The 57671-nt window shown below is 45.8% G+C and carries 47 protein-coding genes and 1 CRISPR repeat array (1 of these 48 running past the window's edge); of the genes, 6 read left to right on the top strand and 41 right to left on the bottom strand.

Annotated features, from left to right (window positions below; translation table 11 throughout):
- Nucleotides 1-612 precede the first annotated feature (612 nt).
- The 6 genes from yjfF to DKT73_RS08015 form a co-directional block, all read right to left on the bottom strand.
- A complete protein-coding gene (gene yjfF / locus DKT73_RS07990) occupies nucleotides 613-1587 on the bottom strand; it encodes a galactofuranose ABC transporter, permease protein YjfF (protein WP_111638040.1) in 975 nt (324 codons plus the stop codon).
- The gene (locus DKT73_RS07995) at nucleotides 1584-2612 is read right to left on the bottom strand and encodes an ABC transporter permease (protein WP_111638041.1); all 1029 of its coding nucleotides are present in this window, start codon (nucleotides 2610-2612) and stop codon (nucleotides 1584-1586) included. The genes yjfF and DKT73_RS07995 overlap by 4 nt, the downstream gene beginning before the upstream one ends.
- A 53-nt stretch (nucleotides 2613-2665) precedes the next feature.
- On the bottom strand, nucleotides 2666-4219 hold the full coding sequence (locus tag DKT73_RS08000; protein ID WP_198666572.1) for a sugar ABC transporter ATP-binding protein: 1554 nt from the start codon (nucleotides 4217-4219) through the stop codon (nucleotides 2666-2668).
- 78 nt (nucleotides 4220-4297) lie between these two features.
- Entirely contained in the window at nucleotides 4298-5296 is a 999-nt protein-coding gene (locus DKT73_RS08005; RefSeq protein WP_269814503.1) for an ABC transporter substrate-binding protein, read from the bottom strand.
- 206 nt (nucleotides 5297-5502) lie between these two features.
- On the bottom strand, nucleotides 5503-6450 hold the full coding sequence (locus DKT73_RS08010) for an AEC family transporter (RefSeq protein ID WP_111638042.1): 948 nt from the start codon (nucleotides 6448-6450) through the stop codon (nucleotides 5503-5505).
- 146 nt (nucleotides 6451-6596) lie between these two features.
- On the bottom strand, nucleotides 6597-7502 hold the full coding sequence (locus DKT73_RS08015; protein WP_111638043.1) for a LysR family transcriptional regulator: 906 nt from the start codon (nucleotides 7500-7502) through the stop codon (nucleotides 6597-6599).
- A 133-nt stretch (nucleotides 7503-7635) separates the two neighbouring features.
- On the opposite strand from DKT73_RS08015, the gene DKT73_RS08020 reads away from it, so the two are divergent.
- Nucleotides 7636-8334: a pirin family protein gene (locus DKT73_RS08020; RefSeq protein ID WP_111638044.1), complete on the top strand. Its 699-nt coding sequence runs from the start codon at nucleotides 7636-7638 to the stop codon at nucleotides 8332-8334.
- A 159-nt stretch (nucleotides 8335-8493) separates the two neighbouring features.
- Here DKT73_RS08020 and DKT73_RS08025 read toward each other — a convergent pair whose 3' ends face one another.
- The 14 genes from DKT73_RS08025 to DKT73_RS08090 form a co-directional block, all read right to left on the bottom strand.
- The gene (locus DKT73_RS08025; RefSeq protein WP_111638045.1) at nucleotides 8494-8805 is read right to left on the bottom strand and encodes a type II toxin-antitoxin system RelE/ParE family toxin; all 312 of its coding nucleotides are present in this window, start codon (nucleotides 8803-8805) and stop codon (nucleotides 8494-8496) included.
- The gene (locus DKT73_RS08030) at nucleotides 8805-9065 is read right to left on the bottom strand and encodes a type II toxin-antitoxin system Phd/YefM family antitoxin (RefSeq protein WP_111638046.1); all 261 of its coding nucleotides are present in this window, start codon (nucleotides 9063-9065) and stop codon (nucleotides 8805-8807) included. The genes DKT73_RS08025 and DKT73_RS08030 overlap by 1 nt, the downstream gene beginning before the upstream one ends.
- Before the next feature lie 74 nt (nucleotides 9066-9139).
- Nucleotides 9140-9367 (bottom strand): hypothetical protein, encoded by a 228-nt coding sequence (locus tag DKT73_RS08035; protein ID WP_111638047.1) that lies wholly within the window; start codon nucleotides 9365-9367, stop codon nucleotides 9140-9142.
- Between the two features lie 374 nt (nucleotides 9368-9741).
- Nucleotides 9742-15998: direct repeats of the CRISPR family, unit length 29 nt; unit sequence CGGTTAATCCCCACGGCTGTGGGGAACGC.
- A 171-nt stretch (nucleotides 15999-16169) separates the two neighbouring features.
- A complete protein-coding gene (cas2e, locus tag DKT73_RS08040; protein ID WP_111638048.1) occupies nucleotides 16170-16460 on the bottom strand; it encodes a type I-E CRISPR-associated endoribonuclease Cas2e in 291 nt (96 codons plus the stop codon).
- A 12-nt stretch (nucleotides 16461-16472) separates the two neighbouring features.
- Nucleotides 16473-17393, bottom strand: a complete 921-nt coding sequence (gene cas1e / locus DKT73_RS08045; protein WP_111638049.1) for a type I-E CRISPR-associated endonuclease Cas1e — start codon at nucleotides 17391-17393, stop codon at nucleotides 16473-16475.
- A gap of 138 nt (nucleotides 17394-17531) precedes the next feature.
- A complete protein-coding gene (gene cas6e, locus DKT73_RS08050; RefSeq protein WP_111638050.1) occupies nucleotides 17532-18140 on the bottom strand; it encodes a type I-E CRISPR-associated protein Cas6/Cse3/CasE in 609 nt (202 codons plus the stop codon).
- Entirely contained in the window at nucleotides 18127-18807 is a 681-nt protein-coding gene (gene cas5e, locus DKT73_RS08055; RefSeq protein ID WP_198666573.1) for a type I-E CRISPR-associated protein Cas5/CasD, read from the bottom strand. Before cas5e ends, cas6e begins: the two co-directional genes overlap by 14 nt.
- Nucleotides 18807-19901, bottom strand: a complete 1095-nt coding sequence (cas7e, locus tag DKT73_RS08060) for a type I-E CRISPR-associated protein Cas7/Cse4/CasC (RefSeq protein WP_111638051.1) — start codon at nucleotides 19899-19901, stop codon at nucleotides 18807-18809. Before cas7e ends, cas5e begins: the two co-directional genes overlap by 1 nt.
- Before the next feature lie 18 nt (nucleotides 19902-19919).
- Nucleotides 19920-20387, bottom strand: a complete 468-nt coding sequence (gene casB, locus DKT73_RS08065; protein ID WP_111638052.1) for a type I-E CRISPR-associated protein Cse2/CasB — start codon at nucleotides 20385-20387, stop codon at nucleotides 19920-19922.
- Entirely contained in the window at nucleotides 20377-21891 is a 1515-nt protein-coding gene (gene casA / locus DKT73_RS08070; protein WP_111638053.1) for a type I-E CRISPR-associated protein Cse1/CasA, read from the bottom strand. The genes casB and casA overlap by 11 nt, the downstream gene beginning before the upstream one ends.
- Nucleotides 21892-22233: 342 nt before the next feature.
- Nucleotides 22234-24912, bottom strand: coding sequence for a CRISPR-associated helicase/endonuclease Cas3 (gene cas3 / locus DKT73_RS08075; protein ID WP_198666574.1), 2679 nt, complete (start codon nucleotides 24910-24912; stop codon nucleotides 22234-22236).
- 124 nt (nucleotides 24913-25036) lie between these two features.
- The gene (locus DKT73_RS08080; RefSeq protein WP_111638054.1) at nucleotides 25037-25864 is read right to left on the bottom strand and encodes a BrxR family helix-turn-helix transcriptional regulator; all 828 of its coding nucleotides are present in this window, start codon (nucleotides 25862-25864) and stop codon (nucleotides 25037-25039) included.
- 149 nt (nucleotides 25865-26013) lie between these two features.
- Nucleotides 26014-26724 carry a virulence RhuM family protein gene (locus DKT73_RS08085; RefSeq protein ID WP_111638055.1) on the bottom strand — a complete coding sequence of 237 codons (711 nt, stop codon included), beginning with the start codon at nucleotides 26722-26724 and terminating at the stop codon, nucleotides 26014-26016.
- Nucleotides 26725-26847: 123 nt separating this feature from the next.
- On the bottom strand, nucleotides 26848-28035 hold the full coding sequence (locus DKT73_RS08090) for a methyltransferase (protein ID WP_111638056.1): 1188 nt from the start codon (nucleotides 28033-28035) through the stop codon (nucleotides 26848-26850).
- Between the two features lie 178 nt (nucleotides 28036-28213).
- Here DKT73_RS08090 and DKT73_RS08095 point away from each other — a divergent pair, with 178 nt between their 5' ends.
- Entirely contained in the window at nucleotides 28214-29410 is a 1197-nt protein-coding gene (locus DKT73_RS08095) for an amino acid aminotransferase (protein WP_111638057.1), read from the top strand.
- A 93-nt stretch (nucleotides 29411-29503) separates the two neighbouring features.
- Here DKT73_RS08095 and DKT73_RS08100 read toward each other — a convergent pair whose 3' ends face one another.
- From DKT73_RS08100 to DKT73_RS08125, 6 genes are all read right to left on the bottom strand, one after another.
- Entirely contained in the window at nucleotides 29504-30118 is a 615-nt protein-coding gene (locus DKT73_RS08100) for a UPF0149 family protein (RefSeq protein ID WP_111638058.1), read from the bottom strand.
- A 74-nt stretch (nucleotides 30119-30192) separates the two neighbouring features.
- Entirely contained in the window at nucleotides 30193-32091 is a 1899-nt protein-coding gene (gene parE, locus DKT73_RS08105) for a DNA topoisomerase IV subunit B (protein WP_111638059.1), read from the bottom strand.
- A gap of 132 nt (nucleotides 32092-32223) precedes the next feature.
- Nucleotides 32224-32805 (bottom strand): YqiA/YcfP family alpha/beta fold hydrolase, encoded by a 582-nt coding sequence (locus tag DKT73_RS08110; protein WP_111638060.1) that lies wholly within the window; start codon nucleotides 32803-32805, stop codon nucleotides 32224-32226.
- A gap of 43 nt (nucleotides 32806-32848) precedes the next feature.
- Nucleotides 32849-33340 carry a DUF1249 domain-containing protein gene (locus DKT73_RS08115; RefSeq protein ID WP_232827820.1) on the bottom strand — a complete coding sequence of 164 codons (492 nt, stop codon included), beginning with the start codon at nucleotides 33338-33340 and terminating at the stop codon, nucleotides 32849-32851.
- 14 nt (nucleotides 33341-33354) lie between these two features.
- Complete coding sequence (locus tag DKT73_RS08120) at nucleotides 33355-34338, bottom strand: 1-acylglycerol-3-phosphate O-acyltransferase, YihG family (RefSeq protein ID WP_111638061.1); 984 nt, start codon at nucleotides 34336-34338, stop codon at nucleotides 33355-33357.
- A gap of 4 nt (nucleotides 34339-34342) precedes the next feature.
- Nucleotides 34343-34963 (bottom strand): NUDIX domain-containing protein, encoded by a 621-nt coding sequence (locus DKT73_RS08125; protein WP_111638062.1) that lies wholly within the window; start codon nucleotides 34961-34963, stop codon nucleotides 34343-34345.
- 148 nt (nucleotides 34964-35111) lie between these two features.
- On the opposite strand from DKT73_RS08125, the gene DKT73_RS08130 reads away from it, so the two are divergent.
- The 4 genes from DKT73_RS08130 to pseF all read left to right on the top strand — a co-directional run bounded on the left by DKT73_RS08130 (nucleotide 35112) and on the right by pseF (nucleotide 38849).
- The gene (locus DKT73_RS08130; RefSeq protein ID WP_111638063.1) at nucleotides 35112-35672 is read left to right on the top strand and encodes a DNA-3-methyladenine glycosylase I; all 561 of its coding nucleotides are present in this window, start codon (nucleotides 35112-35114) and stop codon (nucleotides 35670-35672) included.
- 258 nt (nucleotides 35673-35930) lie between these two features.
- A complete protein-coding gene (gene pseB, locus DKT73_RS08140; RefSeq protein WP_111638065.1) occupies nucleotides 35931-36926 on the top strand; it encodes a UDP-N-acetylglucosamine 4,6-dehydratase (inverting) in 996 nt (331 codons plus the stop codon).
- Nucleotides 36913-38100, top strand: coding sequence for a UDP-4-amino-4,6-dideoxy-N-acetyl-beta-L-altrosamine transaminase (pseC, locus tag DKT73_RS08145; RefSeq protein ID WP_111638066.1), 1188 nt, complete (start codon nucleotides 36913-36915; stop codon nucleotides 38098-38100). The genes pseB and pseC overlap by 14 nt, the downstream gene beginning before the upstream one ends.
- Nucleotides 38101-38102: 2 nt before the next feature.
- On the top strand, nucleotides 38103-38849 hold the full coding sequence (gene pseF, locus DKT73_RS08150; RefSeq protein ID WP_111638067.1) for a pseudaminic acid cytidylyltransferase: 747 nt from the start codon (nucleotides 38103-38105) through the stop codon (nucleotides 38847-38849).
- Here the strand turns inward: pseF and pseG are convergent.
- The 15 genes from pseG to DKT73_RS08230 form a co-directional block, all read right to left on the bottom strand.
- Nucleotides 38846-39844: a UDP-2,4-diacetamido-2,4,6-trideoxy-beta-L-altropyranose hydrolase gene (gene pseG / locus DKT73_RS08155; protein WP_111638068.1), complete on the bottom strand. Its 999-nt coding sequence runs from the start codon at nucleotides 39842-39844 to the stop codon at nucleotides 38846-38848. The genes pseF and pseG overlap by 4 nt on opposite strands.
- Nucleotides 39841-40860, bottom strand: a complete 1020-nt coding sequence (gene pseI, locus DKT73_RS08160; protein ID WP_111638069.1) for a pseudaminic acid synthase — start codon at nucleotides 40858-40860, stop codon at nucleotides 39841-39843. The genes pseG and pseI overlap by 4 nt, the downstream gene beginning before the upstream one ends.
- 8 nt (nucleotides 40861-40868) lie before the next feature.
- Nucleotides 40869-42977: a motility associated factor glycosyltransferase family protein gene (locus DKT73_RS08165; protein ID WP_111638070.1), complete on the bottom strand. Its 2109-nt coding sequence runs from the start codon at nucleotides 42975-42977 to the stop codon at nucleotides 40869-40871.
- On the bottom strand, nucleotides 42967-43260 hold the full coding sequence (locus DKT73_RS08170) for a hypothetical protein (protein ID WP_111638071.1): 294 nt from the start codon (nucleotides 43258-43260) through the stop codon (nucleotides 42967-42969). The genes DKT73_RS08165 and DKT73_RS08170 overlap by 11 nt, the downstream gene beginning before the upstream one ends.
- Nucleotides 43260-43694: a flagellar export chaperone FliS gene (fliS, locus tag DKT73_RS08175; protein ID WP_111638072.1), complete on the bottom strand. Its 435-nt coding sequence runs from the start codon at nucleotides 43692-43694 to the stop codon at nucleotides 43260-43262. The genes DKT73_RS08170 and fliS overlap by 1 nt, the downstream gene beginning before the upstream one ends.
- Before the next feature lie 32 nt (nucleotides 43695-43726).
- Nucleotides 43727-45334 carry a flagellar filament capping protein FliD gene (fliD, locus tag DKT73_RS08180; protein ID WP_111638073.1) on the bottom strand — a complete coding sequence of 536 codons (1608 nt, stop codon included), beginning with the start codon at nucleotides 45332-45334 and terminating at the stop codon, nucleotides 43727-43729.
- A 39-nt stretch (nucleotides 45335-45373) separates the two neighbouring features.
- Nucleotides 45374-45796 (bottom strand): flagellar protein FlaG, encoded by a 423-nt coding sequence (locus tag DKT73_RS08185; RefSeq protein ID WP_111638074.1) that lies wholly within the window; start codon nucleotides 45794-45796, stop codon nucleotides 45374-45376.
- A 64-nt stretch (nucleotides 45797-45860) separates the two neighbouring features.
- Nucleotides 45861-46745, bottom strand: coding sequence for a flagellin N-terminal helical domain-containing protein (locus tag DKT73_RS08190; protein ID WP_111638075.1), 885 nt, complete (start codon nucleotides 46743-46745; stop codon nucleotides 45861-45863).
- Nucleotides 46746-48426: 1681 nt separating this feature from the next.
- Nucleotides 48427-49311, bottom strand: coding sequence for a flagellin N-terminal helical domain-containing protein (locus tag DKT73_RS08195; protein WP_111638076.1), 885 nt, complete (start codon nucleotides 49309-49311; stop codon nucleotides 48427-48429).
- 1053 nt (nucleotides 49312-50364) lie between these two features.
- Nucleotides 50365-51933, bottom strand: coding sequence for an HD-GYP domain-containing protein (locus DKT73_RS08205; RefSeq protein ID WP_111638077.1), 1569 nt, complete (start codon nucleotides 51931-51933; stop codon nucleotides 50365-50367).
- A 22-nt stretch (nucleotides 51934-51955) separates the two neighbouring features.
- Nucleotides 51956-53263 (bottom strand): flagellar hook-associated protein FlgL, encoded by a 1308-nt coding sequence (gene flgL, locus DKT73_RS08210; RefSeq protein WP_111638078.1) that lies wholly within the window; start codon nucleotides 53261-53263, stop codon nucleotides 51956-51958.
- A gap of 4 nt (nucleotides 53264-53267) precedes the next feature.
- A complete protein-coding gene (flgK, locus tag DKT73_RS08215; RefSeq protein ID WP_111638079.1) occupies nucleotides 53268-55244 on the bottom strand; it encodes a flagellar hook-associated protein FlgK in 1977 nt (658 codons plus the stop codon).
- A 92-nt stretch (nucleotides 55245-55336) separates the two neighbouring features.
- Nucleotides 55337-56341: a flagellar assembly peptidoglycan hydrolase FlgJ gene (flgJ, locus tag DKT73_RS08220; protein WP_232827821.1), complete on the bottom strand. Its 1005-nt coding sequence runs from the start codon at nucleotides 56339-56341 to the stop codon at nucleotides 55337-55339.
- A 13-nt stretch (nucleotides 56342-56354) separates the two neighbouring features.
- Nucleotides 56355-57443, bottom strand: coding sequence for a flagellar basal body P-ring protein FlgI (locus tag DKT73_RS08225; protein WP_111638080.1), 1089 nt, complete (start codon nucleotides 57441-57443; stop codon nucleotides 56355-56357).
- A 50-nt stretch (nucleotides 57444-57493) separates the two neighbouring features.
- Nucleotides 57494-57671: the 3' end of a flagellar basal body L-ring protein FlgH gene (locus DKT73_RS08230; RefSeq protein ID WP_111638081.1), read on the bottom strand. The gene runs 668 nt beyond the window's last position; 178 of the gene's 846 nt are visible here — the last part of the coding sequence; its start codon lies beyond the right edge, outside the window; it ends in the stop codon at nucleotides 57494-57496.

Here is a 57671-nt window from a genome sequence, read left to right on the forward strand (position 1 = left end):
CTACATAAAACCAATCACCTGTAGGCCGTCAAAAGCAGATGGCACCAAACCAATCCCCATCAAAATGTAGGTCGGCCTTTAGGCCGTCAGAAGCCGATGACACCAAACCAATCCCCATCAAAATGTAGGTCGGCCTTTAGGCCGTCAAAACCTCATAACATCAAACCAATACCTTGACGCGCTAAAGCACGACCTACATAAAACCAATCACCTTTAGGCCGTCAAAAGCCTGTGGCACCAAACCAATCCCCATCAAAATGTAGGTCGGCCTTTAGGCCGTCAAAACCTCATAACATCAAACCAAAACCTTGACGCGCTAAAGCACGACCTACATAAAACCAATCACCTTTAGGCCGTCAAAAGCCGATGGCACCAAACCAATCCCCATCAAAATGTAGGTCGGCCTTTAGGCCGTCAAAACCTCATAACATCAAACCAAAACCTTGACGCGCTAAAGCACGACCTACATAAAACCAATCACCTGTAGGCCGTCAAAAGCCGATGGCACCAAACCAATCCCCATCAAAATGTAGGTCGGCCTTTAGGCCGTCAAAACCTCATAACATCAAACCAAAACCTTGACGCGCTAAAGCACGACCTACATAAAACCAATCACCTGTAGGCCGCTGAGCGTTTTTTTACCCACACCACAATGCCCTTTTGCAACAAGATAAAAAACAGCAACAAACCACCCACTGCCAATTTTGTCCACCAGCTGTTTAACGAGCCATCGAATGTGATCAAGGTTTGAATAATGCCTTGGATCATGCCGCCCAAAAAGGTCCCAAACACATAACCCACACCGCCTGTTAACAAGGTTCCGCCAATGACCACCGCGGCGATAGCATCCAGCTCCACACCAACTGCGGCCAACGGATAGGCGGAACCGGTGTAAATCGCAAAGATCACCCCAGACATAGCGCTGTAAAAACCACTCAAAGCATAGATCTTAATAATGGTTTTCTTAACTGGCACACCTAATAGAGCGGCAGAATGACTGTCTCCCCCCAACGCATACACGCTCATGCCAAAACGGGTACGACGAGCAATTAAGATCCCCATCAGCAACAACACCAACATAGCCATGGCAATAAAGGTCAAACCACCACGACCTGGTAAAGGCAAATAAATACTCGATAACCCAGCAACAAAAGGGTGATCAATAGGCACCGCATCCAGATTAATCAGGTACGCCAGACCACGAAACAGAAACATTCCGGCCAAGGTCACAATAAAAGCCTGAATCTCAAAAAACGCAATAATCATCCCCATGATCGCACCAAAAGCCACACCGACCATCAGAGCGATACCCATGGCAAACAGCGGGTGTATTTCCATATTGGATATCAAATACGCCATCAACACCCCCACAAAGGCAATCATTGACCCCACTGACAAATCGATACCACCGGACAAAATAACAAACGTCATGCCAATGGCCGTGATGATCAAAAACGCGTTGTCGGTCAATAAATTGGAAAACACCAAGGTGTCACGAAAGCCTTTGTATTCGTACACGCCAAAACCATACAACAGGATAAACACCAACAGGGTTGCCAATATTGGCAAGTTTCGTTCATTAATCATGGTTTTGTGTTCCCTTTTACTGAAGTCTGCTTTTTCTGGAAAAAACCAGACAGCCACTGACGGGTTTTCGGCGATTGAATCAACAATACCGCCAAAATAATGGTCGCTTTCACCACCAAATTATATTGCGCTGGCAAACCACTGGTCAGAATCGCCGTGGTTAACGTCTGAATAATCAGCACACCGACAATCGTCAATAATAAATAAATACGCCCGCCCGCTAACGAAGCTCCCGCTAACACCACCGCCAAAATAGCGTCCAGTTCTAGCCATAATCCGGCATTATTCGCATCCGCTCCGCGAATGTCTGCGGCAAGAATAATGCCGCTCATGGCCGCGCAGAATCCGGAAAACACATAAGCCGATAACACCAACAAACGCGCTTCGATCCCGACTAAACGACTGGCCCTCACATTCGCCCCGACGGCTTCAATAAACAAGCCCAGGGCGGTTTTTCGCATCACCACCAAGGTCAATACAATCATGCCAATCGCAATCCACACCCGAATCGGAAACGCCAAAAAATAACCATTACCAATGGCATCCAATACATCAGAATGAAAGGTAACGATCTGCCCTTCGGTAATCATCTGGGCGATACCACGCCCTGCTACCATCAAAATCAAGGTGGCAACAATCGGCTGAATATTAAACACCGACACCAATACGCCATTCCACACACCGCATAGTACACCAGTGCCTAAAGCGCATAGGATCACCAGCCACACAGGAAAGTCAGTGTTCACTGTCAGTACCGCCGTGACCGCCCCTGAGATAGCAATCACAGCACCGACCGATAAATCAATCCCACGGGTACCAATCACCACTGCCATGCCCAATGCCACCAAAGCAGTTGGCGTGGCACGATGCAAAATATCCAACAGGCTACCAAACAAATGCCCATCGACCATTTGAATGCTCAAAAACCCCGGTGTGATGGACGCGGTCACTAGAATGATCAGTACCAGCGATACCAAGGGCGCGAGCGTTTTTTGATGTTTATGCAAAAACTTATTCTTTTTCATAGGGACAACTACTTTGAAAACAGACCGAAAGAAGCAGAACACGACAAACCATGTTAACTGGCAATCGTGCGCAATATGGCTTGCTCAGACACTTCATTGCCATGAAGCTCCGATATCTTTTGATGGTCTTTCATCACCACCACACGATGAGCAAACATCACCAACTCTTCTAATTCAGAAGAGGCCACTAACAAGCCCATACCTTGTTCACATAGCTCGTTAATGATTTGAATAATGTCGTGATGCGCACCAATATCAATACCGCGAGTGGGCTCGTCTAAAATCAACAGAGCAGGATGTGTAATCAACCACCGAGCGAGAATGACTTTCTGCTGATTCCCGCCGCTCAACTGACCAATAGGCTTATCCATATCGGGCGTTTTGATCGCCAAACGCTGAATCATGTCTTCCACAAGCTGCTGTTGCTCTGCCATGGAAATGGGTGACCACCAGCCTCGACTTGCTTGTAACGCCAGAATCATATTTTCTCTGACACTCAACTCCGCCACGATACCGTCGAGCTTACGATCTTCAGGGCAATAGCCCATGCCAACTTGAATCGCACGGCGCAAAGACAAATTCGTCAGTGAATGCTTACCCAGTATTACTTCCCCCTGATCCGCCTTCACCGAGCCATAAGCCAATTCACAGAGTTCCGTGCGACCAGAACCTAATAAGCCCGCTACGCCAACAATCTCCCCCGCCGCAATACTCAAATCCAAAGGCTGCAAATAGCGCTGCTTGCCCACATTGTTCAGCTGCAACAGTTCCGTGCGCTCACGCTTAATAGAATGATCGTGGGCGGTCGGGGTAAGATCTTCTAGGGATTTCCCCACCATGTGACTGACCAACTCAGAACGCGTCAACTCAGCCGTTTTAAAAGTCCCCACACACTCACCGTTGCGCAGCACCGTAATACTATCGGTAATGCGATACACCTGATCTAAGAAATGCGTCACAAAAATAATGCCTAGCCCTTCGGATTTCAGACGCGTCATCAAATCAAACAACTGCTTGATTTCATCACTGTCCAAACTGGCCGTCGGCTCATCCAAAATCAGCATTTTGGCTTGCGTACTTAACGCCCGAGCTATCGCCACCAGCTGCTGAATGGCAATCGAATAGGTGTCTAACTGTCGCAATGGGTCTATGTCTAAACCGACCTGCGCCAACAATGCTCGCGCGCGGATTTCGGCTTTTTTCCAACTGATTAGACCAAAGGTTTTTTCTTGGTGCTGTAAAGTGAGATTTTCCATCACCGACATGGTCGGAATCAGATTCACCTCTTGATAAACCGTACTGATGCCTAAACGCTGCGCATGACCACTGTCCGATGCATTGATCAAACGGCCATCTAAAAAAACCTCTCCACTGTCACGTGGATAGACGCCCGTCAGCACTTTAATTAACGTAGATTTACCGGCACCGTTTTCACCCAACAAAGCCCGAATCTCACCCGGCTGAATGCACAAAGACACATTGTTTAAAGCTTGCACACCGGTAAAAGATTTTGATAAGTGTTTGATTTCGAGTAACGAATGGGACGCGCTTTGCGCCGCTTCGAAAGTGTCTTTGACTACTGAAGTATCTTTGGCTAAATGCGACATGGCCTGCCGTCTCCGTTATAGCGAATACAAAACAATCAAGCACACCTAGAACGCCTTTTCTCTAGGTGTGCCTGCCTATTATTTACGCTTCGCGTATTCCGCAGCCGCTGTGTCTGGAAGGTACAATGGGCCGTTGGCTTTGATCCACTTGTCAACAGATTCGCCTTTCTGAGACGCCAGAATGGCATCAAACGCGGGACCACCAAGATGAGGGTTTAACTCGATAGTGGCATTGGCTTCGCCATCTGCCATGGCTTTAAAAATATCTGGCACCGCATCAATAGACACCACTAAAATGTCCTTGGTTGGTTTCACGCCTGCTTCTTTCATTGCCAAAATCGCCCCCAATGCCATGTCGTCATTGTGAGCAAACAGCGCGCAGATATTCTTCGCACCGCCCTCTGCTTTCAAAAAGCTCTCCATTACTTCTTTACCACCAGCGCGAGTGAAGTTGCCAGACTGTGAACGGATAATCGTCATATTTGGGAAGTTACTGATAACAGAATCAAACCCTGTCTTACGATCGATCGCAGCCGATGAACCAACAGAACCCTGCAACTCAACAATATTACAACGCCCATTGGTCTGCGCTGCCAACCAAGAAGCCGCTAAGGCGCCTTCTTCTTTAAAGTCAGATGCCACTTTGGTTAAGTACAAGCTAGGGTCCGCCGCCACACCACGGTCAATCAACACAACCGGTATTTTAGCCCGTTGCGCTTCTTTCAATACCTGATCCCAACCGGTTTCCACCACAGGTGCCAACAAAATGCCATCCACCCCTTGGGCAATAAATGAACGTACCGCTTTGATTTGGTTTTCTTGCTTTTGTTGCGCATCGGAGAATTTTAGATCGTAGCCACGGCGTTCCGCCTCAGCCTTAATGGATTCGGTTTCAGACGTTCGCCAGCCACTTTCAGAGCCAATTTGCGAAAACCCTATAGTAAGATCCGCCGCCATCGCCGAAACGGAAAACACAGGAAGCATCACAGCGAAAGTCGTCAGCAAAGCCTTGCGCTTAAAAGCCCCTAACCATGGTAACGAATGGCAAACAGAAGAACGAACAGAAAGAGATTGCATACTAGATTCCTTTTATTTTTGTTGTGATCAGTACTGAGAACAACACGGCGGACACTCCGCCTCAGCCATACTCTGCCATTGAGAATATAACTCACTTCCTGTGCTTTCAAATGCAAGTTACGGCGAATTGCATATCAGTATTGATATGACAAAACACCGCAACATATCTTTTTTAAAACCGGTTAAATCGCCCTCCTAACGGCGTATCAGCTTAAATACAACTGACTCAACCACACACTCACAGGCAAGGTCACCACAGACAACAAGGTCTGCATAGTAATGTAAGCCGACATTTTATCGGCATCACCGCCTAACTGACGAGCCAATGCATAAGCCGATGTAGCCGTAGGAACCACACCAAACAACACCGCCACCAACGCTGGCAACCCCCGCACATCCAGCCACCAGCACATAACACCAATGACCAAGGGAAACACCACAAAACGCGCCACCGAAGACATAACAAAAGTCATACCCACCGCACGAATCGTCTCAAAACGCACACTCGCGCCCACCGCCAACAACACCAATGGCAACGCCGCTTGTGACAACATCCCCACCACATCGGAAACGACAATAATCGGCGTCCATCCCAACAAATTCAAACCACTGCCCAGCACAATCGACACAATCAACGGGTTACGGATCAAGGCACCACTTAACAAACGTGGTAAGGAGGTGGAAGCAGAAGGATCGGTTGTAGACGGCCCATGCATCAAGGTCATAGACACCACCAAAAACACATTAATAGAGGGTATCAACACCGACGCCCCCAAGGCCGCCAGCACCAACCCTTCATTGCCGTACAAACTCCCTGCCAACGCCAACATCACAAAGGTGTTAAAGCGAACGCCCGCTTGCAACATAGACGACGCCGTCGGCGCCACCACCTTCATCAGCCACGTACTGACAAACACAAAAATCGCCGTCACCACCAAAGCAAACAGCAAGATAAACGCATACTTAGGCAACAAAGGGTTAGAAAAATCGATCTGCGAGGTTTTATGAAACAACAAAGCGGGAAACAGTACCCAATAAGACAACTTATCCACGCCCGACCAAAAACCATCCATCGGAAAACGCCAGCGCTGACACACCGCCCCCGCCATCAATAACAAAAACACCGGCAACACGGAAAGAGAGAGAGAAAACACACATACCCCTTAAAAAAATAGCCCAAGGTAATCACCTGTAGGTCGGCCTTTAGGCCGTCAAAAGCCCAACAACACAAAACCAAAAACCTTGACGCGCTAAAGCACGATCCACAAGATCGACGGAATTCGTTTAGCGACAGCCTCCTTTAGCGAGAATGACAAAGCCGCCAATCTTGCACCGCTAACTGCTCTACAAACCAAGACAACCCCAAACCCGGTTCGTCTTTACGCCATGCCAAATACGCCATCTGATTCGGCCTTGGTAACTCACACTGGCGCAACACCAAACGCCCAGCACTCAGCTCATCAACAATACGATGTTTCGGCAAATACCCCACCCCTAAACCCAAACATTGCGCCTGAATTTTACTGCGCATGGTATCGACCCTCAGCACTTGGCGACTCTCAAAAATACCACTGCTACGAGCGGGTAAAATTTTTGAACTATCTGCCACCACAATCGCTGGATACTGACGTAATTGCGCGGCGGTAATCGGCCCATCCGTCAACGCTAATGGGTGCGTTGGTGACACCGCAAAGACAAACTCTATCTCACCAATCGCACGAATATGCACATTGCCCTTTGGCAACTCCCCCGTTGCCCCAATCACCAAATCGGCCCTATCGTCTTGCAAGGCATCCCAACCACCGCCCACCGCTTCTTCTGATAAAGTCAGCTCAACGGGTCGATTTTGTGATAAAAAATCCCCCACCACAGACATCAAAGGCGACTCCAGCAACACAGTATCTCGTGCGATTCTCAGCTTAGGCTCCCAGCCTGACTCAAACTGCTTGATCGAATCTTCTAAGCGCACAGCAGCAGCAAGAATGGCACGACCTTGCTCCAACACCAAATGCCCTGCTGGCGTCAGCACCGCTTTTTGTCGAGACCGATCAAACAGCGCCACGCCCAAATCGTCTTCCAGCTTCTTCACCGTATACGTTAACGCCGAAGGCACCTTAAACAACGCCTCCGCTGCCGCCGCAAAACTGCCCAACTGATGAATCGCCTCCAACACCCGTAATGCTTCCAATGTCACCGCGTAGGCCATAGCTCAACCTTTGTTCAAATTTTTTGAAATACTAGCTCAAAACCTTCCAATTTTCTTTCTTTTTCCCACCCACTACACTCACTTCATACCCGCACATCATTATGAATTGCGAGAAAAAACTAGGAGAAAGACAATGATCACACTTCGCAACGCACAAGACCGTGGACACGCCAACTTTGGCTGGTTAAAAAGCAACCACACCTTTTCCTTTGGCAACTACTACGACCCACAGCACATGGGCTTTTCTGACCTACGCGTCATCAACGACGACACCGTCACACCCGGCGCGGGTTTCGAAACCCACGGCCACCGCGATATGGAAATACTCAGCCTAGTATTAGAAGGCACCATCGCCCATAAAGACAGCGCAGGCAACATAAAAGAACTGCCCGCAGGCGAGTATCAACTCATGTCCGCAGGCAAAGGCATCTACCACAGTGAATTCAACGCCTCTAAAAAAGACATGCTGAAATTCCTACAAATTTGGATCATGCCAAACAAACTAGGCGGAGAACCCGGCTACCAACAAAAGGAATTTAGCCAAGCACAAGGCTTCACCACCATCATCACCCCAGATGGAAAAGATGGCACACTGCACATAAAACAAAACATGCAGCTCATCCAACTGATCCTAGAAGATCAACCAACTGCCACCTGGACAGCGGACAAAAACCGCCATTACTATGTGCACCTGATCGAAGGCGAACTCTCCCTCGGCAACGGCATCACCATGCACCCAGGCGACGGCGCAAAAATTGAAGACGTAACAGATATTAACTTTGAAAGACTGAGTGAAAAACGCGTCAAAGCACTGCTTTTTGACTTGGTGTAACCACCAACGACATAAACACCGACCTGCAAGATATTGATCCACATAATATTTTGCAGGTCGCGGCTTCAGCCCGACAAAAGATTCTTCACCAAACCCCAGATCAACATCAGGAAGGCACCACCGTAATCTGCTACAACGGCCTATAAAACGGAGGGCGGTTTAGATGAATTTTCTTTCAATAAGATGAATAAACGGCACCATACTTTTATGCAAAACGGCAAAGACAACAACTTGATTTTTACCTTCAACATAATAAATAACGTGGCTACCGTAGGGAAAACTGAAAACATTTTCTCGGATCTCCGGCCGACTCTTACCAAGAGAAGGTGATTCGGCAAGCAATCTAATCGTTTGCCTAATCCCAAACAAATACTGTTTAGACTGAGTGATCCCCCAGTTTGCTAACGTAAAACGATGAATTCCAACTAAGTCTGACTTTGCATCAGGTGTTAAATAATAAGTGACAGACATTAATCATAAAGCCCTTCTTCAAGCTCACTGAAAAACGCTTCACCAGCAACCAGATCTCCCTTTGATATATCTTTCATTGCTTGAGCGGCTTTATTTTGCAATAAATGCAATTTTAACGCTTCGATACTCTCATAATCATCAACGGAAATAACAACAGCAACTGGCTTACCATTTTTACTGATTTGAACAGGAGATTTTTGAGCATTTAGTAATAAATCACCAAAATGAGTTTTAGCCTCATTGGCAGAAATAGTATTCATCATCATCTCCAAATAAATCGTTCGATTCATACAATATAATCGAATCATCTAACAACTGCAAAAACCCATTCCCTTTAACATCCAACCACACCGTAGAGCAGCATGAGAGAGGCACGACCGTAATCTGCCAGCGGCCCTTTGCCCCACAAAACACACCAAGCCATCATCAACCACACCGTAGGGCAGCATAAGGGAGGCACGACCGTAATCTGCCAGCGGCCTTTACGTCCAAAACACACCAAGCCATCATCAACCACACCGTAGGGCAGCATGAGGGAGGCACGACCGTAATCTGCCAACAACAGACTTAACGACCAAAACTAAATCATTGAATTCGATGACATTAAAACAATAGATAGTCCAACTCCTCATACTCACAATCCCACGACAGAAATATTCTCCCGTCATTCCTGTTTATCCGCTCAATCATCATTGAAAAACAATGACCCAGTCTGCTGATATTTTAACTGTGGCGAACTCGCCATAATTAAAATCCAAGAAACAAAGAATAAATAAGCATCAGTTACTGTACGCATAAACCATCACCTTATGAGGCGGAACAACAACCCAGCGCCTAATTACCTACCAACTAATACTTCAATCCACACGGCGGCTTGAGTGCCACTGGCGAGACCACTCCTTTGCTGGATCAATTTCCGATTACCGTTGTCATCAGCGGTTAATCCCCACGAGTGTGGGGAACGCCTATCCCGATCAATGACTACTTGTATTCAAGACGGTTAATCCCCACGAGTGTGGGGAACGCGTATCAATGCCATCATAATCAGTAATATCAAAACGGTTAATCCCCACGAGTGTGGGGAACGCTATCAGTTCGTTCTGCAGCTGTATGACGTTTTCGGTTAATCCCCACAAGTGTGGGGAACGCCAATTTAACGGCAAGGCTTTTCACGCTCATGCCGGTTAATCCCCACGAGTGTGGGGAACGCTTGACCGCCACGTATCAGATCAATAAAAAAACCGGTTAATCCCCACGAGTGTGGGGAACGCGAAATACAATAAAGGTTTCTATGTAATTGGCGAGGTTAATCCCCACGGCTGTGGGGAACGCAACAGGCATAACTAAAGAGGAGGCGAGATTAGCGGTTAATCCCCACGGCTGTGGGGAACGCACGTAAACTCATGCTAAACAAAGGCTGGTCAACGGTTAATCCCCACGGCTGTGGGGAACGCTTCTGAGTTATGACCTGTGTTCAATGCGTCCGCGGTTAATCCCCACGGCTGTGGGGAACGCGCCTATGGCTAGGTCGGAAACGCTCGGATTTTCGGTTAATCCCCACGGCTGTGGGGAACGCTTCTGCCGTGGTCGCTGCTGACCCTTTCCAAGCGGTTAATCCCCACGGCTGTGGGGAACGCCAAATAAAGTGGCGTTTAAATACCCTTCTTTGCGGTTAATCCCCACGGCTGTGGGGAACGCACACGAAGCAATTGAAAAATTAATTGAAGACGCGGTTAATCCCCACGGCTGTGGGGAACGCCAATTACGAGACGTGAAAAGTTACTATCCCAACGGTTAATCCCCACGGCTGTGGGGAACGCGTTTTTTTATGTCTTGAATAAGCATAACGAGGCGGTTAATCCCCACGGCTGTGGGGAACGCCATCGAACAAACCCACTCAATCCATTCTATTTGCGGTTAATCCCCACGGCTGTGGGGAACGCTACATTGGGAACCGCAAACCATGCACAAGGACCGGTTAATCCCTACGGCTGTGGGGAACGCACCATTCGACGCCTCGCAAGATCAAACACATGCGGTTAATCCCCACGGCTGTGGGGAACGCTTCATCAAGTAATGCGTCACCAAAAGAGATGCCGGTTAATCCCCACGGCTGTGGGGAACGCTCCTATGTAGCCTAGTATTGAAGCAATTTGATCGGTTAATCCCCACGGCTGTGGGGAACGCCAAGATGATTCGATCAAAAAAAGAGCTTAATCCGGTTAATCCCCACGGCTGTGGGGAACGCGCTCTTAGTCACTACGAACATGCCTAGACGTACGGTTAATCCCCACGGCTGTGGGGAACGCACTCGCAAGAGTACATTACAAACAGCACATCACGGTTAATCCCCACGGCTGTGGGGAACGCCTACGTTAGCTGATTTCTGCGAGCAAGCAGCGCGGTTAATCCCCACGGCTGTGGGGAACGCGCTCCCCAAAAGGGTTTCATCCGTTCGGATTGCGGTTAATCCCCACGGCTGTGGGGAACGCAACTAAATACACGCAAGCGATGAATAAAAAGACGGTTAATCCCCACGGCTGTGGGGAACGCCTTGTTTCGCCTTCTGACCCGCTGTAAATGGCCGGTTAATCCCCACGGCTGTGGGGAACGCATCCTCAAACCAGTTTTCTTTGGAAATAATTTCGGTTAATCCCCACGGCTGTGGGGAACGCGATAATAAAATAATTAATATACAAATCAATGGCGGTTAATCCCCACGGCTGTGGGGAACGCCAAGACCCAAAGATGAAACATCATCATTAATGCGGTTAATCCCCACGGCTGTGGGGAACGCGAGACCATAATGACTAGAAAGCCCATTAAGAGCGGTTAATCCCCACGGCTGTGGGGAACGCTGAAGCTGCGCGAGATTCGCATGTTTTAATCCCGGTTAATCCCCACGGCTGTGGGGAACGCTTTAGATCCAATGATAATAACGCATTCAAAGACGGTTAATCCCCACGGCTGTGGGGAACGCTGGCATAGATTTGGTGACGGTTGGGATTGCTACGGTTAATCCCCACGGCTGTGGGGAACGCATCCCCGTTGGTCAGCACCGTGATGATTTGGCCGGTTAATCCCCACGGCTGTGGGGAACGCAAAATGATCAAGCGGCGTACCTACTGGAATCGCGGTTAATCCCCACGGCTGTGGGGAACGCGCTGGGCAGTCGGGCATTGAGAAAGATCAGCTCCGGTTAATCCCCACGGCTGTGGGGAACGCCTTTGCATACGATTTCTGCAGGCGGGAATCATCGGTTAATCCCCACGGCTGTGGGGAACGCAACCCGCTCGTTTGTTTGCCGTTTATCGTCGGCGGTTAATCCCCACGGCTGTGGGGAACGCGAGTTTACGGTAAACCCCCCCGTTAAACCCCGCGGTTAATCCCCACGGCTGTGGGGAACGCCCGCGCGCCCAATCGTTGGGGGCAAAGTACGTCGGTTAATCCCCACGGCTGTGGGGAACGCGGGCGTTTAATAAAATCACGCGTGGCATGGTCGCGGTTAATCCCCACGGCTGTGGGGAACGCGCTTTGCGCCTGCATGGCTTTAATCATTCCAGCGGTTAATCCCCACGGCTGTGGGGAACGCATCTTGAGATACTTGGAGCAAGATAAGAATTTCGGTTAATCCCCACGGCTGTGGGGAACGCTAAAGGCTGAATCCATTAGAACTGGAGAGTCTCGGTTAATCCCCACGGCTGTGGGGAACGCCCTATCGGTCTGCGACTCGTCAGCACCCATAACGGTTAATCCCCACGGCTGTGGGGAACGCGCTTGTCAGTTGTTCCGCGTCAAACGCCATTACGGTTAATCCCCACGGCTGTGGGGAACGCTTTGGCTTCTGCTTTGACTGTTAAACGCCATGCGGTTAATCCCCACGGCTGTGGGGAACGCGCGTGTCAGTTGTTCCGCGTCAAACGCCATTACGGTTAATCCCCACGGCTGTGGGGAACGCGCATCCATTACCGCGCCCGTCAGTTTTTCGGCCGGTTAATCCCCACGGCTGTGGGGAACGCGATAGGGAGTCGGGCATTTGGCAGAAAGTTAGCGGTTAATCCCCACGGCTGTGGGGAACGCGTTGGCTTCTGCTTTGACTGTTAAACGCCATGCGGTTAATCCCCACGGCTGTGGGGAACGCGCATCCATTACCGCGCCCGTCAGTTTTTCGGCCGGTTAATCCCCACGGCTGTGGGGAACGCGTTTTGGCCTTCTTGACGTTGCCTTTAAGCGGCGGTTAATCCCCACGGCTGTGGGGAACGCTTGTAAGGCTCTGGTATATGTGGAACCCAATTCGGTTAATCCCCACGGCTGTGGGGAACGCATGGTCAGACTCATACTAAGTATATTAGAGATCGGTTAATCCCCACGGCTGTGGGGAACGCCTGCTGGTTCAGGTAAAGTAATGTTAGCCATGCGGTTAATCCCCACGGCTGTGGGGAACGCATTCACTAATTCGTCAAATAATGAGTAGTCGCCGGTTAATCCCCACGGCTGTGGGGAACGCTGTGGTCGTCAACATATTTTGTTGTCTGATGTCGGTTAATCCCCACGGCTGTGGGGAACGCCTCTCCAGTTTTCCAAATGCATCCCAAACCAGCGGTTAATCCCCACGGCTGTGGGGAACGCCATTACGGAATTTCAACATTTAAAATGCTGTACGGTTAATCCCCACGGCTGTGGGGAACGCTCTTCTATATCCGACCCGTAAGCAGGCCATTGCGGTTAATCCCCACGGCTGTGGGGAACGCCTCTCAGAGCATGAACAAAATATAGCCTCTAACGGTTAATCCCCACGGCTGTGGGGAACGCCAAAAGCGACCTATCGCAGGATGATATACTTGGCGGTTAATCCCCACGGCTGTGGGGAACGCTACTTCCACGTTCGAAATATTGTTATTAATCGCGGTTAATCCCCACGGCTGTGGGGAACGCCGAACGATCAAAACTCGAACGCTGAATTTCAGCGGTTAATCCCCACGGCTGTGGGGAACGCTTCCTCATTAAGAACAGGCAAATTGCCAAAATCGGTTAATCCCCACGGCTGTGGGGAACGCATGAGCAATAAACGGAGTCGCAAAATAACCCGCGGTTAATCCCCACGGCTGTGGGGAACGCCCAATCATGGACAACATGTTTATGGAAACATTCGGTTAATCCCCACGGCTGTGGGGAACGCAAAAGGTTAATCAGGAATTTGCTAATATGCGACGGTTAATCCCCACGGCTGTGGGGAACGCTTCGAGCTGCTTTGAAAGCGGCCATCGAAGAACGGTTAATCCCCACGGCTGTGGGGAACGCCAAGTGGCAGGGATTAGGTAGGGTTCGCGCCCCGGTTAATCCCCACGGCTGTGGGGAACGCAGGCCTCAAAAAGGTGAGGCTGTTTCTATCCCCGGTTAATCCCCACGGCTGTGGGGAACGCTTTTTGTTTATTGAAAATCATAATGAAAATACCGGTTAATCCCCACGGCTGTGGGGAACGCCTGCTTCAGCACATTTTCAACATGGCGGCGCGCGGTTAATCCCCACGGCTGTGGGGAACGCGACATGATCAACGATTCTATCCAGCGTGCGCACGGTTAATCCCCACGGCTGTGGGGAACGCACTTTAGCTCGCTCCAGTGAGTTTGGGTCGAACGGTTAATCCCCACGGCTGTGGGGAACGCTGGTACCTATCTGCGGCACAGCAGTGCGATTGCGGTTAATCCCCACGGCTGTGGGGAACGCGGCTCCAGCTTGGGAGACCGTTAGAGCGCAGGCGGTTAATCCCCACGGCTGTGGGGAACGCCAAGTCCTTGAGTTTAAGGGTTTGTTCATTGACGGTTAATCCCCACGGCTGTGGGGAACGCTAATTTAATTTTACTGGTGTAATATGAAATTACGGTTAATCCCCACGGCTGTGGGGAACGCTAAGTCTGACAATGACGGTGATGATGTGTTTACGGTTAATCCCCACGGCTGTGGGGAACGCACCTTTAAATCGACTATCTCTACAAGTATCACACGGTTAATCCCCACGGCTGTGGGGAACGCGATTCTTATCTCATTAAGACTGAGAAAGGCTACGGTTAATCCCCACGGCTGTGGGGAACGCTTGAGTCCTGCAAGGATTGTGGTCTTACCGTACGGTTAATCCCCACGGCTGTGGGGAACGCTTACTTGACTCATACGCTGACATTCATGATTACGGTTAATCCCCACGGCTGTGGGGAACGCGTCCTCGTCGCGTTGTAATTACTTCTCAATGACGGTTAATCCCCACGGCTGTGGGGAACGCACCATAAGCGGTGCAGAGTTTGTCCGGCATTACGGTTAATCCCCACGGCTGTGGGGAACGCCATAACGCCTGGTCCCGACGTTCTTTTCTGATCGGTTAATCCCCACGGCTGTGGGGAACGCCACGTTTCCAACTTCACCCCGTCGTCATTACTCGGTTAATCCCCACGGCTGTGGGGAACGCTAACTCCACGTTTAATCCGTTCACATCAACAACGGTTAATCCCCACGGCTGTGGGGAACGCGAAGTCACGGTAAGTTTTTACGTCTGGAACTACGGTTAATCCCCACGGCTGTGGGGAACGCGGGACGTAACGTGATAGTGTTCAAAATCATTCCGGTTAATCCCCACGGCTGTGGGGAACGCCTGTTGTTGTTGCAGTCTGGGCACAACCCAAACGGTTAATCCCCACGGCTGTGGGGAACGCACGGTCCGAAGAAACCCGCTTCTGATAAAGCACGGTTAATCCCCACGGCTGTGGGGAACGCGACAGAGACAGTGAAGCCAAATAAGGCTCCAGCGGTTAATCCCCACGGCTGTGGGGAACGCTAGGTCCGAAGAAACCCGCTTCTGATAAAGCACGGTTAATCCCCACGGCTGTGGGGAACGCGACAGAGACAGTGAAGCCAAATAAGGCTCCAGCGGTTAATCCCCACGGCTGTGGGGAACGCTACTTGAGCCGTTTATCGAAATAGACATCGCGCGGTTAATCCCCACGGCTGTGGGGAACGCTCAAACTGATCAAACCCACCTTCTGCAATCTTCGGTTAATCCCCACGGCTGTGGGGAACGCTGCCGTCGTGACCCGTTCCGATATATCCCGACCGGTTAATCCCCACGGCTGTGGGGAACGCTGCGGTCGCTCGCCATTCACCAAGCTGCAGTGCGGTTAATCCCCACGGCTGTGGGGAACGCTCTTAGTGTAGACGATTGTTTTGCAAAGGAAAATTCTTTAACAAAAAATCCACCAAGAGTTTTACTCTTTTTTGAGTTTTTAAAGAGCTGTAACTATTTGATTTTTATTGGTTTTATTTAAAGCTTTTTCTTAAAAAACCATTTCACCAGAATTTATTTAAAATCAATTAGTTAGCTATCTTTTGGTAAAAAAGAGACAAGCCTTAGTCCATCTAAATCAACGGGAATGCGCCGATTTTCACCATAAGTTTGGAATTCAAAACCAGATTCGGTATTGGTCGCCCAAGCCATTACAACATTACCTTGTTCCGCTAATACGTTGATTTGTTCCCAGATCATTTCACGGATTTTGCGTGAAGTATTACCAATATAAACGCCCGCACGAATCTCTAATAACCAGATGGCTAAACGCCCTCGTAGTCTGTCTGGTACGTTTTCCGTTACCACTACCACCATGCTCATGAGACTTCTCCTCTAATGGCTCCGATGACCACTATTAGCCAAGGATTCTGGCTCTGGAATCGCGGGAGGTTGGCTATCTTTTGGTGGTTCGGGCGGTTCAATTTCACCTGCGGCAAGCACTTCTTCAATCAATGGAATCAGCTTATCCAGTACTTTGGCACTGCGGAAAATGTCGCGGCAGGCAATACGAACATCTTTATCAGGCTTATGCGTTCCCTTGGCGGCAATTTCAAAGGCTTTGGGAACCACTGCATCAAATTTGATAATGTCGGCAATATCGTAAACAAAAGATAAAGGCTTACCTGTATGCACAAAACCGATAGCTGGCGCGTAACCCGCGGCAAGAATGGCGGCCTCGGTAATACCATAAAGGCATGACGTAGCAGCACTGATACATTGGTTAACAGTATCACCTTTTTCCCAATCCTTCGGGTCATAGCGGCGGCCTTGCCAATCCACACCGTAGCGCTTAGCTAACAGCTTATAGGTTTCTTTAACTCGTGCACCTTCGATACCACGTAATTGCTCCACGGAACGACGGCTTGGCGGCGCTTCACCGAAGCGCAGCTCAAACATTTTTCGCACGACTTTTAAGCGTAAGTCATCATCTAAGGCAAGCTTGGCTTGATATAGAAGACGATCCGAACGAGCGCCACCAGGCTGACCAGACGCATACAAACGCACGCCTGCTTCACCGACCCAAACCAGTAATGTACCCACTGTTGCTGCCAACTTCACCGCTGCATGAGACACCCGCGTGCCCGGCTCTAGCATAATGCACGCCACCGAACCCACGGGAATATGAGTACGTATACCGTTCACATCAATCAGCACAAACGCCCCGTCTTTCACATCCAACTGACCGTATTGCAGAAAAATCATCGACACCCGATTCTTAATCGGAATCGGATTCAGCGGGATAAAACTACTCATACTTGGCTCCTTGTATGGTTTGGCTCATTACTATTCGTGGCTAGCAAATTAAGGCTCAGGTAAATTTTTAAACCCGTTGGATTCGACGGGTTTAAAACAGCGTCAATGTCATCGAATTCGATGACATTGAGAGAATGTTTATCCAACAGGGGCCAGTGATAACATCCCGCACCCCATTCCTTTTGCTGCCCCGATACCAGTTTGAAGCATTTGTGAAAACGCCTCAGCATTATCTATAGATAGAACTCCTTCAAAACAAACTGGCTTAATCTGGCCACGACGATCTTCCGATTCCTTATAGAAATACAAAGGCTTTTCATCTTGTACCTGGATAGATTGCAACGTTGCTTTTCCTTCAAGCTTGCGTTGCAACCAATTGATTTGATCTTCTTCTCTGAGTAAGGGGACTCGACATTTTTTTGGTTCCCCCTTTTTTGTTAATCGACCGTGTTTATCTTTAATCGTTTTCACAGGATTTGCTCGCAGCTTAAAGCGTATAGTTGAGCCTGTTTCGATGTTTGGCTTAAAAGACTTACTTGCCATAATCATGGCAACATCCGCATTTATTGGCTCTTGCTCTGATTGCAACAAAACCAATGCACCAATTCCTTTTTGGTATTGCTCAACTCGAAACTGAAAATCACGCTTTTGACCGTCTCTATAGGGAAACAGTTGCCATAATGCTTTATGTAACTTGTAAGGATTCTCGATCCATTTCCAGTGAACCATGACTTTACTTAGATACATTGCCGATCCCTCCTTGAACAATAAACCATTCACGTGTTGCGAATTGTCTAGGCAAATTAATAATAGGTTCATCTCGCACTTGAAGATGCACATCGTGTTCTGCATTGGCTATTTCACTATAAATTACGCCTTCATTAGGTGGGCAAAGATTTAATGCATCCAGTGGCTTTTCTGCTTCGACTTCAGCTAAATAAAGAGGCTCAGAAAATGGACAACTTCGACGGCCAAGATAAGGCGTGAATACAGGTTTTTTCACTGCCATTGTCAAGCGCTCTAATGATATAAAAGAAGACTCAACCGTCCATACTGCGATGGTAAAAGTCGCATCGCATAAGTATTCACGCCATGTTTGTATGGTTTCGTGGCTTTTTAAACCTCGGTAGCTTTCACGAGCGTCTTTTACCGTATGGTAATCCGTTAGTTTAGTGACCTTGATCGCCTTCCCTTCGATATTTTTTTGCTCACAACGTATCGCAAAACGCACCCCATTACTCAGTTCTTGCAAGGCTTTTCGATCACTACGACGAATACCAAGACAAGCACCTAAAAGGCCCAATAATCCACTACGAGTGGGGAACGCAGCACTTAGGCGCGCTCCTTCAAAACTTGGCTGCCCCCACGCTTGCATGGGGCCAGAAAGCCTTAATATCAGATAATGCCCCATCATTACACCTCGCCATTGTTAAGGATCCATTCTTTCAGTGACGCCAGTGTATCAAGTGATTTAACCCCTTCAGGTACTTCATTAGCAGAGATCTGGAACTGAGCCGTTGCACCATCTAGTCCATAGCCTTTGGCAACTTTTTCCCAGTAATCGTTTAAGCTTTTAATGGAAGGAGATAAATAACCACCTTGAGACTCTTGTTTCACAGGTTGCTCAAAGGCGTTTGCCAATGACAAAGGAAAATCAGAGAAAGAAACCATCACGAAATCAGCTAGGTTAAAGGCTGCAAAACTGTGCTGTTTTGCATTCGGCGTTTCTGTGGCTAATAGGTGAGCAAAATGTGCTGCAATCTCTAGCACCTTGCCTCTATCAGCATTGCCTAAGTTTTCTTGAAGTTGGCGAATATTTAAGCTGGCATAACGGTAAAAGACCCCAGCGGAAAACTCTTGAGTCCCTAAATGCCCTGACCCCAACTCTTGTAAATCATCAACAGCGGTAAACCAGTCAATATCAGAATTCACAGTATGAGTGGTAATAGAATGCGCCAATGATAGAGCACCATCCACTTTCCCCAGCTCACTCATAAAACCACTGGTCGCCATACGACCACTTAATGCCACATCCACACCTTGATTAAGATTGGCGCGCATTGCAGTGATTTGTTCTTTTAGCATTTTTTGCAGTTTCTTATCATCCAGTCCTTCTGCTTCGCCTTGCGCTACTTGCTGACAGAACCATTCCACTTCCCCCAAAACCCAAGGTAACACTGCATCGCCTTCTATTTTTTCAGCATTATTAATTTCCTTCCCCGTTAATAAACTAAGGGTTTTATCAATTAATGCTGTTGGAAATTTATCCGCCAATTTGGCATGGAGAGTATCGCGCAGCTTAGCAAGATGAATAGTTCTAATGCTTGAGTTACCTATATTGGCAGCATAATAATCACTCTTGCGGATCGCACGTTTAAGGCTCTGGCTGGAAATCCGTACACGTCGTTTACCGCCAAAAACAGCATCCTTTTGCATATTCATATCATCACGGTTTAGACAAGCTGGGCTATGAGAAATAAGCATATGGAAATTAATAAAGTTAGTCATGATTGAGTCCTTATAGAGTTAATCTTTTTTTGGTGTAGCTAATACAAAATCTTCTAAGAGCTGACGCTTGGCACTCGCACCCCAGTATTGCAACTGTTGAGCAAAATTTTCCCAGTTTAGAGTAGGCTGTGCATGAATCAATAGGCGACGAAGCTGTATCAGATCATTGGGAGCCTCGGCACGAATAAGCTGAAACACCCGACGTTCATTAATCGCCCCCGTCTTTGCTAGAGCCTTACCAAGGCTGATTTGTTCAGAAGTATTTTTCACCACATTCTTACCAGCACTAAGGCAAAACACCATGCGTACTAACTGGTGTTGATTATCTTTTTCCTTCCAGCCAAGTGGCTGAACCAAACGATAAAAAGCCGGAATATCTCGCAGTTCATCTGGTGTTCCAATACGCCTTAGCTGGGCACTGGCGCCTGAGTCTAATGCCTGCCAAGCATTAAATAGAGCCATAGCGTCAAACTTCTTAAGCGTCATGTTTCTCTCCTTGTGGTTGAAGTTCTGAAAGGGATTTATGTAAATTACGACGAGCAATCGCCATAGCCGCTATTAGTTTAGGATGGTGATAATAAGGAGCAGTAGCTTGCTGAAACAGTTGCAAACAAATTTCTCGTAGTTGCTGCCTTAGATAAGACAAGAGTTGTTCACTCTGGTTAAATTCCAGACTCGCTAATAAGCCTGTAATAATAGGATCACTCTGGCGATAAAATTGCTGCTCAGCGACCTCTTGCACAGCCACCCCCGCACCTTTGATCTCACTATTTCTAACCCCTTCGGCAAATAAGAATAGGGCCTTGCGTAAAGCCGTTTTATAACTCAAGCCAATTTGCACAACAGATAAAATGGTATCTGGGTGTTTCTCCCAACCTTGGTTAAAAGATAAAACTTCGTGGCGACGCTCCAAGATAGACGCTTGATTATTACGATAACCGCCAACAATAAGATGCAGTCGATTGCCCGGCCAAACTTGTTGTATTTGTTGCAAAACAGTGGCTATTTTATGACCTTCTTGCCCCTTATCTACCTGCTTTGCTACTAGCATTCGGCTAATTTGCGTCCAAGAAGGCGCTGATGTAGTAAAGGCTAAAAACTTCTCTTCTTGCTGCCCTTTTTTAATTTGCAAAATACGAGGAGAGTGGGGATGGGGCCAAATTCCTTCTACCGTGAAATTGAATTTTGCTTTTAAAAAACCGTTGTAACGCTGATGGCTATAAACACCGCAAGTTGAACACTGCCCTTCTCCCACAGGAGGACATAGTTCAATATGATCCGGTTGCCAAAATAAACCTCTTAACAACCCTATTTTAGCTGCGAGTATTTTCTCACCTGCCACAATTGGCTGTTGCCAAGTCGGCTGTTGTCCTTTGAGTTCTCGCCAATCAGGTACAGAACGATCTAAATGTTCTTCCGTTAAGATATTGAGCCATACCGTTGTACGCAGATCGTTTCCTTTGACGAGTGTTGTAACAGGGGAACCACCGCGCAAACCACTTTTAAAACCACCACCAAAACTGGGAGCATTATTAGCTTGGTTAAAGAGAGCAATTGCAGCACAACCAGTACATAGATTTTCAGCCTGATTTGGCTCATTCACAAAAGTGCAGTTGGTAGCACCGGTGAGTCCAGCCATCAGCTTATCCATACCGGTTGGTTCTTTAGCCGTTACCCCTTTTACCTGCATAAAAGGGTGTTTAGGGTGATCTAAGCAGAAGGTTTCTTCCCATTTATCCACACCTTGCTGAAAGTCTGACTCATTAAGCACATTCCTAGCTCGTGTCAGAAATTCACCATTATCTTTAGGCGGCCATGTGACCTGCACTAGGCAAATCAACAATTGCAGTGCCGCCATCTCCATATCATCCCTTGGCAAGCAAAGCGTCCATTTCATTTGCTCACAAAGAAGTTGCTGCAAGGTTATTTTCTCCGGCTCTCCTCCTGCTAGAGGTCGCACGGGAACCCAATCATGTCTTAATAAATCCATTGCATCTCCCACTCACAATTTCCTAATTTGTTAGAACCACCATCAATGCCAAAATAGCCACTAACATGGCCATACAAGCCACACCCGTCACAGACATTTCATTTAAGGTTTTTAGCAAACCTCTCACCTTATTAATCATGCAACTACCTCCAATCTAGTATTGGATAAATAATAGCCACAAACATAAAAAATTCAAGTCTGTATTTTATTGGTTATTTTATTTATATATTTTCATTTGCTCTGTATACTCACTTCATCCCTACCACCGTAGGGATAAACCGTCTGTTTTTTAATGAACAGCGAGTAGATGCAATCTGTTCCCCACACCCGTGGGGGTAATAGCTAGGAATGAGTAACTTTTCTCATTCCTAGCTCTCTTGAGTAAATAAATTTCACACTTTTTTTACCTTTAAATTCAAAGACATCACCCTCTCTCAGACCCAGCAGCCAAATCACACCATCCTCATCGGGCTCCTGAAGAAATAGCCCCTTCCATGTGGCTGGAACATTGACTCGATTTAAGATTTGAGCTTCTTGTCGTTCGAACTCTGGAATCCGCTCTAGCACTTTGTCATCTAAGAGTTGCTTACCTTGTGCAGTGTCAATATAAGGAATAACAGGTAAGCTCATTTCACCGTCTCGGGTAACAGCTCTGATCGTACTGTCGTCATCAGGTAAAGGACTCTCCTCTGCCCATTGCAACATCTGCCGAGCATGGCTACGTTTTTTATACTCATCATCTTCAAACTTTTTATAACCTAAACGTACCCATTCGGGTTCATCGTCTTTTAACCCTTGTTGATAAATAGGCTCGATCCAATCACGATAAGCATCAGGAAAATGTAAGCTGGATTGCCCAAGCGCTTCAATATGTTGTTGAGTACGCCACATCACCAATGTATTGGAATAAATAGAGCCGCTGCCGCCGTAGCTTTCTTCTTTTGGTAGCAATACAGTGGCTTTAGGCTCGATAAAACTTGGCGGACGGCTATCGCGTTTATGCCTATGTAGTCGCCCAAAGCGCTGAAACAATAAATCCACAGGGCAAAGTTGAGTAATCTGCCAATCAAAATCAAGGTCGAGCGACTGCTCTACAACCTGCGTCGAGACAAGGATCCGCCCGACACTGCGATCACCATCTGGACCAAAACAGGATAAAACTCGCTCTTCTATTACTTGACGATCCGTTAGGGTAAAACGAGAGTGAAAAAGCATGACTTCATGCTGAGTGAATTTGCGTAGTTGCTCATACGCTTCTTGTGCAACATCCACTAAATTGCAAATTAAGCACACTTGAGCCCCTTCTTGCTCTGCAGCATACACCATACGCGCGAACAGTTCTGAGTCAGGTAAAAGCTTTGCTGAGTAATAGAGCTCAAGCTTGAGGGAAATAGGCTGAGGCATATGTTCTGGCATTTTGTCTAAATCCCAGAAATTCGCCTTATCAGAACCCTTCCAGCTCACTAATGGGTAGCTTTCTGGAAGCTCTTGGTCCACATTGCCATAGGCCGCCATTAGTTGGAGTTTCTGATGTTTTGGTAAGGTTGCCGATAGCAATATTGCACTGCCACCTGCTCGCGCCTGTTGTTTAAGCACTTCCTCCAGCAGGCCATACATATAAGTTGAATAGGCATGTACCTCGTCCACGATAAGAATGCTTCGTCCCACAAATCCGCGAATAAAACGATGCCTCACCGGTAATACGGACACTAATACCTGATCTATGGTGCATACCCCAATTTGACCTAAAAACACACGCTTGCGGCTTTGTGCTAGCCATTCACAACATTGCGCCCATGCTTCTTCTTGCTGTTGAACATTATCACCTCGTTGTTTAATCGCTTTAAATTCTTTATTAAAACGAGAATTACCGTGCGCTAAGATTATATTGGGCTGGTCAAATAACTTATCCGCCAATAAATCCAAACGACTTAACATTGCATTTGCGGTTGCTTGCGTTGGCAATGCAAACACTATGCTATCCGCCATTCCAGCCTCTATTAGCCGCCATGCATAAGCTAAAGCAAGCTCCGTTTTGCCCGACCCCGTCGGACCTTCAACCTGAGTTAAACCAGATGCTATGGGCAAATGATCCACCAACACCTGAAGCTGTCTAGGTTCATAACCTTGCTTTAATAAACTCGCAACGCCCTTATAGGGTCGGCTTTCTTTTATCAAGCCACTACGTGCCATGACTAAGGCTGCATCTCGTTTATATTTTTCCTGAAAGTAGCCTTGCAATGCTTCTAAACTGTCGCAAGGCGATGCATGATAATGAAAGGTATCTTCTGAAATCCAAGACCCTAACCAATCAGAAATAGAGCAAAAAGCAGCGAGTAAAGACGATGGAGCAGGTGGGATATGCTCAAAAGACAAGCCAACAGGTTCTAAGAAAAGCGCTTCTAAAATCTGCAACCATGCCTGCCGAGCCAATTTATCTCGCTCAGCAAGCTTTGGATATTCCGTAAGCATAAGATTGCTCACGTTTTCCCTTCTCACAATATAGCCGTGATGACCTGTTACGGCTTCTAACCAACTAAACCACGCTTGATAAGGGTGTTCTAAAGAAGCACTTAATAAAAAATCTAAACTACCCATCTCCATACTGGACGTTGGCTGAGAATCTTCAACAAACCAATATAAACCGGCACGCCCATGATCAAAGCCTTTACACGCCATATAGGATGGGCGTTGGACAGGCTTATCATCAGGATTTAACGATAACCACACACTATCTGCTTTACATTGAAAACGAATATCAAATTTCCCAAGATCATGCAAAGCAATAAAAAATAACACCCATGCTCTAACTTGTTCCTCAGGTAAATCATTACCTTGTGCAAATCGGTTTCGCATAACAAAGCTATAATCCCACCAATAAGCAGCAACAGCGGTCACATCCAAACAATGAAAAGGAAGTAAGTGATAAGGATCACCCTCATCGGATGAAGATCGAGCCTTTCCCCAATACTTCGAAATAAGAGAAAGAGCTTCTTTAATAGCCAACATTTTCTCACTCACTATGGTTCTCCTTCCTTCAATTCCCATACCTTGATTGATTTCCCTCACACCCACAACCCTGTCGTTTTACACAGGTAAAGTAATTTGACAGGTCTTGAGTAAAATCATGTTTTTCACGATTCAATCAGTCAAATAACCATTGTTTTATGTCGGTATAGTTAACACACACCAGTTGTTGGGCTTGTGGGTTGGCTTCGAGCATTTTGGTTTTGATCTGTAAGTCGTCTAGGGTGTATTTAACGAGGGCGGCGCGGGTGGTGATGTTCAGTTGGCCGTCTGTCATGCCGTAGTCGTTTTCCAATACGTGTTTTTGTTTGTCGGTGAGGCGAGAATCTGGGGCAAGAATCAGTGAAACTTGAGTGTTCCACAGGGTATCTTGTTGCTCGGTGTGTTCACAGGCTTTGCCATCGTAGTCTACGTGCTGAAAGCGGCTTAGTACAAAGTCGAGGAATTGCTTTCGCATATCGCAGTAAGCACGAACATGCCAGCGTCCAGTGGTTTTGACAAAGCTGTGGGGGTAAATCAAGCGGCCTTGCGGATCGCTGCTGGATACGGATAAGTATTCACAATCTACGGCGGTTTTGTCTTTAACGGCTTGCAATAAGGGGCGCATGACCTGGGGCGAGACGAAGCGCGCTAGGGCTTGTATTCTGTGTTGGGTCGCGTCTTTGGCCGCATTGGAAAAGGTGGGAATCTTGCCGTAATTTAGCCAATCAAAGTATTCATCCACGGTTTGGTCAATATAGTGCGGTTTGAAATGATCTGTTATTTGGTAGGCTTTTCGTTTGGCATCATAGTCTAACGAGTTTGGAAAATCGGCCTGATATTGTTTAAGCAGCTGACTGACGCTTTGCCGCGTGAGACCTAAAGCTGTCATTAGTGGTTTGGTGTTTATTTGCCCTTCCCAAAAGGCGATCAATTCTAACATCCAATAACGCTGCACCAACTCCATCTGACAATCCCTTTACATGTAATGGTCTTGCAATGTAACGCAGTTTTGTTTGATCGCCAAACCGCAATTGTTGTCTTTTTGTATTTGGGTTAATCAGTTTGTCGTTGTGTGCTTGTTTATTGATTAACGCTCTGCCTATGCAGATGTATCTACGTACTTTTTTTGTTGCTCAGTAATTGCTTCACTTCACGGTCAAAGTCTGATTCTATTTTTTGCTGTTTATTGAATTGTTCATACTCAGTATGAGCTTTTTGCTCTGCAGCTTGGCGTGATATTTGGCCGTAGCCTTCTAACACTTGATATTCATTGAAGGCTAAAAATTTATTAACGCATTCAGCAAAAATATCGGTTATTTGCTGATAAACACGTCGCTCACTGGCTCGAATGGAGCGAACTCGTTCCAGTAGCTCTTTAAAGTAATCCTTGCCAAAAAAGCGACCGTTTTTAAGACGTTCATCATCCATAGCAAAGCCTTTGATGATGTAGTCTTTAATGAGTTGAGTTGCCCAGATACGAAATTGGGTGGCTTGCGTCGAGTTAACGCGATAGCCGACTGAAATCACAGCATCTAAGTTATAATACTCAAGTTTGCGTTTAACTTCTCTTTTGCCTTCTTGTTGAACTGTTTCCAAAATGGAAAGAGTTGCGTCACGCTGCAATTCTCCAGAATCGTAGATATTATCTAAATGCTTTGAAATGGCAGGTACGCCCACACCAAATAACTCCGCTATTCGCTTTTGCGTAAGCCAAATGGTTTCACCACTGAGCAATACTTCTACTTTTACCTCACCATTAGGGGCGGTATAAAGTAAGAATTCTGAGGTTTGGTCTTGTAGGCTAAGTTGCGTTTTTTTGGTCATAACACCCTCTCCCAATGGTCAATGTTATCTGCATCCATGCATGTTCGTTGGCGGTACATACAGCACAGTTCTAAAATAAAGCACCTCGCTAAACACTACCCGCTATATTATCACAAAAGCCTCTTACGTCCGCTCTGCCCTGATCATCCAGTTCCTTGGGGTTAGGCTTTTATCGCAGAATTTTCCTATCTCTACGTGGTAGCCGTTTTCTTCTAGGTACATGGCGCGGTCGAGGACGAGCCAGTACTCTAAGACCGGTCGAAACAGCTGGCTGATGGCTTCGAGTTTTTGCACTTGTTGATAGCGTTGTTGGCCAATGGGTTCGAACTTTTCAAAGGGGGTTTCGACAATTAAGTCAGTTAGCCCTTTATGTTCCGCCGCCCAGTGACAAAAGGCCGTAAAACCTTGGTTAAGAATGGCTTTTTGGATGGAGGGAACAGGAAGGTATTCGTCTTGTTGACGAGCAATCCGCTGCCATGAGTCAAAACCCAATCGATAAGTGAGCTCGAGTTGCTTGAGGCGTTGTTCACGAGCCCCAGCGGTGGCGACTTCTTTTACCGCAAGTTTGAGATCGGCTTGGCGTAAATTAAGTTGGGATTGCTTTGCCCATTGGGATAATGGGCGATAAAGCTCATCTTGTGTCAGGTGATAGCAACAAGGAGAAATACATACCACCGCTGTCTGCGCAATGACGGCTTGTTTAATCAGTTCACAATGCAAATCCCCACAAGCATGGAGCGCAACGGCGCAGTGAGTGTTCGCTAACGCCAATTCCCCTTCCCCTTTTAGTACATCGGCGTGGGTAAAAGTCTGTGGCAGGTTGAGTCGTTTGGCATCTTGCTCGCCCGCATCACACAAGGCTTTTTGCCATTCTAGGCTGTGGACCGGCTTGTTGTCTTGGAAAGCCAATAATTTACCGAGATGGCCCTTACCTGCACACCATTCTACGTAGCTTTCTGCATTGGGTGTCTGTGCAACAAAGGCTTGAATTTGCGCCCATTTACGCCCTTTTATGGCGGTCGACAGATAACTCGGCAAATCGGTAGTAAGTGTTCGCTTCTCTGATAGCCTTCTATTTTCATGGTGGCTTTCGTTAATTGAAAGCTGAAGTTCTGGGCAAATACGCCCCACCTCGTTATAAAAAGCCTCCTCTATTGGTTGCTCTAGCTGACTCGTAAGATACTCTGCCAAGGCAGGGTAATGATCACGCCAAGGGTTATCAAGCCGTGCAAAGGTGTCGAATTGCCAAAGCCGTGTGTGCGCTTTTAGCCAAGTATCTAGGGCTTGAAAATGCTGTTGGAACGCTGTCATGAATTGGCTCATCGGAAAGGAAAAACACAGTGTCTTTTTTTCTTTACAGTATTAGGGAAATTTCCCTCGCTGTTGCATTGTATTTTGTCATAAAAACGGCAAAATGAAGAGGCTATTTAAGCAACGATTCTAGCCACAGTGATTTCCCTGTGACGTATATAAGGACCCCGTAATTATTATGTTCAAGCATCTTAAAGCTGTTTCTGGCGACCCTCTTTTAGCCCTTATTATGGCCCATAAACAAGATACCAATCCAAAGAAAATCGATTTGGGTGTGGGTGTCTATAAAGACGATAACGGCCACACGCCGATTCTTAATACGGTAAAAAAAGCCGAAGCCATTTTGCTTGAACAAGAAGATTCTAAAAGTTATTTGGGCATTTACGGTGCCACCGAGTTTGAAGCCATTATTAAAGACTTGATTTTGGGTGAAGGTAATCCATTGATCGCGTCTGGTCGCGTTCGCTCAACACAAACCCCTGGCGGTACTGGCGCGTTAAAAGTGGCAGCGGACTTTATCAGCGCGAATTTGAAAGGCGCACGTCTTTGGGTAAGTGACCCGACTTGGGGTAACCATAAGTCTATTTTTGATTCTGCGGGCGTTGAGGTGAAAAACTACCCTTACTACGATCCTGCTACGAACGGTTTGCGCTTTGATGACATGATGGCAACGCTAGAAGCCGAAGTCAAAGAAGGCGATGTGTTGTTGTTGCATGCTTGCTGCCATAACCCTACAGGCATTGATTTGCAATTCGACCATTGGAAAGTGCTAACCGATTTCGTTAACAAGCGTGGTGTGTTAGCTCTGGTGGATGCGGCTTACCAAGGTTTTGGTGATGGTTTGGATGAAGATTTGGCGGGCTTGCGTTACATGGCGGCCAATGTTCAAGACATGTTGATTGCAAACTCTTTCTCGAAAAACTTCGGCATTTACCGCGAGCGTTGCGGTGGTTTGAGCGTGGTAGCTGCGTCTGCCGACGAAGCCAATGCGGCGTTTTCTATTATTGGTCAGGCGATTCGTGCCAACTACTCTATGCCACCCGCTCACGGTGCCGCTGTGGTTTACACCATTATGAGCAATCCTGAGCTGAAAGCAGAATGGGTTTTGGAAGTGGCAGCGATGCGTGATCGTATTAACGGTTTACGTGAAAAATTGGTCGCAAAATTAGCGGCGTCTGGCGCAAGCAAGGATTTCAGCTTTATCAAAGATCAGCGCGGTATGTTCTCTTACTCTGGTTTAACCCTAGAGCAAGTACGCACGTTGCGCAGTGAATATGCAATTTACATTGCAGACACTGGTCGTATGAGTATCGCTGGTGTCAGTGATAACAACATCGATTATTTGTGTGAAAGCATTGCGAAGGTGGTGGGCTAATTTTCCCACCCCTTGAAACACAAAAGCCGTGATGCACATCACGGCTTTTTTATTTCTGAGAAGAAAGAATACGGTAGGAAAAAACTTACTAAATCAGTGTATTACGCGATTTTCCGAGTTCTTTTTGCCCGCTTGCATGTCTGGATGATAATACTGTACCAGTCGCAAAATAGAAGGCTCTAACATTTCCCGCCAGAAGGTTACTTCTTCTTCGACCATGACTTCCAATTTATCCCAACCCGCTTCGGTACCGAATAGGCGCACAGGTGCCAGCGCTTCATCAAAGAATGCTCTGTCGCCACCGATCCCCATACCAATCAGTTTGGCACCGCGAATGAAGCCAACACACCATTCTTCCACCAAGATGCTGTATTCGCCATCCACTTCTTGCTCAAGGTAGACGGGGTAAAAATCCCCAAACAACAAGCTGTTCATGGTTTCCATATACATGATCAACACAAGACTCAGAAACTCGTCTTCTTGTTCCGTGGATTCCCACACTGGCTGGTCTTCATCTGCGCCCCAAATGGCGTTCAACCAGACATCTGGCTCTAATTCTTGTACAGAACAACCCAATGCGGTTAAAAAGCCATCTAACTCCGACACACACATCAGCGAACGATCGGTTCCAAACGTCAATAAATAGTGGTCTATTTTTTCGTACAGAACTTCTTCGCTGATGACATCATCGTTTATCTCTTCAGACATTTATTCGTTTCCATTTAGTTGAGCTATACATATATTTTAGCGTGTCTTGGCAAAAGCGGTAATCTATTGGTTCATTAATCAATAATCGCCAAGTTACCATAGGTTTCTAGCCAGTTTTTGCGATCACCAGCGCGTTTTTTCGATAGCAGTTTGTCCAGTAGCTCGTCGGTGTCTGGTTTGTCTTCCATGGTCAGTTGAATTAAACGACGAGTGTCTGGCGCCATGGTGGTTTCACGCAGTTGCGATGGGTTCATTTCACCCAAGCCTTTGAAGCGCTGTACGTTTGGCGTGCCACGTTTGTTTTCGGCGGCGATTTTGTGCAAGGTGATGTCTTTTTCTTCGTCATCTAGGGCGTAGTAGACTTCTTTACCAATGTCGATTCGATACAAGGGCGGCATGGCGACAAAGACATGTCCGCTGTTCACTAAAGCGGGGAAGTGACGCACAAACAAGGCGCATATCAAGGTGGCGATGTGCAGACCATCTGAGTCAGCATCGGCTAAGATGCACACTTTACCGTAACGCAAACCACTCAAGTCCTCATCACCTGGGTCTACCCCCAGCGCGACAGAAATGTCATGAATTTCCTGCGAGGCCAGTACTTGGTTGGAGTCCACTTCCCATGAGTTCAGAATTTTACCACGCAGTGGCAGAATGGCTTGGAAGTCTTTTTCGCGGGCTTGCTTAGCAGAACCGCCCGCCGAGTCCCCTTCCACTAGGAAAAGTTCGCTTCGAGACGTATCTTGTCCTGAACAGTCGGCCAGCTTACCCGGCAAGGCTGGGCCTTGAGTAATCCGTTTACGCACCACTTTTTTACTGTCTTTTAAGCGTTTCTGTGCGCTATTGATGACAATGTCGGCGATTTTCTTACCGTCTTCAACATTCGAATTCAGCCATAGGCTAAAGGCGTCTTTCAATGTGGCTGAAATAAAGGCCACAATTTGACGAGACGATAAGCGCTCTTTGGTTTGACCTGAGAACTGTGGCTCTTGAATCTTGGCTGACAACACATAGCTGCAGCGATCCCATACGTCTTCTGCGGTAAGCTTTACACCACGAGGTAAGAGGTTGTGAAAGTCACAAAATTCCCGAATGGCTTCTAACAGCCCCGTTCGAAGGCCATTGACGTGTGTCCCGCCCTGCGCGGTTGGGATCAAGTTAACATAACTTTCTGTTACCAACTCGCCGCCTTCAGGTAGCCATTGTACTGCCCAGTCAACGCCTTGTGTTTTTTCTGTCAGACCACCAATAAATGGCTCATCTGGCAATAAAACAAAACCCTCATTGGCCTGTGCAAGATAATCTTTTAGGCCATCTTGGTAAAACCATTCTTCTCGAACGTCTTCCGCGCCGCTTTGGTCAATGAAAACCACATGCAAACCCGAACACAATACGGCTTTGGCTTTTAATAAATGTTTGAGACGAGAAACCGAAAATTTAGGGCTATCAAAGTATTTGCTGTCCGCAGTAAATTTTACTTTGGTGCCGGTGTTTTTCTTACCCACCGTGCCAATTTCTTTGAGCTCTGAGGTTTTAAAACCGTTCTCAAAACCGATGTGGTATTGAATACCATTACGTCTTACCCAAACTTCTAAAGACGTCGACAAGGCGTTTACTACCGAAACACCTACACCGTGTAATCCCCCTGAAAACTGGTAATTGTCACCAGAGAACTTGCCACCAGCGTGCAGCTTAGTGAGAATCAATTCAACGCCCGATATGCCTTCTTCTGGGTGAATATCGACGGGCATGCCTCGACCATTGTCTTCGACGCTTAATGAGCCATCTTTGTATAGAATCACTTCTATGCGATCTGCATGACCCGCTAAGGCTTCATCCACTGAGTTGTCGATGACTTCTTGCCCTAGATGATTTGGCCGTGAGGTATCCGTATACATTCCTGGGCGTTTTTGTACAGGTTCTAAGCCACTCAGAACTTCTATCGATCCGGCGTTATATTCTTTTGCAGACATGCGTGTTTTTACTTCCAAGTTGATCGTGCGTCATAGTGTCAAAATACTAGAGCGCGTGCGAGTGTAAATTAGATTGGTTAGAGTCTATCACTGGTTTTACGTGGTGTGAAATAGTCCAACAAGTGTCGTGGTTTACTCGGTTATAATTTGTGCAAAACGCAGAATTTCTGACGAAAAGCGTTCAAATTCGGTAAAGCTATGATTGCCTTTTTCTTCATGCGTTAAGCGCGCTGTTCTCGGAAACGCCTTTAACGCTTCTTTGTAGTCTAATACTTCATCGCCTTCTTGAATCATCAGCCAATATAGTTCGGCTGTGGGCTGCGTAATGACTAGCTGCTCAAGCTCTAACATGTGATGTTCAGTCAGTTCGTATTCGTCTTGGGTGTAAGGATTGGTTTGTGGGCCAAGATACTCTTTTAACAAGGTTGGCGCTTGCACCGCTGGATTCACCAAAATGGCGTTCAGACGATATTTTTCAGCCAAATACGCAGCGTAAAAGCCTCCAAGCGAACTGCCAATCAAGGTAATGCCTTGGTGTTGCTGGGCTTCAATGAGGGTTTCCAGCTGTTTAATCGCTTGCGCGGGGTGCCATGACAAACGTGGCGAAATCACCGCATTTGGTAAGCCTCTTTTACTCGCCTCATTCATCAGCACGGTGGCCTTATGGGAACGCTCTGAGCTATTAAAACCATGGATATATAATAAAGTGGCCAAAGGATTCTCTACACACACATCAAGTTAAACGAACGAACATTAATTAGGCAAATTGAAATGACAAGACTGTATCGAGTCGATGCCCATGCTTCAAACATAATTCCAATAGATCGGCTAACTGCTGATTGAGTCGAAATTTTTCATCTCGATGCAGCATGGCATCATTGGGATAAGGATACGCTCCTTGGTATTGGCGATGTCCATCGGTGATTTCGGCAATGCCAACATCATGATACAAGCGTATGGTCATGGATAACTTTGCTTCGAATAACAGTTTTTTCTCTATCTCAGGACCAAACTCTAACCCGATCTCTGAGGTGAAACGACTCTCTTTCCCTAGGGTAAGGCTTAGACGGCTTTCTTGGTCACCAGCACTGTGAATCGCAAAATGCCACGCGTCCATTTCTTCTTGGCCACGCATGAGTTTGCCTAGGCGACGGTAATTCAATTCGCCAAGCATCTGCAAACTCACCAAATCTGGTACATAGTGTTTTGACATTTTATCGATCATTTTGTCTTTATCATCTTTTTTCATGAGGTTTGCCATGGTCACGGGGCATTTTTTACGGAGTAATCGGTTTCTGTACCGATGTTCGAAGGATGCCTCAGCGCGTCAAGTTGGCGACTCAGACGTGTGTCTTTATCTTGCCAGTATAGATTAAACCATGCAAAAAAGTGCTCTCTGTCTTTGCCCGCTGCGTTATATTCTGACGTTAACATTGTCTTTGGTAATGCAATGTCTCGCACTACTACTCTTACTTTGCCTATCCGACCACAGAGTAAATCCCACCCCGTAACCGTCTGTTGTTCATACAAGACATTAATGTCCGTGATGCCTTTTATGGTCGGTGTCATGGTTTGCAAAATAAAGCTGACACCGCCCGCTCTGGGTTTAAGCAAATGCTCATAAGGCGAGGCTTGTTGTTTGTGTTTGGCGTTGGTAAAACGTGTTCCCTCTACAAAACTCATAATAGCATTAGGGCGTTTTAATAACCTAACGCAGGACTTACGTGTGGTCTCTAAATCTTTGCCGATTAAATGCGGTTTCTTCTTTAGCGTGTCCTTACTGTAACGCTTCATATAGGGAAACCCCATGATATAGGTGGCGCTGCCAACAAACGGCATCCAAATCAAAGCCTGCTTCATAAATACTCGTGGCAAAGGACGACGACCTCTTAATTGCGCAAAGATCACAAACACGTCCACCCAAGATCTATGATTGGCAATAATTAAATGCCAGTGCTGAAAATCCACTTTCATGGTGTCGTCTAATTCCCAGTTTATGCCAAGCACATGCTGAAACCACCATTCGTTCGCGGCCGCCCAACCCTCATAAAGACGATTAAAACAACGTTCTGCTAGCGCTTCGTATCGGGTGTGTTTCAGCAACAGTAAGGGAGCAACTAAATGGGCTAATACTGTCCAAAACAGCGCGTTACTGGACATGAAGATGAAAGACGACACGCCAGTGATTGGTTGTAAAACCATGCGTTTCAGTATGAGAACGGAGGAGAGATTCGGTTGATCAGCCATCAGTTTAGACTCTCCAACGGGCGACAAGATCGTGTTTATTTAATGCAAACCATTGCAATCCCATTATGGTACTGGCGTTTTCAACATCGTGTTTGAGCAAAGCAATGGCATCATCCGCAGAGATGAGATGCAACTTAATGTCTTCATTTTCTGAGTCCAAACCATGGACTTGATCCGTGTTCACTTGGCTCGAATCAAATTCGCCAGCGTACATGCGCAAATACTCCATCAAGCCGCCTGGAGAAGGCACAAATTTAAACATGTATTCAAGACGCTTAACTGTGACACCGGCTTCTTCTAAGGATTCACGGCGGGCAACGTCTTCGTCACTTTCACCCTCTTCTACCATGCCCGCCACCAGCTCCAGTAACCAAGGTGATTCACTGCGCAGCACGGCGGGACGAAATTGCTCAATGAGCAACACTTTATCCGCCACCGGATCGAACAATAAGACACAAATGGCATCATTACGAACCATCATTTCACGGCTCATTGGGTGACTCCATTCACCATTGAACTTTTTGTGTCTCAACGTCAGTTTGCGCATTTCAAAGAAACCTTTGTAGAGGCATTCATCTTTTAAAATCTCAACGTCTTTTTTGCTGTAAGTCGGTTTAAATTTCATATGATCTCGTCCTAAGCAGGCCACTTTTTCAAGTTAGGTCTGATATGATGGGGGCAAAAGGCCTAATGTCAGATTGTACTGCGCACGATCCAAGTTATACTGGCAAACCATAGCTTTATTCGCCATCGCTTATCTTGGAGCATTATCAATGGAAGACATACGCTGTGCTTGGTGTTTAGGATCTCCTGAATACATGCATTATCATGATACCGAATGGGGTGTGCCTATTTATGACGACCAAGCATTATTTGAGTGTATTGTACTCGAAAGCGCCCAAGCAGGTCTAAGTTGGATTACTATTTTACGCAAGCGAGAAGGCTACAGAGCTCTTTTTCATGATTTTGACCCTCAAAAAGTCGCCAATATGACGGATATTGACGTCGAGCGATTGTTACAAGACGAGCGCATCGTTCGCCATCGAGCTAAAATAGAAGCCACCATACATAACGCAAAAGCTTTTTTGCAGATCGCCAAGGAGTTTGGTTCATTTAGCCAATACTACTGGGCATTTAGCGATCATAAGGTCATTGATAATTCAATCAATCACCACACAGAAGCGCCAGCGGTAACCGAACTCTCCACTCGCTTCGCTAAAGACTTGAAGAAAAGAGGTTTTAAATTTCTTGGGCCCACCACCTGTTATGCTTTTATGCAGGCTACGGGCATGGTAAATGACCATATTGCTGATTGCATGGCTCGTACTTCTTAACATACAACCCCCATCCTAACCCTTGAAGATAAGGGAAAGGGACTAGACCGTGGCTCTGTGCTTCTCCCCTGCTAAGGGGAGACTGGAAGGGGGTAAAGTGATGTATAAAAGGCCCAAAAATGAAAAGGAGTTCCTTGATTTCACTAATGTTTCCCCTAAAGTAGTCGATACAGTAAAAAGACGTTATGCCTATGAGTATTGCTCTCTGCTCATCCTCATTGGGCTTGTGTAACTTTCATTTTGGTTTGGTATTCATACATGTTTAATAACAAAAGCATTCTCATTACTGGCGGTACGGGGTCATTTGGTCGTCAGTATGTCAAAACATTACTGGCCAACTACCAACCCAAACGCTTAATTATCTATTCCCGTGATGAGTTAAAACAATACGAAATGCAGCAAGATTTCGATGCCGCCTGCATGCGGTATTTCATTGGGGATGTAAGAGACAAAGACCGTTTGACTCAAGCCATGCGGGATGTGGACTATGTCATTCATGCTGCCGCGCTTAAGCAAGTACCCGCAGCAGAATACAACCCAATGGAATGCATCAAAACCAATATCCACGGGGCAGAAAATGTTATTGCTGCCGCCATTGCGAACAATGTGGATAAAGTCATTGCGTTATCTACGGACAAAGCCGCCGCCCCTATTAACCTTTACGGGGCAACCAAATTGGCATCCGATAAGCTATTTGTTGCCGCCAACAACATGGTTGGCCAAGGCCGTACCCGTTTCTCTGTGGTTCGTTATGGCAATGTCGTTGGCTCACGTGGTTCAGTGGTGCCTTTTTTCCAAAAATTGGTGGCCGATGGTGCAGAATCTATTCCCATCACTCACCCAGATATGACCCGATTTTGGATTACACTCCCCATGGGAGTGGATTTCGTTTTAACGAACTTCCAACGTATGCATGGCGGTGAAATTTTTGTGCCTAAGATTCCCTCTGTGCGCATTCTGGATTTGGCAGCGGCTTACGCGCCAAATATTCCCACTCGAGATGTTGGCATTCGTCCTGGTGAGAAACTGCATGAAGTCATGTGCCCAAGCGATGATTCCTACCACACCTATGAGTTTAAAAACCATTATGTGATTGCCCCAAGCATCAAATTTTATCAAGATGATATGGATTTTGCTCACAGTCGTTTAGGTGAAGTCGGTGAATTAGTTGAGCCTGGCTACGAATATCAATCTGGTAGTAACCCACACTTTTTAAGTGTTGAAGAGATTTTAACCTTCGATGACGCACACTGATTTTATACCTTACGGTCGCCAATCCATTAGCGAAGCCGACATTGCCGCTGTGGTCAAATCGCTGCGTTCTGACTTTTTAACACAAGGTCCATGTGTTAGTGAATTTGAAAACGCCGTTGCGACCAAAGTCGGTGCCAGCTACGGCGTCGCCGCCAACAGCGCCACCTCGACGCTGCACTTAGCCTGTTTGGCATTAGGGGTTGGCACTGGGGACAGGGTATGGACATCGCCTAACACCTTTATTGCCTCGGCCAATTGTGCTCGCTATTGTGGCGCCAACGTCGACTTTGTTGATATTGATCCTCGCACTTACAATATGTGCGCGAACAAATTGGCACAAAAGCTACAAGCCGCAAAGTTAACAGACACACTGCCTAAAGTGGTGATACCTGTGCATTTTGCTGGACAATCCTGTGATATGGCAGCCATATACGCCCTATCAAAAGCATACGGTTTTCGTATTATTGAAGACGCTTCCCATGCCATTGGTGCGACTTATCAAGGCGATTATGTAGGCAGTGGAAAATTCAGCGACATCTGTGTTTTTAGTTTCCATCCGGTGAAAATCATTACCTCAGCGGAAGGCGGCATGGCCGTCACCAACAATCAGCAGCTTGCCAAACACATGCGCACTCATGCGTCACAAGGCACCACCAAATCGCCAGATGAGCTCACGCAACAACCAGGTGATTGGTATTATGAACAACATACATTGGGCTTCAACTACCGTATGACAGAGCTACAAGCGGCGCTAGGGCTCTCTCAGCTGTCTCATCTAGACGACTTCATCGAACGCCGTCACCGTCAGTTCGAAAACTATCAAACCCTGTTGAAGAACTTTCCGATCACTCTGCCCTATCAGGCGGAGGACAATTATTCCTCGTTGCATTTGTATCCGATTTTATTACCAGAGCACAATAAGTCCGCCAGAAAAGGCGTGTTTGATGTACTTCGTCACGCTGGTATTGGCACTCAGGTACATTACATTCCCGTGCATACTCAACCTTATTATAAACAGCTAGGGTTCAACGATGGCGACTTTCCTATCGCAGAAGATTATTACACCCGCACACTGAGTTTGCCACTTTTTGCCGACCTCACTTATGCTCAACAAGAACGGGTAGCGCTGATTTTAAAACATGCCTTAATCGCTAACCGTGTCATGAGAGCCTAATCATGTCAGACGAACGGTCGTTACAAGATGCCACTCTTTCTGCTAATCGCCCTTATCGAGTGGCGGTAATACCCGCTCGTGGCGGTTCTCAGCGTATTCCACGAAAAAATATTCGATTACTAGATGGCAAACCACTGATTGCCTATTCTATTGAAACCGCCCTAAAGTCTGGATTATTTGATCGCATTGTGGTGTCCACTGACGATGAGGAAATTGCCAACGTGGCGCGCCAATTTGGGGCCGAGACGCCCTTTTTACGACCCGCTGATCTGGCGGATCATATGACAGGCACCACACCTGTGATGCAACATGCTTTGCGGTTTTTAATAGCTGAAGGGCAAACACCAGACCAAGCCTGCTTAATTTACGCCACTTGCCCTATGTTGACGTCGGAAGATATACAACGAGGTTTGGTACAGCTCGATGAAAACACAGCGTTTTGCTTTTCCGCCACCACCTTTGCCTTCCCCATTCAAAGAGCGCTTCACATTCAACACAATGGTGAGTTAGCCCCCATGTTCCCTGAACATATTCGCAAGCGCTCACAGGATCTGGTTGAAGCCATTCACGATGCTGGCCAATTTTATTGGGCCAGTACAAAAGACTGGTTTAACGAGGAGATATTTGGCCCAAAGTCCAAGCCTTTGTTGTTGCCAAGACATCGAATTCAAGACTTAGACACAGAAGAAGATTGGTTACGACTCACGCAAATTATGCGCCTACAACAGGCCTCAGATTTTACAAATTAAGAGAGATGAAAAGAGTCACTTACTTGCTTCGCGACGCGTTTTGCCCCATCACCATCCACTAAACGACGAGCAATTTGACGGGCTTTGTCTTGCCACTCAAGATCGAACCAAGCACGGTTCAACTCCTCGACTAACTCTTCTATGCGTTGCCCACGCAAGGCGTCAGACACATCGTCAAACCGTACAAAACGACACCAGCCCAATGGGACGTGTTGCTCAAGAGATCGCGTTTGATTTTCAGCCACCTGGGCAAATACAGTCGGCACGCCCATACAAGCTAACTCGAATAAGGTACCTCCCGCAGCGGAAATCGCCATCTTCGCCTGTTTCATCAGGGGAGTCACGTCAGACAAACCTTGCTCAATAGCAATACGATGAGCAAGACAAAAGCCCAACACTTGATCTGCATTCTTCGCATTAGCGCCTAATAAAACCCTAATATCTTGTGCAGGAAAATCAGACCTCAACAAAGCATTTAAAATCGGTAAGGTCAGTGCTAAAGGGTCGGTTCCACCTAGGGTAATAAGCAATTGACTGGGAGTTAGAAGATTCTTTGCATGGTCAATGGAATGACCTGAACGCTGAAACACAGGTCTCAGTAAGGCGTATTGACTGCCCGTTAAGAGATATTCGATTTGCTTGGTATAATTTTGTTGTAAAGGATTAAGCAGCCACTTAGCGGGGAATACGCCCCTGTCATTCATGTCATCTAGGACTAAAAGATTCGACTGATGCTGGTAAAGCCTCGCAATATCCTCTGCCAAATAGCCATAATGATCCAATATGACCAAATCCGCTTGCGCCGCCAATCGCCAAAATTGCGTTTCTGAATCAATGAAAATGTCTTCGACCGAACCAAAAGCCTGATAGCGCCGATCCATCACGAACCGACATTGCCAGCCTAGCGCCTCAAACGCATGCGTCAAAGCTTGGCAGCGAACTCTGTGCCCCATGCCAATCTCGACTGAAGCATCGGCTCGCACCAATAATTTCACGCCATCATATCCCAAGCAAGTGGCTGACCTTTTTGTACATCCATCGACAAGGTTTTGCCTAACACATCCTGCCAATGTTTAGGAGCAAGGCCAAACGATGGGCGGATAATTTTCAAGTGTGCTTCTGTCAATATGGTACCAGCGGGTAAATCCACGGCCACATAAATAGAGCGACGGTATTTTTTGGCCGCTTGCTCAGCGTCTGAGCCACCATACGTCACTGTACCAAGTGCGGCTTTCGCAGCACGACACGCGTCGACTAAGGCTTTCATTTCCATAGGTTCCATGGAAAAAGCCGCGTCCACACCACCCGCACTGCGATCCAACACAAAGTGTTTCTCAATAACGGTAGCACCTAATGCCGTAGCGGCCACGGCGGCGCCTAGCCCTTGTGTGTGGTCCGACAACCCCACAGGACAACCAGTTTTAGCGGCCAAATCGGCCATCGTTATCAAATTAGAGTCTTCTATTTTGGCTGGATAAGTACTGGTGCATTTGAGCAAGGTTAAAGGGTTATCGCCAATCGCGCGAATGGTTGCTACGGCTTCTTCTATTTCCTCTAACGTCGCCATTCCTGTCGACATAATAATAGGCTTACCAGTTCGAGCCACCGCCTGAATCAGCGGAATATCGGTCATTTCGAAGGAGGCAATTTTGTACAATGGCACATTCAAGCTTTCCAAAAATGCCACGGCACTCAGATCAAAAGGCGAACTAAACGCCACTAACCCCAAAGATTCAGCCAATTCAAATAACGGCTTGTGCCACTCCCAAGGCGTGGATGCCTTAGCATAAAGGTCGTACAAGTTACTTCCACGCCAAAGGCTGTCGCTTTCGGACACCATAAACTCCCCATGACGAACATCCAATGTCATGGTGTCTGGGGTATAGGTTTGCAACTTAATGGCATCCACACCCGCGTCTGCTGCGGCGTGAATCATGGCTTTGGCCAGTTCAAAATCTTGATCATGATTGCCCGATAACTCAGCAATAATAAAGGGCGTTTTCTCAAACATAATGAAAATCAACCATTGTAATAAGTGATAAGATGATCATTGCCCTGATCAACATACTCAGAAGCCTGCTGAAGCATACTGGGCATTTCTTCCAGAAACTCACACCAAGGCTCAAATAAATGACGCGCACGTTCTATGGCTTCACTTTCGTCTTCAAATTTAAAAATAAACTGCACGATTAAAAAGGCTGAATAAGTAAAAGAACCGATCAGTAAATCGTAGATATGACGATGCACACTGCCTTTCAAAAAGTAAATTTGACGATGATGAGACCAAAGCAGATCGCATACGTGTGCGCGTGTTCTGATCCCTGCATCCCACCCTTGCTGTAGTGTCTGGCTAATCTTACGAAAATCCTCTACAGAAATAAGCGCATCAGCGGCTTTGTCGAGCAGTGATTCTGGGGGATCCGTAAAAAACGCACTTTCTAAAATATCAATGACTTTAGCATGGTCGATTTTAGGATCCGTAATCAATACATCGTCGATATGCAATGGCGTAACGCCTTCAATCTTAGCGCCATCAGATAAGTTGAAGCTGGCAAAGTTACGGCGTTTATTGAGTTGTCGTGTCAAAGACTCTAATTGAACTCGCGAGGTATCCATGATGCCGGTCGCATAAATCGTGCCACCAAAGTTTCCTTCACGCTCTACCAATTTCGCTTCTTTAAAGGTTTGAAAACCGGATTCTTTACCGTCTTTATAATAACCACTGTGGACGGAGTGATGGCTGCCTTTGTCTTTAAAACCGTTATCCACACCGAGGTAGTACACATTATTAAAGCCAAACAAATGCACATAGGATAATGCTAAATTCGCCACGACAGGATTGCAGAAGTTTAACTGCACATACTCTTTGCTATCGCCATGAGTGCGGGCTTGATTGAGCATTAAAGACGTGATCGCTTCACCTGGCTTCATTGCCATGCCAGAGCGTTTAAAACAATCAAATAAACCGGGGTGCATCACATTAACAGACAAGCCCCAAATTTTATCTAAGTAGTCTTGGTCTAAAAACTGAAACTTATCCACGGTTTGCTTGAGTCGTTCTATATCCACATGAATATCAGGAGTAACACCCAGTTTTTTTAAGGTGTTGATGGTTGAACCACAGCAGATCAACAACACTTGATCTCTTACTTCTTTCACCAATTCAATCCCCTGATCAAGGGACGGACCGTTTCCTAAAATGAAAACTGGGATATTTTTAACCCATTTAGGTAAAATATCTTGGCCTTGAAAATGAGCAATTTTCGTTTTAGGTAAGGACTTTAACCCCTGAGCAATGCCAATCAGTGCATCGTCGAAAAACCCCCATCCCATGATCTGACGAGCATAATGCTTTTTAAAGTACTCTATTGCCTGATCGTTTTCTGGGCTGGTATAACCGACATGCAAAAAGGTCTCTGGCGCCATGAAAAAGCCATTCTCTTCCAACTGCCGCAAATATTTTTCGGTAAACTCTTCTGAACTTACGCCTAAAAAGAAATGAATGGTACGACCATCGCGATTGAAGGTCTCTAAAATATCTTGCCACTCAATGGCGAACAATGAATAGTAAAAAAAATCCAAATCACGTTCATAAAGATAAAGGTGTTTGATCTGACGCTCAGCAAGCAACATTTCAAGCTGATAGCCAAACTCTATACCAAAAACAATAGTCGACCCGACGAATTCTGGCCAGCCGTCTTGTGGGTTTAGCCCTTCTGATTGGCGTTCAACTTGATCTAAAATCTTATTGCTGTAATACACGTGACGACTGGGATGATTGACCGTACGCTCTAAATTTAAGACTGTTTTATTAGGCTTTAAAAGCGCACGCCTTACCTTGTCTTCGGCTTGAGCGCGTGGGGTATTCGAAAAAAGCGGCACACCAATATCTTCTCGATAAAGGTTAAGTTCACCACCCTCTTCCATGTATATATGACGTTTTTTAGGCTGATAATCTTGGAAAGATTCGAAAATATGAGGCATGACTTGAGAGAATACGGTCATGTTTCTTAGATATCGTTCTGTTAGCTCATGATCATTCTCTTTGAGGCGAGCCGCACCTCTTTCAAACATAGAAGCAAATGCCTCTGCCTGACCAAGAGACGAGAAATTCTCCTCACTCTGCATGTTTCACGCCTTTGTACTTATTCACACCCTTGCGGGATTTATGAGTTTGATAAAGTTGTTTTTGCATTTCTGAGCGCACATCACGTATCAGCCGAATCGCTGATTGATGCACCTTTATGAAGTGCTTTATTTTTTCATTAGCCGCCGGATCCTCGAGCGGCTCAATGGTCAAAATAAAACGGTTATTGTCTTCGCATAACTGCTGAATTTTATCTATGTCTCTGTCAGTAACACTTTGTTCTAATGCGGCACTCAAGGTTATTAAGTGAGACATGTTAAACATTAAATTGCGCCCACTCTAGCTTCACTTTGACCACTATAGGCCGCTTCTTTATCGGCGTTAGAAATTTGATCCCAAGCACCTTTAATCTGCAAAAGAAGCCCCATGACTTGGTCTAAAATACTGGTATCCCTAGCGATGCTGGCCTCAGTGATGCGCACTATCATATATTCATACAGGGACTCAAGGTTATCTACAAGCTCAGGATTGACATCACGGTCTAGCGCATCTCTTAAAGCATTAATAATCTCGCTGGCACGAGTCAATGCCGCTGCCTTTCCTTCCAAATCAGAACGTTCAATACAGCCCTTACCTAAAGCAAGCTTTTCAAGCGCGCCTTGCATTAAGAGCTGAATGACACGATGAGGGTCAGCCGACGCTAAATCGGACTTGATTGAGTCCTTTCTGTAGGCTTGGATCCCTTTACTCTTGTACATATACAACCCCGTTTTATTCAGTTTAAACCATTTTACATTTTCGCTAAGACAGAGTTTAAATAACCACCCTGTGCGTTCATTTCCGCTAGGCGAGAATCCAAACTCGTAAACTTAGTCCGAAGCGATTCTTCGTATTTCGCCATACGACTTTCATACGCTTCTAATGTCTCTTCTGTACTATCTATCGACCGACTTAAGGAATCCTTTAATGAATTTGTCATGCCACGTGATCCTGTGTAGTTCTCTAACAGGTTTTCCAGTGACTGAGCTAAGCCATTATCACCAGACATCAATGGTGCTATTTCACTGTAGCCTCGCTTCATCGCATTATTAAACTTAGTGTTGTCGAAACTTAATTGGCCTTGGTTATCCATCTTTACGCCTAGGTCAAAAATAGAAGTAAAAGAAGATGAATCGCCATAGCCGCTCATTAACTGAGTTGACAAAGACGCTTGCAAATTTCGAATCATACTGTTCCCATTCAGTACTGCGCCTTTTTGAGAACTGGCATTTAACAAGCCGACCATGTCGTTATAGGAAGAGATAAATTCTTCTATCGTTTCTTGTACTGTTTTTTGATCAAAACTAATGTCGACTTTTGTGGTCTTGCTGGTTGGCGCTAGCGCTTCTATTGATAATCCAGCAACCGCTTCATCAAAAGTATTGGTGTCGTTTCGAATTTGGATACCATCTACGGTAATCACGGCATCACGCGCTTCTTCACCCAAAGGCGTGTATAGACCTGCAAAAGCGCCTTCTGTTGAAACACTGTCCAAAGTGAGACCCGAAGCAAACAGTGAGGGGCTATCTTGAGCATCATCCAGCTCAGCAGCATCACTATTAGAGACGTCTTCCTCTTCTAGGCTAGCGCTCTCTTCATCGGCAGGAATAGGGCCATCGTTTGCAAAATCAACGTCGTCACCTTCAAGGTCTAATTCATCGACTTCATCAATTGAAGCATCCTCGACGTCTGTGTCTTTACTTTCTTCAACCGCAGGATTGTTTTTAATAACATTCCCATCTTCATCTCTGAGAACCGCGGTGTTGGAAATTTTTAAAGTATTGCCAGCGCCTTGAATAGAAGAGGTTAACGTAAAAAACAAATTACCATTGCCATCGTCAACGAGATTGGCTGACACACCAAAATTATCTTCTGACGTATTAATTTGATTACGTAATTCGGAAAGGGTTGTACCCGCAGCCACATTCATTGAAAATTCATGACTGCCAGCTTTAAAAATAAGTTGTGCGTCTTCTTTAGAGACCACATCATCAGCAGAAGAAAAAATCCCAGGGGCTGACATAACACGACTGCCTTTTGCCAATTGATTCACATCAATAGCATAAGAGCCATTAGAAGCGGTGCTATCTGTGGTGATAGCAATCACTTCTTCCCCTTCTTTTTGGGCTATTTTTGCATCCCGACCAGTAAAGAGTTCATCATCATTAAGCGCTTTAACGGAAGACTTAAAGTTATCAATGGCAGAACCAACTTTGCCTAGAGCAGACAACTCAGCTTCGTAACCATTGATTTTATCTTGATAAAGTTTCACCTTGACGTCTTTTTGAGCACTCACCATTTGTTTTACAAGGGACTCTAAATCTATACCAGACCCTGCACCTAATGAGCCTACTGCCATAACTCTATCTCCTAACGCTTCGCATTATCTATGACCTAATCAAACCTCACTGTTTACTAAGGTTCCTTTGATATCACTTAACTGGCTCATGATAGCATCAATTCTCTCAGACATTTTAAGAAACTCTTCTGTCGGAATTTGACGAACCACATCTCCCGTTGACTGATCCAATACCTTCACAATATTTTGCGCTCGGTCTTCTGTCATTTCAAAGGTTAAATGTACGTTCAATTGAGACAATTTTTGATTCATTGCCTTCAGATCGCTTGGCTCAATAGGAGTCGACAAATTCGAAGAATGAGAATGTCTATTTTCTCTATCACTTTTGTTTGTCTCGGCCGCATTCTGAACAACTTTAGCATTTGCTTGGCGTAATGCAGCAAAGTCTTCCACTGTACGCTGTTCTGGCTTCAAGGAATAATTGAGACCCTGCTTAGAAAAATCACTGGCATTAATAGACATATCAGAGTTCCTCCTAATAGACAAAAGCCGGGACAGAGTCCCAGCTTTCCGCTACCACTAAAACTTAGCCTAAAAGAGACAAAGCTGTTTGTGGACGTTGGTTCGCTTGAGCCAAAATAGATGAACTTGCTTGTTGAAGAATTTGAGAGCTTGTTAGCTCTGCAGTTTCCGCCGCAAAGTCAGCATCACGAACACGAGCACGAGCAGACGATACGTTTTCTGTAATGTTACTCAAGTTACTGATTGTTGAGCCAAAACGGTTTTGAATCGCACCCAACTCCGCACGCTTAGAGTCAACCGCAGCAATCATAGTATCTAGTGTATCAATCATACTCTGAGCATTCGCTACAGTAGAAACCGAAGCCGTAGAAACACTCACCTGCGCTGTAGCCGCACTGCTCGACAAACCAGACATAGTGAAACCACCATTTCCAGCGTAATCGATTGTGTTATTAACACCACCGTCAGTTAGGTTAAAACTGATCGTTTGGTTAGAGTCTGCACCCACCTGGAAGATACCAGTGTAGGTACCATCTAATAAATTCTCACCACCGAAAGTAGTATCGGAAGCGATACGGTTTATTTCGGTAGAAAGTTGACTTACTTCCTGTTGAATTGCTGCACGGTCTTTATCTGAGTTAGAGCCGTTTGACGCTTGGATAGAGAGCGTACGCATACGTTGCAACATATTCGTCGTTTCATCCAATGCACCCTCTGCTGTCTGAGACAAAGAGATACCATCGTTGGCGTTACGAACAGATTGATTCAAACCATTTACCTGAGAAGTTAAACGGTTAGAGATAAGTAGACCTGCCGCATCATCAGAAGCGCTGTTGATACGCAAACCAGAAGACAAACGTTCAAAAGATGTATCCAAAGATTTAGCAGAGCCCATCAACTGGCGCTGAGCGCTTAGAGATGAAGTATTCGTATTTACGTAAAGAGCCATTATAGCCTCCTAGGTTTTATTAAATCCTGCAAATTAAAGCAGATCGTATAAGGTTTTCGGCAAGACTTTGAAAACCTTTAGTCAGATTCGGAATCTTTTTTCCTCAAACTGGAAAAAAGATTCCTTCATGGCGGCAAATTAATGCCTAACTAATTGTTTTAAATAACTAAAAAACAATTAAATTTTTTTACACTTTTTCTTTTAAAAAAGGTTATTTTCGTTAAATTGCTCATTAAACGCACAAAAAACCCCATAAAACTGACACAGCAGTGACAAAAACAAGAGCAAGCGACAGTCGAGTATCCACAGCACACATCAAGTGCTTATCAAGCGATCAAAAAGCGGCAAAGCCCATCCTTCAATCGACACAAAACACCCCAAAAAACGACAAAAAATAGCCCATCAAAATAGTAAAATAGAGACCCTTTTTTCTCAGCTTCTCGTGACATAAATTGCTGGTTGAGATACGCAAAAACACGCTATCTCAAGACAAAAACATAGCCATTACTCACCCACAGCAAGACCTGTACGCCCAAAAATCAGCACATTACATCCCCCTAAAAAGACGCAACTGCGTCAGGTGGTAATTTCCATTTTTCATCTTTTAAAACCAAATAATCTACAAACCACACTCCCTCCTTCATTTGAAAATCTACTCATATGTTTTATGTACCAGAACTGGTCGCTCCCCCCTCTTGCAGAGGAACCACCAACACCAGACATAAAATAGTCAAGCCCCATATCCCCACAACACACTCATCAAATTAAAGACACAGCTGTGCCGTATGACGATTGCGTTTTTTTATCGTGAGGACGCAGCGATTCACAAGAGCCAAAGCCTTTGTAAAACACTTTAGAACATGCCATTCTCCCCATACGAAAGACGCAGTCTTATCTACTTCGTAGCGACAGTTCACACAAAAATAAAATGGCCATATAAGATCTCTAATCAAAAATCAGACTCCTCACTCGCCAACATTCAGTCAAAAAAAGACGCAGCTATGCCATGCAATCCTTTCAATATTTCATTTTATGGACGTGAAAATGTGCAGAAGAAACCCTCCGCATAACCTAGGTGCCATTCACTTTATTCAGTGCATTGGCATCAACATAATGACGTCAATAAAAACCGAGCAATACGCACATGAAGCTTTGGCCACTAAAACCGTAGCGACTGTTAACTTTTCAACATAAATTAAACCCATCTATTTACTATTGAGAAAAACACCACAGACCAACTTGCTAATGGTGTGAGATACTATCTTCGTCATAAAAAATAATGTCGGCTTAAAAACCAACCATTCATTACCTTGAAATGTGACGTCAAAACCCGTCCTTCCCCATTAAAACCATGCAGCTTTAAAACGCATTCAGTAAGAGCGCCTTAGCTCAACACCCTGCCGATGAAGCCCATCTCAAAGCCAATTCGGAACAAAAATGAGACAATTACCGACTCTTAACATTGTTCACCAACCGCCTGTGGCATAAGCCTTTATCACCTCCCAAACCACAAAAACGCGAACAGAACGCATTATTTGGGCAAAAAAAAGCCAGGTGAAAAAATCACCCGGCTTAAAAGGCACCTCTAGGAGAGAGAAGTTGCCCATAATCCGAGAAAAGACTCGAATACTTTGTAAAAGCGGCAATCTGGTGTCGCTTTACGCAATGCCATTTATTTCAATTAATTACCTAGTAAAGAAAGTGCTGCTTGAGGACGCTGATTTGCCTGAGCAAGGATTGTACTACTCGCTTGCTGCAGAATTTGCGCACTGGTTAAATTGGCTGTCTCTTGAGCAAAATCAGCATCACGAACACGCGCACGTGCAGCGGATACGTTTTCAGAGATATTGCTTAAGTTCGTTATGGTTGAGCTAAAACGGTTTTGTACCGCACCTAACTCTGCCCGTTTAAAATCTACTGCTGAAATCATCGTATCAATGATGCCAATCATACTTTGTGCGTTGACTATCGTTGAGACAGAGGCGGTTGATACACTTACTTGTGCTGATGCTTGGCTTGATAAACCAGACATGGTGAATCCATTATTACCTTGATAATCGATAGAATTATTCGCGCCGCCAAATTCCAATGTAAAACTAATAGTTTGGTTAGCATCAGCCCCCACTTGGAACAAACCTTGGTAAGTGCCATCTAGTAAGTTTTCACCACCGAATGTTGTGGTTGATGCGATACGGTTTATCTCTTCAGATAATTGCGCCATTTCTTGCTGTAGTGCGACGCGATCTTTTGCTGTATTTGACCCGTTGGCCGCCTGGATAGACAAAGTACGCATACGTTGTAACATGCTCGTCGTCTCATCCAACGCACCTTCAGCAGTTTGAGCCAAAGAGATACCATCGTTTGCGTTTCGAACAGATTGGTTCAAACCATTAATCTGTGATGTCAAACGATCTGAAATTTGAAGACCAGCGGCATCGTCTGCAGCACTGTTAATGCGACGGCCAGATGATAAGCGCTCGTAAGATGTATCAAGCTCACGACTAGAGTTAGTAAGCATACGCTGAGCATTCAGCGAGGAAACGTTTGTATTTACATATAAAGCCATTTTTTCTCTCCTAAAAACATTTTTTTAATGAGACAACCTTTTGATTTAATTAGTTATTTGGTTTTTGTCTCTTATTAAAGTTATCGACACATTCGGTCTGATCTTTAATATTTTTTTATACTTTTTTTGATTTTCTTACGTTTTCTAAACTCAAAAAAAGCGGCACCCTCAGTTATCGAACCTAGGGCAAATAACTTTAAAAATAAAAGCACTAAAACATCAAAATAATGTAAAAAGAGCCAAATTATGAAGAAAGAAGGTTAAAAAAGTTTGAGCTCTAACGTTTCTCGAACGGAGAACGGAGAACGGAGAACGGAGAACGGAGAACGGAGAACGGAGAACGGAGAACGGAGAACGGAGAACGGAGAACGGAGAACGGAGAACGGAGAACGGAGAACGGAGAACGGAGAACGGAGAACGGAGAACGGAGAACGGAGAACGGAGAACGGAGAACGGAGAACGGAGAACGGAGAACGGAGAACGGAGAACGGAGAACGGAGAACGGAGAACGGAGAACGGAGAACGGAGAACGGAGAACGGAGAACGGAGAACGGAGAACGGAGAACGGAGAACGGAGAACGGAGAACGGAGAACGGAGAACGGAGAACGGAGAACGGAGAACGGAGAACGGAGAACGGAGAACGGAGAACGGAGAACGGAGAACGGAGAACGGAGAACGGAGAACGGAGAACGGAGAACGGAGAACGGAGAACGGAGAACGGAGAACGGAGAACGGAGAACGGAGAACGGAGAACGGAGAACGGAGAACGGAGAACGGAGAACGGAGAACGGAGAACGGAGAACGGAGAACGGAGAACGGAGAACGGAGAACGGAGAACGGAGAACGGAGAACGGAGAACGGAGAACGGAGAACGGAGAACGGAGAACGGAGAACGGAGAACGGAGAACGGAGAACGGAGAACGGAGAACGGAGAACGGAGAACGGAGAACGGAGAACGGAGAACGGAGAACGGAGAACGGAGAACGGAGAACGGAGAACGGAGAACGGAGAACGGAGAACGGAGAACGGAGAACGGAGAACGGAGAACGGAGTTATGAGATATGATTAATAAATTGCAAACCAAAAGCTTGCGGGTCGACTTCTTTTTCAATCACAACTTCTGTTCTAAGGTTGGCAGACTTATTCAACTCAATATCTGAAGCCGCCACAAAAGCTCTATTTGTTATGCTGTATACCTGTCGGATGAGCGCAGGTTGAAAGGATTTATTTAACGTCAGTACAAATCCGACTCGACCATTAGAAAGCTGCACACATGACCCCACAGGCACAGAGCCAATACTCTTTAAAAAGACCGAAAGCAATTGCTTATCAAATGCCAACCCTGACTCCTTTTGCATCTGCTGGCACGCTTTAATAGGTCCCATCGAGGGTTTATGGGGCTGCTCTGAGGTCATAGCATCATAAGCGTCTATAATCGCAGCTATTTTACCGTAAACCGATATTTCATCCCCCAGTTTACCTGCAGGATAACCAGACCCATCTATTTTTTCATGATGATCTGTTAACATTTGAAAAACAGCCTTAGGTATCCCCTCACATTTCTGCAAAATCTGCTCACCAAACTGGATGTGTTTGCGAAACAAGTCAAACTCACTGTCGGTCATTTTTGTCGTTTTTGTCACCATGGCCATCGGCAAACGAAAACGCCCCAAGTCGAATAACAAAGCGCCAAGAGAAATCACTTCAATGTAGGTATTCGATAACTTCATTGCTTTGGCAAAGTGGATACCAAGGACCGCCATACCCATGGCATGCTGCTCTAAATAAATGGACGCATCTTTTATGTGGCGTATGGCCATTAAAGAAAAGTTGTTTCGTGTGTGAGATTCAATTAAACGACGACAAAACTTCATCAACTCCGGCATATCCAGTTGCTCACCGCGCTTAAAACGCTCGACTTGCAAAGACAACAAAGAATACCCATCTTGAAACAACTTAAGCGCGATTACAGTTTCATCGTCAAAAGACGTTGGAACAAACTTACTTTCGAGAGTCACTTTTTTGTTGGCAGCCGAAAGAGCGTGCTTTTGCTCTAACTCGGCAACAGTAGTAGCACTCTCTTTTACCGAGCCATCAGCACTTTCTTTTGCCGAACCATCAGCACCCTTATTCTCCATTCGAGCTTTGTAACTCAAGATGTACTCTCGAGTCTGCTCATTCAGCTCTTGCCTGAAGTAACGGAACAAGCTTTGCCCTTTGGTATGCTTAATACGGAGTTCTTTGGTATTCAAATCAGGATTAAGCTTTTTAAGACTTTTGACAGATCGACCATTAGCAATAGACAAACACAAAAGCAGGAATCGTTCTTGCGCATCATACAGCCTTTCACGTCGGCTGCTGAGTAACTTATCATGGGAAAAGTATGGATCGTAAGGCAAAAATTCTGCATCTAAGACAGGTCGTAACACATCAAAAGTCACTTGTCGCATCGCAACACTGACAATTCTGTCTCTTCGACCGTGCATTTTAATTAAGCTTTGCACCCGTTTACTGCCAACAATCTTGTCTTTGAGTTGCATAATATCCAGTATTTCTTCCATATCGAAATACCCAACATGAATATCAGCCCCAAAACAAGACTCTATGTTAAATGCTGGCATTTTTTATCTCATACCCTAATGATTACATTTTATTAAAAAGAGAAAGATTGTTCATACGAGTAAACACTTTTTGTGACGCACTCAGTGCAGACTCTTTCATGGTCAACTCAGTGGCAGCCGCCGCAATATCCAAGCCACCAATGCGATCTTGCGCAACGCTATTTGATAATTGATTTGCTGAACTAAAGCTGGTCCGATCCTGAAGGATATTCAATCTTGCCCCCACAGAAGAACGACCTTCACTGACTTTTCTTTGCGCATTATTAATACTGGTGGTCGCATCATAAAAAGCTTTCTGACGCTCATCAGAGCTAGACATGGTGTTACTCAATACCGCCAAAGTATCATTAATTTCATTTAATACGTTATCACGTCTTGGCTTATCCAAAGCAATATCGACCACCGCTCCCGGAGCACCACTTAATTGGAAGGTCATTCCAGCAAAAGTAATAGGCTTACCTGCGGTATAAGACCCTGAAGACACAACCTCTCCAAGACTATTGGTAATACTGTATGAGCCTGGTGTGCCATCCAAAGCGCGACGACGATCTTGATCTGCTTTGGTATCAGATCCTGTATAGGGCTCTATTGGGTCAGCAACCGCACCTTCTGCCATAACAGGTAGCGTTGTTAAACGATACTGGTTAGCTGCTGGATTTTCAGGGTCATAATAGTCTTCAATAAACTGATTAAAGTCTCCCTGATGCTTTACTTTCGCAGTGAGAGAAACATCTCCACCAGTCACTTGGGATGAAAAGGTTCGACTGGTCCAAATATCTTGAAACAGCTTTTTTCCTGAATCTGAAACGGGAATTCTCATGTCTTCAGAAATTTGAGCAAATTTCTGACCTTCATTACCAGCCCACTGGTAACGACCTTCGCTGTTCAATATAAAAGGAGGGCCTTGTGTATCAGTGCCAGCAAAAATATAGTTACCATCGGCACTCTTTGAGTTCATCAACTCAGCCATTGACCCCGTAATCAAGGCTATTTCTTGTACGATCGCATCAATGTCTGCCTGTGTGTTGATGTCGTTTTGTGCCTGCATAAAAAGCGTACGGACATCATCTAAAGAATCATTCAGACTCTCTAGAGCGACTTCCTGATATTCTAAATTGCTGGTTGCCATCTTGATGGATTCATCAAATATTTTTAGGCGATTATTACTGCCTTCGTACATTAATATCTGACTCGCGCCAACTGGATTATCACTTGGCCTAACAATGTCAGTTTGCGCCGAGATTTTCTCTTGCGCGTTCAGAATTTTTTCGTTGGCTTGACCAATCGCTCTGCTCGACTGACTATAAATGAGATTATTCGTCACTCGCATAAAGTTACCTCATGATCCCTAATAGCGTTTCAAACGTCGTACGAGCAGCCGTGACAACCTGAGCAGAAGCAGAATAAGATTGCTGATATTTCATAAGGTTTACCGCTTCTTCATCAAGACTCACCGCCGATAACCTATCGCGACGGTTAATACTGTCATTCATAATCACTTCGCTGGATTGTGCATGACCAGCTGATTCCGCCGTCTTCGTTCCAACATACGAAACAAAGCCTGCAAATGCTTTTGTCAAACTGGCTTTTCCTTCCACCAATGACTGGTTCTGTATGTTTATTAGTGCCAGGCCATTCACATTGTCAGATGGCCCCACATCATCCGTACTAATAGAAAACTCATCACCCTGTTGCGGCATGGACGAGACCGACACATCAAATCCAGCGTCCTCTGCCAAGCCCGCCTGCTCTAATAAATTACTGTATTGAAAAACGTTACTAACAGAAGCCAGCTCCGTTCCGGATGCGTCACGAACGACATACGAACTAGGCGATGTAAAATAAATCTGATGGGGTGAACTTGGATAAAGAGAACCATCTGCTGAAAACGCTGAGGAATCTGGGCGAGTATTGGTCACAGCTGATACCGATATTCTTGCATCGGATAGGTTATCTGAATTTGTTGTCGCTCCCACTGGAGCGCTCAGCGCCAACGCATCACCATTTTTTGCCTGTATGCCAAGAGTGGCTGCAGCGTTAGCGGTTGGTGTAAAACGAAATACATCATCTTGGTCAATCGCATTCAAATCGCCCACGCGAATATCAAGTCCCAACTCTTCTATTTTGTAATACCCATTACTATCAGGAGTCATACTCGACAGATCAAATACGGTCGATTGACCAATCGCTCTATCATTCAAGTTGTATTTGGTAATAGCAAAACGATTATCATCGGTTCTGCTTAACTCATAAGTATCTGTGGTAATTTTAGACGCTTCCCCAGGAGATACCCGAACCGAGATATCAGATAATTTCTGAATATTGTCTTTGCTGGAATAAATGTCTATTTTTCCCAAAGAAAATAAATCTCTGCCAAAGTCGCCGTTCGCATCCAGTCCTTTGGCATTTTGTGTATTCATGGCATCGGCAATGGCTATCGCGTGCTGCCCTAGAGTTCGATCGGCGTAATCACTAAACTCCGTACGAAAGTCTACTAATCCACCAACACTGCCACCCAGGCTCTCGGTTTTCAAACCAACACTGTAGTTGCCAAAACTGACAACAAGGTCAATTTTCTTTGGACTTAAAGGGTTTTGAACCACCTTCAACTCAGTTGGGTTTTGATCCATCACCAAAGGCTGACCGTTCATTAATTGAATCGTCATTAATCCCTTGTCATTGAATTGAGCATTGATGTCCAGATATTTAGAGAGATCTTTTGCTAACAACTCTTGTTGATCACGCAACTCATTTGCAGGCGAAGCGGACAACCCTTCTTCTCGTAAAATTTTACCATTCAAATCAGAAATTTTTGTCGTTATGGCATTTATATCAGTCAGAGAAGTTGACAGTTGCTCCTTAACTAGATTTTCTTGATTAGTCACCAAGCCTGAAAGAGTTTTATACTGATTCACAAGATTATTTAAACTGGAATAGGCAAGCTCTCTAAGCGATGAAGAAGTAGGATCATTGTTCGCATTCTGCAATGCACTAAATGCCTTATCCAAATAGCCATTAAGAGAAACACTGTCTTCGGCAAGCAAACTGTCGGACATTGTCATCAGAGAATGGTAAGTATCATGATAGGAAAAGTCAGACGTATCTGCTCGCACTTGTCCACTCACAAAATTATCAACCAGACGAGCCGTATCACGAATGACAACACCACCGACAGGCGAACTAGCGGTGTCTGTTCTTTGACGGCTATAGCCCTCAGTATCCACATTGGCCGTATTTTGCCCCGTCGTATTAATACGGGCATTACTGGACTGCAGTCCAGATAAACCAATTGAATATAAACTTGAGCCCATAGCTCACACCCCTAGTACGTTTGTCAGAAATAACCTTTAGCGTTATCGGCTACTCATGCAAGAACTTTACCAAAGATAAGAATTGTCTTATTTTATTGTGGTAAGCCTTTAAACCACTTACTAGAGAGGATGCTATCAATTTTATCGGAGTACTTAGGATCCGTCGCGTAGCCACCTTTTTGAAGGGAAGCGGCAAACATTGACGCGTCATCTCCCGCTTTAAGGGCATCTTTATACCGCTCACTTGAGGACAGAAAATCCGCATAATCTTCGAAGCTCTGAGAAAAAGAGTCATATGCTCTAAATGCCGCTTTTTCTCGTTTTGCTACGCCATCACGGAATTCTAGAGTATTCACCACCGCGCGATCTCCATGCCAGCGACTGTCAGCTTTAATACCAAATACATTAAAACTCGCCCCGCCATTCTCCTTGGCAATAGGGTACTTTCCCCAACCAGTTTCCAAAGCGGCCTGTGCAAGTACGGCCTTCGGATTCACACCTAATTTTTCCGCTGCGCGCTGGGCATGTGGCCATAAATGCTCAACAAACTCATCTGGTGAATCAAACACAACGGAAATAGCGGATGGAGAAGGTTGAGTCGACTGGGCATTAACATGGGCAATATTCTGTGATTGCTGTTTCGCTTCTTGTTGAACCGACTCAATAAATTCTGTTGAGGCACGATGGGCCAGAGCCTGAATCCTCGCCAGATCTTGCTTAGCCACTTGATTAAGAAAGTCTGTATCACCCCGCTCTTTTGCTCCAGGAGAACTGACACTCCCTTGCTGCTGGTTTTGATATTGACGGATAAGCGCTTCCGATAAACCTATGCCACCAGACTTAGATAAAGCTTGAGACATCTGGGAATCCATCATTTCTTGATACTGCTTGGTTTGAGCACTGGAAAAAAGATCGCTCCCTATTGCTTCATTCGTGCTGCGCATATTTTTGAGCAACATATTGATAAAAATAGACTCAAACTGCTGAGCAACAACTTCCAACGCAGCATCTGGATCTTGCTGAGCCTTAGTTTTTAACGCCGTTAATGTAGAGAAATCAGCAAAAAAATCTTGTTTAGGGGGTACTGAGTTCATCATAAAAACCGATCACCTATATCACAACCAAATCTGCGTTAATCGCACCAGCTTGCTTCAAACTCTCTAGAATCGCCATCACATCCCCAGGCGCCGCACCAACCTGATTAACGGCTCGCACAATATCATTTAGCGAAGCACCAGGGTCAAAAACAAACATACGGCCACTATTAGGGGCAATCTCTATCCCCTCACGAGGGGATATAATGGTTTCCCCACCAGTTGTTGTACCATCTTGTCCAACCACAGGCGGCGTTTCTCTTATTGTCACAGATAAGCTACCGTGAGTGATTGCCGCCGGAGACACTTTGACATGCTGACCAATGATGATAGTGCCAGTACGAGAATTCACAACAATCCGCGCACGCTCCTCCGCCACATCTACCTCAAGGTTTTCAAGAATAGATAAAAATGTCACACGCTGACTCGAATCCCTGGGTGCTGATACTCGTATCGAAGTTGCATCAAGCGTGGTCGCTACTCCAGGCCCGAGCAAGTCATTAATTTTATCCGATACATGCTTAGCCGTCGTAAAGTCTGGACGATTTAAGTTAAACGTCAAGGTATCACCGGTATTAAAACTACTTGGAACCATGCGCTCTACACTTGCGCCGTTTGGTATACGACCAACCGTAGGCACATTGACAGAAGTCCGAGAACCATCGGCCCCATTCGTTCCTAAACCGCCAACAATTAAATTACCTTGAGCAATGGCGTATACCTCACCATCTGCCCCTTTTAATGTTGATAATAATAAGGTTCCACCTCGCAACGCACTCGCATTACCTATCGAGGAGGCGGTTACGTCAATTTTTTGCCCTGGTTTTGAAAAAGCAGGTAGCGTTGCCGTTAAAGAGACCGCCGCGACATTTTTCGATGTCGCACTGACCCCTTCAGGCAAAGTCACACCAAAACGCGATAGCATGCTAGCAAAGCTTTGATTGGTAAAAGGAGTACTGTCACCTGTGCCATTTAGACCAATCACTAAGCCATAACCAAACAATTGGTTTTCTCGAACGCCTTGAACACTGGCAATGTCTTTCAAGCGTTCAGCCTGAACAGAAAAAGACAAGAAATATAAGACAATTAGCGCTGCATACTTCATCACATCACCTATTGAGAGAAACCAATCTCTCGACTATTAAAATCATTAAATTAATAAGGCATATCACTAGAATTAAGCAGACGACTCACCCAACCCTGCTCACTTCCAGCGGCCACATCACCGGTACCTGAATAGGTAATTCTCGCATCCGCCACCCGTTCGGAATCAACGGTATTGTTCGGAGAAATATCTTGCTTACGCACCACCCCAGAGAAACGTATGTATTCA

The organism is Marinomonas shanghaiensis (assembly GCF_003259175.1).
GTDB lineage: Bacteria > Pseudomonadota > Gammaproteobacteria > Pseudomonadales > Marinomonadaceae > Marinomonas > Marinomonas shanghaiensis.

What these genes read in the sequence shown, in the direction of transcription:
- yjfF (WP_111638040.1), bottom strand. Translation starts at nt 1,587, where the DNA reads ATGATTAATGAACGAAACTTGCCAATATTGGCAACCCTGTTGGTGTTT.
- DKT73_RS07995 (WP_111638041.1), bottom strand. Translation starts at nt 2,612, where the DNA reads ATGAAAAAGAATAAGTTTTTGCATAAACATCAAAAAACGCTCGCGCCC.
- DKT73_RS08000 (WP_198666572.1), bottom strand. Translation starts at nt 4,219, where the DNA reads ATGTCGCATTTAGCCAAAGATACTTCAGTAGTCAAAGACACTTTCGAA.
- DKT73_RS08005 (WP_269814503.1), bottom strand. Translation starts at nt 5,296, where the DNA reads ATGCAATCTCTTTCTGTTCGTTCTTCTGTTTGCCATTCGTTACCATGG.
- DKT73_RS08015 (WP_111638043.1), bottom strand. Translation starts at nt 7,502, where the DNA reads ATGGCCTACGCGGTGACATTGGAAGCATTACGGGTGTTGGAGGCGATT.
- DKT73_RS08020 (WP_111638044.1), top strand. Translation starts at nt 7,636, where the DNA reads ATGATCACACTTCGCAACGCACAAGACCGTGGACACGCCAACTTTGGC.
- DKT73_RS08025 (WP_111638045.1), bottom strand. Translation starts at nt 8,805, where the DNA reads ATGTCTGTCACTTATTATTTAACACCTGATGCAAAGTCAGACTTAGTT.
- DKT73_RS08030 (WP_111638046.1), bottom strand. Translation starts at nt 9,065, where the DNA reads ATGAATACTATTTCTGCCAATGAGGCTAAAACTCATTTTGGTGATTTA.
- cas2e (WP_111638048.1), bottom strand. Translation starts at nt 16,460, where the DNA reads ATGAGCATGGTGGTAGTGGTAACGGAAAACGTACCAGACAGACTACGA.
- cas1e (WP_111638049.1), bottom strand. Translation starts at nt 17,393, where the DNA reads ATGAGTAGTTTTATCCCGCTGAATCCGATTCCGATTAAGAATCGGGTG.
- cas6e (WP_111638050.1), bottom strand. Translation starts at nt 18,140, where the DNA reads ATGTATCTAAGTAAAGTCATGGTTCACTGGAAATGGATCGAGAATCCT.
- cas5e (WP_198666573.1), bottom strand. Translation starts at nt 18,807, where the DNA reads ATGATGGGGCATTATCTGATATTAAGGCTTTCTGGCCCCATGCAAGCG.
- cas7e (WP_111638051.1), bottom strand. Translation starts at nt 19,901, where the DNA reads ATGACTAACTTTATTAATTTCCATATGCTTATTTCTCATAGCCCAGCT.
- casB (WP_111638052.1), bottom strand. Translation starts at nt 20,387, where the DNA reads ATGACGCTTAAGAAGTTTGACGCTATGGCTCTATTTAATGCTTGGCAG.
- casA (WP_111638053.1), bottom strand. Translation starts at nt 21,891, where the DNA reads ATGGATTTATTAAGACATGATTGGGTTCCCGTGCGACCTCTAGCAGGA.
- DKT73_RS08080 (WP_111638054.1), bottom strand. Translation starts at nt 25,864, where the DNA reads ATGGAGTTGGTGCAGCGTTATTGGATGTTAGAATTGATCGCCTTTTGG.
- DKT73_RS08085 (WP_111638055.1), bottom strand. Translation starts at nt 26,724, where the DNA reads ATGACCAAAAAAACGCAACTTAGCCTACAAGACCAAACCTCAGAATTC.
- DKT73_RS08090 (WP_111638056.1), bottom strand. Translation starts at nt 28,035, where the DNA reads ATGACAGCGTTCCAACAGCATTTTCAAGCCCTAGATACTTGGCTAAAA.
- DKT73_RS08095 (WP_111638057.1), top strand. Translation starts at nt 28,214, where the DNA reads ATGTTCAAGCATCTTAAAGCTGTTTCTGGCGACCCTCTTTTAGCCCTT.
- DKT73_RS08100 (WP_111638058.1), bottom strand. Translation starts at nt 30,118, where the DNA reads ATGTCTGAAGAGATAAACGATGATGTCATCAGCGAAGAAGTTCTGTAC.
- parE (WP_111638059.1), bottom strand. Translation starts at nt 32,091, where the DNA reads ATGTCTGCAAAAGAATATAACGCCGGATCGATAGAAGTTCTGAGTGGC.
- DKT73_RS08115 (WP_232827820.1), bottom strand. Translation starts at nt 33,340, where the DNA reads ATGAAAAAAGATGATAAAGACAAAATGATCGATAAAATGTCAAAACAC.
- DKT73_RS08120 (WP_111638061.1), bottom strand. Translation starts at nt 34,338, where the DNA reads ATGGCTGATCAACCGAATCTCTCCTCCGTTCTCATACTGAAACGCATG.
- DKT73_RS08125 (WP_111638062.1), bottom strand. Translation starts at nt 34,963, where the DNA reads ATGAAATTTAAACCGACTTACAGCAAAAAAGACGTTGAGATTTTAAAA.
- DKT73_RS08130 (WP_111638063.1), top strand. Translation starts at nt 35,112, where the DNA reads ATGGAAGACATACGCTGTGCTTGGTGTTTAGGATCTCCTGAATACATG.
- pseB (WP_111638065.1), top strand. Translation starts at nt 35,931, where the DNA reads ATGTTTAATAACAAAAGCATTCTCATTACTGGCGGTACGGGGTCATTT.
- pseC (WP_111638066.1), top strand. Translation starts at nt 36,913, where the DNA reads ATGACGCACACTGATTTTATACCTTACGGTCGCCAATCCATTAGCGAA.
- pseF (WP_111638067.1), top strand. Translation starts at nt 38,103, where the DNA reads ATGTCAGACGAACGGTCGTTACAAGATGCCACTCTTTCTGCTAATCGC.
- pseI (WP_111638069.1), bottom strand. Translation starts at nt 40,860, where the DNA reads ATGTTTGAGAAAACGCCCTTTATTATTGCTGAGTTATCGGGCAATCAT.
- DKT73_RS08165 (WP_111638070.1), bottom strand. Translation starts at nt 42,977, where the DNA reads ATGCAGAGTGAGGAGAATTTCTCGTCTCTTGGTCAGGCAGAGGCATTT.
- DKT73_RS08170 (WP_111638071.1), bottom strand. Translation starts at nt 43,260, where the DNA reads ATGTTTAACATGTCTCACTTAATAACCTTGAGTGCCGCATTAGAACAA.
- fliS (WP_111638072.1), bottom strand. Translation starts at nt 43,694, where the DNA reads ATGTACAAGAGTAAAGGGATCCAAGCCTACAGAAAGGACTCAATCAAG.
- fliD (WP_111638073.1), bottom strand. Translation starts at nt 45,334, where the DNA reads ATGGCAGTAGGCTCATTAGGTGCAGGGTCTGGTATAGATTTAGAGTCC.
- DKT73_RS08185 (WP_111638074.1), bottom strand. Translation starts at nt 45,796, where the DNA reads ATGTCTATTAATGCCAGTGATTTTTCTAAGCAGGGTCTCAATTATTCC.
- DKT73_RS08190 (WP_111638075.1), bottom strand. Translation starts at nt 46,745, where the DNA reads ATGGCTCTTTACGTAAATACGAATACTTCATCTCTAAGCGCTCAGCGC.
- DKT73_RS08195 (WP_111638076.1), bottom strand. Translation starts at nt 49,311, where the DNA reads ATGGCTTTATATGTAAATACAAACGTTTCCTCGCTGAATGCTCAGCGT.
- DKT73_RS08205 (WP_111638077.1), bottom strand. Translation starts at nt 51,933, where the DNA reads ATGCCAGCATTTAACATAGAGTCTTGTTTTGGGGCTGATATTCATGTT.
- flgL (WP_111638078.1), bottom strand. Translation starts at nt 53,263, where the DNA reads ATGCGAGTGACGAATAATCTCATTTATAGTCAGTCGAGCAGAGCGATT.
- flgK (WP_111638079.1), bottom strand. Translation starts at nt 55,244, where the DNA reads ATGGGCTCAAGTTTATATTCAATTGGTTTATCTGGACTGCAGTCCAGT.
- flgJ (WP_232827821.1), bottom strand. Translation starts at nt 56,341, where the DNA reads ATGATGAACTCAGTACCCCCTAAACAAGATTTTTTTGCTGATTTCTCT.
- DKT73_RS08225 (WP_111638080.1), bottom strand. Translation starts at nt 57,443, where the DNA reads ATGAAGTATGCAGCGCTAATTGTCTTATATTTCTTGTCTTTTTCTGTT.